The organism is Streptomyces sp. NPDC048331, assembly GCF_043201215.1.
Taxonomy (GTDB): Bacteria; Actinomycetota; Actinomycetes; order Streptomycetales; family Streptomycetaceae; genus Streptomyces.
In genome coordinates this window covers 43,046-86,741 of record NZ_JBICYT010000030.1, presented here as the reverse complement: position 1 = coordinate 86,741, position 43,696 = coordinate 43,046, and the positions used below count along the sequence as shown (strand labels likewise).

The window sequence follows — 43,696 nt, the reverse complement described above, 5'->3', positions numbered from 1 at the left end:
GGTCGACCAGGCCGCGCAGGTGGGCGGCGTAGCCGGGGAGGGAGTCCTGCTCGGTGACGGTGCCGGGGACGGTGCCGGCCGGGATCGCCGGGGCGTCCGTGTCCGACCACTGCTCGACCAGCTCGCGGATCTGCGAGAGGCCGGTGTCCTGGCCCACCGGGGCGGCACCGGCGCGGCACAGCTTGATGCCGTTGTACTTGGCCGGGTTGTGCGAGGCCGTGAACATCGCACCCGGCAGGTCCAGGGAACCGGAGGCGTAGTACAGCTGGTCCGTCGAGCAGAGCCCGATCAGGGTGACGTCCACGCCACGGGCGGCCGCGCCGCGGGCGAAGGCGGCGGACAGGCCCGGGGAGGACGGACGCATGTCGTGGCCGATCACGATCGCCGTGGCGGAGGTGACCTCGACGAACGCGGCACCGAACAGCTCGGCCAGGGACTCGTCCCACTCGTCCGGCACGACACCACGCACGTCGTACGCCTTGACGATGTTCGAAAGATCTGCGGCCACTGCCTGCCCTCCTGAAGGTCCTGTTCGGTTCAGCAAAACCTACCCTGAACCGGGAGAAGCCTTTCAGGCCGTCGAAGCGTCAGGAATCGGGCGATCTCAGGACGCGCAGGTGTCCACGACGGGTCTCGCCGGTGGACGGGCCGCCCTGGCCGGGACCGCCGGCCTCGGCCGTGCGCCCCGGCGGGCGGGCGGCTTCGCGGACGGCGTTGGCGAGGGCTTCGAGGTCGTCGCCGCTGGGGCGGGACGGCCCGGAGGCGTCGGACAGGCGCACGACGTCCCAGCCCCGTGGGGCGGTCAGGCGCTCCGAGTGCTCGGCGCACAGGTCGTAGCAGTGGGGTTCGGCGTAGGTGGCGAGCGGGCCGAGAACTGCGGTCGAATCGGCGTAGACGTACGTCAGTGTCGCGACGGCAGGGCGGCCGCACGCAGTGCGCGAACAGCGACGTACAAGGCTCACGACGTTGGACGGTACCGCACTCTTGACCGGGCCGCGACGACTCCACCGCCGTGCACTCCCCCGTGTCGTGCTCAGGGCTACCCTGCGGGGGTGACGGACACCCCTCTTCCTCCCTGCCCCGCAGAGCCGCCGGCCGGGGCCCCGGCCGACCCCCGCCCGCGTCGGCGGGACCGGCACGGGCGCGGGATGCGCGGTCCGGTGGCCCCTCCTCAGGTACCGCTGTCGGCGAGCCGGTCGGAGCTGTTCGGGGACCTCGTACGGGACTCCGTGGAGCGGCTGGAGCGGCGCTGGCCGCAGCTGTCCGACGTGGAGTTCCTGATCGGTGACGTGCCCGGGCCGCCCGGCGGTCCGGCCGGGGGCTGGAACGACGAGGCGGTGCCGCTGGGCGCCGTGCAGGAGTCCCGCGAAGGCCGGCCGGCCCGGATCGTGGTGTTCCGGCGGCCGGTGGAGATCCGTACCAAGACGCGGGACGAGAAGGCGGTGCTGGTCCACGAGATCGTGGTGGAGCAGGTGGCGGAGCTGCTCGGGCTCTCGCCGGAGACGGTCGACCCCCGGTACGGCGAGAACTGACCCGCGCGTACCGGGGGTGTCCTGTCAGCGGGACAGGACCGAGAGGTCCTGGGCGGCCTTGGGGACCGAGACCGTGGAGTGGTCGTCGGAGAAGGCCTGGACGGTGAACATCGGGATGCCCTCGTGCGGGAGGGACAGGGTGCGGGCCGCGTGGACCGGGCCGCCCGAGAGGGTCTCGACGGTGAGGGCGTAGGAGCCCTTACCGCCCGCGGGGGCCAGGGAGAGCGTCTGGGTGGTGCCCGCCTTGACCGTGACCTCCTGGGAGGCCGGCTCGCCGCCGCCGGTGCCCGGCGAGGCCGTCACCTTGACCTTCGCGTCGGCGCCCGGCGCGGTCAGCGCCAGCAGGGTGGTGTTCTCCTCGGGCCGGTTGTCGGCCACCGTCGCCCGTGCGCCGACCGGCCCGGTGGCGGGGATGAAGCCGATCTCCTGCTTGGCGCCGCTGCCGCGGACCACCCGGAGCGCCGCGACGACCGGGGCGGACTTCTTGGGGTCGGACGGGGTCAGCAGCAGCGAGCCGGGCTCGCCGCGGGTCAGGTCCTTGAGGTCCACGGCCGCCGTCATGCCGGCCTTGACGTGCAGCTGCTCGTTGCCCGCCGGGCTGATCGAGCCGCCCGGTGCGGCCAGGCGCACCTTCAGGTCCGCGTCCTCCGCGCCCGGCACGAAGACGTCCAGCCGTACGGAGGTGGCGTCCGCCGGGATGCCCGGCAGGACGAGCGAGCCCGCCGGGTCGGCGGCGGGCGGCAGCCAGTCGGCGCCCACCCCCTCCTCGCCGACCTGCACCGACGCGCCGACCCGGCCGGCGCGGGTGGTCACGTGGGCGGTGGCGTCCGCGAGCTGGGCGCCCGGGACGAGGGTGGACAGCAGGACGGTCTTGGTGGACTTGGGGTCGACCCGGATGCCGTCGCTGGTGCCGGCGTCGGGCTTGGCCGGACCGTCCGGGCCGAACAGCTTGATGTCGACGATGGCGGCGGCGTCGTCGGGGTTGGTGAGGTGGACGTAGTCCTCGCGCCCCTTGGCCGTGCTGACCGCGGGGAACCAGAAGTCGGTGCCGGGGGCGGTGCAGCCGACGCCGAGCACGCCGCGGCTGCGGCCGACCGAGACCTTGGTGGTCAGCTGTGCGGTCCAGCCGGGCGCCAGGGCCCCGTCGGCGCTGCCGGTGAGGGCGGGTGCGTCGGCGCCACTGGCGGTGGCCCCGAAGGGCTTGCCCGGTTCCTTGGGTTCCAGCACGGGCTTGGCCTCGGCGGTCGCGCCGAGCAGTCGGGCCGATCCCTTGCCACCCCCGGCGGCGCCGCCGGGGGTGAAGGCCGTGTACGTGGTCTCGGCGATGTCCGAGGAGCTGGGCCCCGGGCAGACCAGCAGGGATCGCTCCACCGGCATCCGCGCCGCGGTGGCGGCCTTGGCGTCGGCCGCCTTGCCGTCGGTGGCGGGTGCGGTGAGGGCGGCGACGCCGGTGAGGGCGGCCAGGGCCGCGGTCACCGCCGCCAGCGTCAGGGGTGCGCGCTGCTTCACTGCTGGGGGCTCCCGTCCGGGCGCGGGTCGTGCGGTGCGTGGGGCTGGTGGGGGTCGTACGGCTGGTAGGGCTCGTACGGGTAGCTGTACTGCTGCTGGTCCGTGTCCTGGACCGGCCGGTGCTGCGGCTGCTGCGCGTACGGGTCCTCGTAGGCCTGACCCGCTTGACCCACCTGACCCGCCTGGCCGCCCTGCTGGTCGTACTGCGGGTACGGGTCGTAGGGGACCTGCTGCTGCGGCTCGTACGCGTAGCCGCCCTGGTCGCCGTAGGCCTGGTACGCGTAGCTGTCGTCGCCGTACACGGGCTGCGCCGGGATCTGCGCGTACGGGTCGGCGACCTCGGCGGTCTCCACCGGTGCGGGGGTCGGTTCGGCCTCGGCGCGCAGCCGGCGGGCGCGGCGGCCCTCGCCGGCCTCGCCCGGGCCGGGCCGGGACGGGGCCTCGGCCTCCTCCTCCGGCAGGTCGTCGTCGAGCTCGGCGCGGCGGCCGGGCAGGGCCATGACCAGCAGGACCAGGGCGAGCAGGCCCTGGGTCCAGTACCAGGCGGTCCGCGGCAGGGAGTCCTCGTGGACGAGGTCGAGGCGGCCGCCGTCGGCGGGCAGTTCGAAGCCCTGTGCCCAGCCGTCGACCGTCTTGGCCTTGAGGGGCTTGCCGTCGAGGGCGGCCTGCCAGCCCTCGTCGGCCCGGTCGGCGATGCGGAGGACGCGGCCCGCGTCACCGGCGGGGATCTTGCTGTGGGCCTCGACGGGTCCGGCGGCGACGGGGATCGGGGCCTCGCCCTGCTTGCCGGAGACGATGACGGCGCGCGGCAGCCAGGGTTCGACGCCCCACAGGGCGGTGCCGTCCTGCTGGTGGCGACGGCTGAGGCCCGGGGTGGCGTCGAGGACGCGGCGGATCTCCTCGGGGCCGCCGGGGCGGAACATCACGAAGCGGATGGCGTAGGCGCTGAGCTGGCTGGACTGGTCGGCGCCGGAGCCGGCGACGAGGTTGGAGACGACCTTGTCGAGGCGGGCGTCGCCGCCGGTGCGGGCGGTGACCTCCGCGTCGCCGATGCGGCCTCCGGAGCCGCGGACGAGGCTGTAGGAGACGGTGGCGGGCGGGTCCAGGTCGAGGATCAGGGTGCGGGTCTGGTTGTCGTCGCCGCTCGCGTCCGCGACGAAGGCCGGGACCTGTACGGGGTCGCGGCGCTGCAGCGGACCGTCGGCGCCGGCGACCATCCAGGTGGCGGCGGCGATCAGCGGCCCCACGGCGGCGACCAGGGCGATGAGGGCGGCCAGCGGCTGGCGCCAGCCGAAGCTGCGGGCGGCGACGCGTTCCTTGGCCCCGTCGGCGCCGAGCACGGCGGCCGCGAGCAGGGCGAGCCCGTAGACGAGGGTGGCCGGGCCGGCCCAGGCGGTGCGGTTGAGGACGACGGCGAGGAGCAGTCCGGCCAGGGCGGCGGCCCAGGCGGTGCGGACGGCGAAGGCGCGGTCGGTGCGCAGCAGGGCGGCCATGGCGGCGAGGACGATGCCGACGAGCACCGCTCCGGGGCCGGTGCCGGGGCCGCCGGGGCTGAGGGCGAGCAGGCCGAAGGCGTCGGCGGACCCGGCCCCGTAGGGCAGGCCGGCCTCGTGCAGGAGGCGGCCCGGGTGCGTGAGCAGCCCCAGTGACCAGGGGGCGAGCACGACGAGCGGGACGGTGAGGGTGGCGAGCAGGCGCAGGCCGTACGCCTTCCAGTGCGCCCGGCGCAGGACGAGCGCGCCGATCCCGAGGACGGCGGCCATCGGCCAGACGACGGGGGTGAAGGCGGTGGTGAGGGTGAGCAGCAGGATGTACGTCCACACGGCGCGCCGGCCGCCCCGTCGGTCGGCGGCGTCCGCGCCGTCGGCGAGGTCGAAGGCGGTGACGGCGGCGCGGGCGAGGAGCGGGAGCACGACGGCGAGGACGGCGGTGCCGAGGCGGCCGCCCGCGAGGGCTCCCGTCACGGCCGGGAGGAAGGCGTAGGCGACGGCCGCCCAGGCGCGCAGCAACCGGGATTCGACGAGCGGTCGGGAGGCGAAGTAGGCGGTGAGGCCGGCGAGCGGGACGGATCCGACGAGCAGCAGGGTCAGGGCGGCCTGGGTGGATCCGAACAGCAGGGTGGCGAGGGTGCCGAGGACGGCCAGGTAGGGCGGCGCGGAGGCGGTGGAGCCGGTACCGACGGCGTGCCAGCCGTCGGTGTAGGCGCCCCAGAGGTCGGAGCCGCTGCCGGGGGCGGGCAGCAGGGCGCCGCCCATGAGGGAGCCGCCGCCGATCAGGGCGCGGCAGGCGGCGAGGGAGACGAGGGCCAGGAGGGCGAGGAGGAGGGGCGCGGGGTTGCGGGCGAGCCGCTTGAGGCGGGCGAAGCGCTCGGTCTCGACCAGGTACTCGCCGTCCTCGCGGGGGGCGTCGAGGACGCTGCCTCCGCCGTGCCGGCCCGCGGGGGCGGCCGCGGTGTCGCGGTCGGTGCCGAAGTAGCCGGCGAGCTGTTCCGCGTTGGCCCGCAGGGAGGCTCCCGGCGGGGGGAAGAGCGGGCGCAGTTCGGCGGCGGGGACGGCGGGGCGGCGGCGGGCCTTGCGGGCGGCGAGGAGTCGGCCGGGGCGGAGCAGGGTGGCGAGCAGGCCGGTGAGCTCGTCGACGGCCTGGCCGGGGGCCTTGCCGATGAGGTAGGCGAGGGTGCGGAGCACGGTGCCGAGCAGGACGCGCAGCAGGACGTACGGCAGGGCGCGGCCGGAGCTGTTGGCGAGGATCGTGTAGACGGCGCCGGCTTTGTCGACGCGGTGCGGGCCGGCGGTGGTGCGTCCGGCGCAGTCGACGGTGCGGCGTTCGCGGGCGGCGGCCTCGGCGTGCCGCAGGACGGCGTCGGGGGCGACGAGGACGGTGTGGCCGGCGCTCTGGGCGCGCCAGCACAGGTCGACGTCGTCGCGCATGAGGGGCAGGCGCCGGTCGAAGCCGCCGAGTTCGTCGTAGACGTCGCGGCGGACCAGCATGCCGGCGGTGGAGACGGACAGGACGGGGCGGACCTGGTCGTGCTGGCCCTGGTCCTGTTCGCGGCGGTCGAGGCCGGTCCAGCGGCGGCCGCTGCGGGCGATGGTGACGCCGGCTTCGAGGAGCTGCTTCTTGTCGTACCAGCCGCGGAGCTTGGGGCCGATGATCGCGGCGTCGGGGTTCTCGTCGGCGACGCGGAGCAGTTCGGTGAGGGCGTCCGGTTCGGGGGCGCTGTCGTCGTGCAGGAGCCAGAGCCACTGGACGGGTTCGCCGTGGGGGAGGTCGGGCAGGTCGTACGTGTCGTCGCGCCAGGTGCGGCTCACCGGGTCCCAGCCGCTGGGGCGCTTGAGGTACGGGAGCTCCTCGGGGGTCAGGGTGCCCGCGCTGCGGGCGGCTTCGTCGACCGCGGTGCCGAAGCCGGTGCGGCGGGCGAGGTGCAGGACCCGGTCGTCGCCGAGGGCCTCGGTGAGCAGGCGGGCGGATTCGTCGGCGCTGCCGGTGTCGGCGGCGACGTGGTTCTGCGCGGGGCGTTCCTGGCCGAGGAGGCCGGCGAGTGTCCGGGGCAGCCAGCGGGCGCCGTCATGGGCGACGAGGACCGCGGTGACGACGTGCCGGGGGAACTCGGGTGTGGCTGGGGCCTGGTAGGAGGCCGTCGACTGGCTGTGCAGGGACATCGCGGTACGGGCCCTCCGGCCGGGGGTCCGGGGGTGGTGTGCCCTCGGAGGCTGCTGGACAGCGCCCCACCCTAACGGCTGCCACGACAGCGGTCCGCCTCCTGCGGGGAAGGTGCAGGAGGCGGACCGTGTGCCGTGCTGTGTATCGCGCTCGTCGTCCCGTTCGGCGCACGGTCTGTCATGCGTCGAAGTGCGCTCTGTGGTGCGTTCCGCGGTGCGTTCTGTCGTTCGTTCCGTGGTGCGTTCGCTATGTCGTGCGATGTGCGGTGGGTGCCTGACCTGTGGCGCGTCGGCCGTTTCAGACCGCTGCCTTTTTCAGGCGGCGGCGTTCCCGCTCGGACAGTCCGCCCCAGATGCCGAAGCGCTCGTCGTTGGCGAGGGCGTACTCGAGGCATTCGGAGCGGACTTCGCAGGCGAGGCAGACCTTCTTGGCCTCGCGGGTGGAGCCGCCCTTCTCGGGAAAGAAGGACTCGGGGTCGGTCTGGGCGCACAGAGCGCGCTCCTGCCACCCGAGCTCTTCGTCCGCCTCCTCGACCAGCAGTTCCTGAAACAGCTCGGTCATGTGCGCCCCTCGCTCTGTCTGTGCGTCCCCGTGACGATGTCGTCACTGATTGCTACGTAACGACACGAGTGAAATTACAAGTGCGTGGCTCCGGGGCAGTCAAGCCGAGATCTGCTATTGGGCCCCTTATTCACTCTGCGGAACCAAGCCTATGCAGTAAGTGTTCATATCGCCAAAAATCGTGACACATGCCACCGACATCACGGGATGCCGTCTTTACCCGTATTCCACGTGCCACCTCCGGGCGGGGTTGCGGTCCGGCCGGAGAAGCGGCGCAGATCACATTCAGGTCACGGAAGTCGGGATCTGGTTTGAGCGCCGACACAGCGCCACATCCCCTGTCGCACACTGCACAAACCTTTCTCCGGGCACGGTAACCGGATGAGGTGAAACTTTTACCCCAAACCGGACATTGGGTTGACAGTCCGGCCCCCGAGCCGTTCTCCTTGTTTGCATGTCAGCGCCCGCAGCCACCACCCGGACCCCCGTTCGTGGGTTCCTGTGCGCTGCCCAGGTTCGCTGTTGCTGTTGCAGCTGTTGATGCCCGCGGAGCCTCGGCTCCCCAGAGCTCCGGCCCGTCCCCGCAGCAACCGCCAGCACGACTGACATCCGTCGAGGTATCCCCCACGATGAACAGCACGCACAGCGCCACCCCCACCGCTCCCGCCGCTTCCGTCCCTTCCGACGCACCCGCCACGGTCGAGAGCGACCTCCAGATCGCCGGCGACATCCTCGCCGTCCAGCACCTGCTCCAGCCCGCCCGGGAACACCCGGCCACCGTCTCCGAGTTCGCCGGACTCGCCCGTTCCATCGCCGAGGACCGCGCCTCCTGGGAGCACCTCGTCGAGTACGACGCCACCACCCGCTGGTACCACCGGCTGCGCACCGGCCCCGGCTACGAGGTCTGGCTGCTCAGCTGGGTCCCCGGCCAGGGCAGCGGCCTCCACGACCACGGCGCCTCCTCCGGTGTCATGACCGTCCTGGAGGGCGAGCTCACCGAGCACACCCCCCGCGGCCGCACCACCCACCGCCCCGGCACCCAGCGCGTCCTCGCCCCCGGCCGCGCCCACGAAGTCGTCAACGACGCCCTCGACGGCGCGGTCAGCCTGCACATCTACTTCCCCGGCCTGACCGAGATGCCGATGCACAGCTGCTCCCCGGCCGAATCCGCGTCCGTACCCGCCTGACTTCGCACGGCCGGACCACCACCCCTCCACGACAGCCTTCGGCCGACAGTCCCACCCGTCGCCCGACCACCACCCCTCCACGACAGCCTTCGGCCGACAGTCCCACCCGTCGCCCGACCACCACCCCTCCACGACAGCCTTCGGCTGACAGACTGTTCGCATGCGCATTGTTGTTCTGGCCGGCGGTATAGGCGGCGCCCGGTTCCTGTCCGGACTCAAGTCGGCGGTGCCCGACGCGGACATCACGGTCATCGGCAACACCGGTGACGACATTCACCTCTTCGGACTCAAGGTCTGCCCCGACCTGGACACGGTGATGTACACCCTCGGCGGTGGCATCAACGAGGACCAGGGCTGGGGCCGCAGCGACGAGTCCTTCACCGTCAAGGAGGAACTCGCGGCGTACGGGGTCGGACCCACCTGGTTCGGCCTCGGCGACCGCGACTTCGCCACCCACATCGTGCGTACGCAGATGCTCGGCGCGGGCTACCCGCTGAGCGCCGTCACGGAGGCCCTCTGCGACCGCTGGCAGCCCGGCGTACGGCTGCTGCCCATGTCCGACGACCGGGTCGAGACCCACGTCGCGATCACCGAGGCCGGTACCGGCGAGCGCCGCGTCATCCACTTCCAGGAGTACTGGGTCCGGCTGCGCGCCGCGGTGGACGCGGAGGCCGTCGTCCCCGTGGGGGCCGAGCAGGCCAAGCCCGCCCCGGGCGTGCTGGAGGCCATCGCCGCCGCCGACGTGATCATCTTCCCGCCGTCCAACCCCGTGGTCTCCGTCGGCACGATCCTGGCCGTCCCCGGCATCCGGGACGCCGTGGCCTCCGCCGGGGCGCCCGTCATCGGCCTCTCCCCCATCGTGGGGGGCGCGCCCGTACGCGGGATGGCCGACAAGGTGCTCGCCGCGGTGGGCGTCGAGTCCACCGCCGCCGCGGTCGCCCTGCACTACGGGACCGGGCTGCTGGACGGCTGGCTCGTGGACACCACCGACGCGGACGCCGTCGCGGAGGTCGAGGCCGCCGGGATCACCTGCCGCGCCGTGCCGCTGATGATGACCGACGTGGAGGCCACCGCGGAGATGGCCCGCGCCGCGCTGGAGCTGGCGGAGGCTGCCCGGTGACGGCAGTGCCCTCGTACGAGGTACGGGCGCTCGACGGGATACCGGAGGTCAAACCGGGCGACGACCTGGCGAAGCTGATCACGACGGCCGCGCCCGACCTACGGGACGGGGACGTCCTGCTGGTCACCTCGAAGATCGTCTCCAAGGCCGAGGACCGGATCGTGCACGCGGACTCGCGCGAGGCCGCGATCGACGCCGAGACCGTACGGGTGGTCGCGCGCCGGGGTCCGCTGCGGATCGTCGAGAACCGGCAGGGCCTGGTGATGGCCGCGGCCGGCGTGGACGCCTCCAACACCGCCCCCGGCACGGTGCTGCTGCTGCCCGAGGACCCGGACGCCTCGGCCGCCGCGATCCGCGCGGGCGTACGCGACACCCTGTCCGTGGACGTGGGCGTGGTCGTGACGGACACCTTCGGGCGACCGTGGCGCACCGGGCTCACCGACGTGGCGATCGGCTCGGCCGGGGTGCGGGTCCTGGACGACCTGCGCGGCGGCACGGACGCGCACGGCAACCCGCTGAGCGCGACGGTCGTGGCGACCGCGGACGAGCTGGCCGCCGCCGGTGACCTGGTCAAGGGCAAGGCCGCCGGGCTGCCGGTGGCCGTCGTACGCGGGCTGGCCCACGTACTGGGCGAGGGCTCCTCGGCCCGGGACCTGGTGCGCTCACCGGCCGACGACATGTTCCGGCTGGGGACCTCGGAAGCGGTACGGGAAGCCGTGACGCAGCGCCGCACCGTACGGGCCTTCACGGCCGAGCCGGTGGACCCGGGCGCGGTACGGCGGGCGGTGGCGGCGGCCGTGACGGCCCCGGCCCCGCACCATACGACGCCCTGGCGGTTCGTCCTGCTGGAGTCCGAGGCCTCCCGGGTGCGGCTGCTGGACGCGATGCGGGACGCGTGGATCGCGGACCTGCGGGCGGACGGCAAGTCCGAGGAGTCCGTCGCGAAGCGGGTCCGGCGCGGGGACGTGCTGCGGGCCGCCCCGTACCTGGTGGTGCCGTGCCTGGTGACGGACGGCGCGCACCACTACGGGCACGCCCGGCGGGACACGGCGGAGCGGGAGATGTTCGTGGTCGCGATGGGCGCGGGCGTGCAGAACCTGCTGGTCGCGTTGGCCGGGGAGCGGCTGGGGTCGGCGTGGGTGTCCTCGACGATGTTCTGCCGGGACGTGGTGCGCGAGGTGCTGGAGCTGCCGCGGGACTGGGACCCGATGGGCACGGTGGCAGTGGGTCACCCGGCGGCCGCGCCGGCGGACCGGCCGGGGCGGTCGGCGGCGGACTTCATCGAGGTCCGCTGAGGCCCTCCCGGCCCGGGCCGTACGCCACGGCTCAGAGGCGGCCGATGTCGCCGCGCGGCATCCGGGGCGCGCGGCGGGGCGGGGTGTGGCCCGCGAGGAGGACGAGGCGGGCCGCGCGGTGGCGCTGGCCCGCGTACGGGGCGAGCAGCTCCAGCATGGCGGCGTCGTCGGCGTCGCGGTCGCCCGCGAGGGCGTAGCCGATGATGCCGGGCAGGTGGAGGTCGCCGGTGGTGATCGCGTCGGGGTCACCGTTGCTGCGCTGGAGGGTCTCGGCCGAGGTCCACGGGCCGATGCCGGGGACGGCCTCCAGTCTTCGTACGGCCTCGGGCAGGTCCATCGCGGCCGCCTCCTCCAGGCGGTTCGCCACGCGGGCGGCGCGCACGATGGTGGCGGAGCGCTTGGCGTCGACCCCGGCCTTGTGCCAGTCCCAGGACGGGATCATGGCCCAGGTGCGCGGGGCGGGCATGACGTACAGCGCCGGGCCGGCCGGGCCGGGGGCCGGCTCGCCGTACTGCCGGACCAGGCGCCGCCAGGCACGGTAGGCCTCGTCGGCGGTGACCTTCTGCTCCAGGATCGTGGGGATCAGGGATTCGAGGACCAGGCCGGTACGGGTGAGGCGCAGGCCGGGACGCCGGCGGTGGCTGGCGTGCACGAGGCGGTGGCGGGGCACGAAGGCGGCCGGGTCGTCGCCGGCGCCGAGGAGCGCCGGCAGCTGTTCGAGGAACCAGCCGGCGCCGGGGCCCCAGGCCTCGGCGTGCACCTGCTCGCCCGCGCGGGACACGCGGAGGGTGGCCGGGCCCTGCGGGGTGTGGGCGGTTCGCCAGACCGAGCCGTCGGGGGTGGTGCGGAAGGTGGGGTCGCCGGGGCCGCGGCGGAGCGGGCCGAGGACGAGCCCGAGGTCGACGGGGCCGCCCGGGGTCCAGCGGCGCTCCTCGGCGCCGGAGCCGGCGGTGCTGCCCCGGCCCGAGGGTACGTCGGTGCGGCCGCCGCGGACGGCGGCGCGGGTGAGGGGATCGAAGCGGCCGGCCATGCCCCGAGCGTAGCGCCGTGGCGGGCACCACCCCCGGGGCTGCGACCCGGACCCCGGGGTTCGGACGCCGGCGGGGCCGGATCCCCTACGGCCGGCCCTGGAGCTTGGCCGAGGCCGTGCGGGTCGTGGGGAGCTTGCCGTAGAGCTTCGTGCCGGGGCATTGGGTGGCGAAGCCGTCCCGGTGGCCGGCGATGACGTTCATCGACACGTTCCTGCCCTTGGGGTAGAGGTTCCCCCCGCCCGAGGTCAGGGTGGTCTTCGCGCGCGGGTCCCGGCCGAAGAGGCCGAGCTTCCAGGCCGTGAGCCGGGCGACCGCGTCGACGACCGCCGCCGGCGGGGCTGTGGAGGTGAAGGTGCCCAGTACCGCGACGCCCATGCTGTTGGTGTTGAAGCCCATGGTGTGCGCGCCGAGGACCGCCTTGGCGACCCCGCCGGCGCGACCCTCGTAGACCGTTCCGCACTTGTCGACGGCGAAGTTGTAGCCGAGGTCCCGCCAGCCGTTGCTGACCACGTGGTAGCGGTACAGGCTGCGCAGGACCGCGGGGGCGTCCTTGCAGGCGTAGTTGTTGCCGGAGGCGCTGTGGTGGACGAAGGCCGCCTTGACGGTGCTCGTGTAGACGAAGCCCGACTCGCGCAGGCCCTCGTCCGCGCCCCAGCCCTTGCGGGTGACGATCCGCGGACGCGGGCCGATGTACGGGGCCGCGGCCGCGGTCAGTTCGCCGTCGCTCGCGAAGACGGCGTCGGCGGTGGAGTCGGCCTTGTCGAGCGCGGTGATCTCGTTCGCGCCGAGCGAGGCGTGCGGGACGTTCGCGGCGGAGGACTCCGCCGTCCCCATCGACATGGCGGGCACCACCTCGCCCTTGCCGTCACCGTCCGAGCCGGTGTTCTTGCCGTCGGACCCGGTGGTGGGGGTGTCCGCGCCCGGGTCGACGAGCTCGATCCGCATGCCCGTGGGCAGCCGGGAGGAGGCTCGGGTGGCCGGTGCGCCGGATTCGGCCTGGACCCGGACCTCGACGGCGTCGGACTCGCCCACCCACAGCGGGGCGGTGGCGCCACGGATCTGCCGCGAGCCGCGTTCCGCCGCGTCGGGGTCGGCGGCGTGCTCGCCGTTGTGGGTCTCGACGTCCTGCCAGTCCGACCAGGTGGCGGTCCGGGTGGAGCGGGTCCGCACCTGGACCCGACCGTGCAGTTCGGTGGTCGCGTCGTCCCAGACCACGCCGACCATCGAGAACGTCTTGACCTCGCGTGCGGTGAGGCCCTGCGTCTCGGCGCGACCAGCGGAGGCACTCATTCCGGGGACTCCGGGCGTCCGCGTCGCCGAGGGTCCCAGCGGGACGAGCGGCAGCGATTGGGTGGACCCGGCGGGGGTTACGGGGGCGGTCTCGGCCAGGGCGGGAGTGGGGAGCGCGAGGGGCAGGGCCAGTACGGCGGCCGTCGCGACGCCGATCGAGGAAGCAAGGAATCCACGCATGAAAAGGATGGTGAGCACGCCGACGGCCGCTCGCCATCCGAGAACTGACGCTCCGTCCGACCCGCCGCGCGTACCCCTCCCCCGTACGGAGGAGCCGACCGCCCCCGTACGGGGGACGGGCCCGCGTACGCTGTGCCGGGTGAACGCCACTGACCGCACCCCTGCCGACCTGCTGCGATCCGCGCTCGCCGCCGATCCGGGCCGCCCGCTCGTCACCTTCTACGACGATGCCACCGGCGAGCGCGTCGAATTGTCCGTCGCGACCTTCGCCAATTGGGTGGCCAAGACCGCCAATCTGCTCCAGGGCGACCTGGGGGCCGAGCCCGGGGACCGGCTCGCGCTGATGCTCCCGGCGCACTGGCAGAGCGCGGTGTGGCTGCTCGCCTGCGCGTCCGTCGGGGTCGTCGCCGAGATCGGCGCGGACCCGGCCGGCGCGGATCTCGTCGTGAGCGGGCCGGACACCCTGGAACCGGCCCTGGCGTGCGGCGGTGAGCGGGTGGCGCTCGCGCTGCGGCCGCTGGGTGGACGGTTCCCGCAGCCGCCGGCCGGGTTCGCCGACTACGCGGTGGAGGTGCCGGGGCAGGGCGACCGCTTCGCGCCGTTCGTGCCGGTGGATCCCGAGGGCCCGGCGCTGGTCGTGGGCGGCGCGGAACTCACGCAGGCGGAGCTGGTGGCCCGAGCGCGGGAGGACGCGGCGAAGCTCGACCTCGGTCCGGGGTCGCGCGTGCTGACCGGGCTGGGCTACGACACCTGGGAGGGCCTGTCGGCGGGGCTGTACGCCGCACTGGCCGCAGGTGGGTCCGTGGTGCTGTGCCGGAACCTGGACCGGCTCCCGGCGGACGGGCTGGCCCAGCGCCGCGAGAGCGAGCGCGTCACCCACACCGTCTGATCGCCGTCCCGAAGCCGGTCACCCACACTGGTGAAGTGCGGGTACGGGCGATTTGTCACCCGCATGGCCCTAGACAAGGCCTCGCCCCCGGGCCGCTCCGGCGACCCCGGGGCAGCATCGGCAGTGGCCGTGCTCACCCGTACGGCTGACGGCCCGCAGTCGTAACGGCGAGGGGACGGACGCCAGTGACGGACAGCGCAGGCATACCGGGCGGCGCCCCCGCCGGGGGCGCGGGGCGACCCCCGCCCAGCCGCGGGCGTCGGCGCCGACTGCTGCGCCGGCTCGGCCTCGGGACGGTCTTCGTGGTCCTGGCGGGCACGGCCACCGGCTGGTGGGTCTACAACAAGCTCGACGGGAACATCACCGAGGACACCTCGGCCGCGGCCGAGCTGCGGCGCTACGAGCGCGAGCGCCCGGCACACCTGGCCACCGGGGCCGAGAACATCCTGCTGATCGGCTCGGACTCGCGCTCCGGCAAGGACAACGCCCGCTACGGCCAGGACGGGGGCACCCAGCGCTCGGACACCACGATCCTGCTGCATCTGCCGCAGGACCGCCGGAGCGCGACCGCGGTGTCGATCCCCCGGGACCTGATGACGGACATCCCTTCCTGCCTGCAGCCGGACGGGAGCCGCACCGCCGCGCGGTTCTCGCAGTTCAACTGGGCGTTCCAGTGGGGCGGGGCCGCCTGCACGATCCGTACGGTGGAAAAGCTCACCGGGATCCGTGTCGACCATCACATGGTGATCGACTTCGGCGGGTTCAAGAAGATGGTCGACGCCATCGGCGGGGTGGAGGTCTGCCTCAAGGAGCCGGTGAACGACTCCGAGGCCAAGCTGCGGCTGGCCGCCGGCCGCCAGACCCTCCGGGGCGAGCAGGCGCTGGGCTACGTCCGCGCCCGCCACAGCCTGGGCAACGGCAGCGACACCGAACGGATGGACCGGCAGCAGCAGTTCCTCGGATCGCTCGTCAAGAAGGTGCAGAGCAACGGGGTGCTGCTCAATCCGACCCGGCTGTACCCGCTGCTGGACGCGGCGACCTCCTCGGTGACCACGGATCCGGGACTGGCCTCGCTGCGCGGGCTGTACGAACTCGTGCGGGGCATGCGGGACATCCCGACCCATCAGGTCAAGTTCCTGACGGTGCCCCGCAAGCCGTACGCACCCGACCCGAACCGGGACGAGCTGGTCGAGCCCGCCGCGGAGCGGCTGTTCCGCCGGCTACGGATGGACGAGCCGGTCACGGTCGCCCCGCCGAAGCCCACCCCGACCGCGCGTCCGACCGAGGCCGCGGAGGTGGACACGGAGGCCGATCCGGACACGGACTCCACGGACGAGGGAACCATCACACCTCAGGTACCCGTCCCTACTTTTACGGGAACCACTGCGGGCAACGCCGACTGCCGGTAAAGCAATCCCAAAAGGCGGTGACCGAACCGAGCGGGATGGGCGGTTCGCCCCGTTATAAGGGGAGTGGAATTTGTCACCAGCATGGTTTGCCGCCGAACAGGGCGGATAGGGTGAGCGATCCGGTGCCCGGCCGGACCAGAGGCGGGCACCAGCAGCCGGATCGTTGACCGTGCGCCTGGGGGAGGCGCGTCGCGAGGCACCGACGGAGGATTCGAGCAACCGTGGATGCGCAAAGCCGTGGGCGGGCGGACGAAATCGACCCCGCAGACCAGTGGGTACTCAATCCCCGCACCGGCAACTACGAACTGCGACTGGCCGACTCCGCCGCGCAAGCGCGGCCCAAGGTCACCGCACCCCGCAGATCGCCGTCTGCTCCCTCGACGCCCACCACGCCCGCGCCCGGTGTACCGCGGCCGCGGCGTGGCGACCCGCCCCCGGGCGGCCGGCGCGGCGGGCGCTCCCGCAAGCTCGGCGGTGGCGGCCGTAAGAAGGCGCTCACCATCACCGGCGGCGTGCTGGCGTTCCTGCTGGTCGGCGGCGCCGTGGCGGGGTACCTCTACTACGACCACCTGAACGGCAACCTCAGCGTCACCGACGTGGCGGGAGCGGGCACCGGCGGCTTCAAGAAGGACCAGGCCATCAACATCCTGGTCATCGGGACCGACAAGCGCACCGGCGCCGGTAACGAGGCCTACGGGGACAAGGACAGCGTCGGCCACGCCGACACCACGATCCTGTTCCACGTCTCGAAGGACCGGACGAACGCGACCGCGCTGTCCATCCCCCGCGACCTGATCGCCAACATCCCGGCCTGCCCGACCAAGCAGCCGGACGGATCGACGAAGACGATCGCGCCCACCAAGAACACCCGCTTCAACACCAGCCTGGGCCAGGAGGGTCGTGACGCGGGCTGCACGATGCGTACGGTCAAGGAACTCACCGGCATCGAGGTCGACCACTTCATGATGGCCGACTTCAACGCCGTCAAGACGCTGAGCACGGCGGTCGGCGGCGTGCCGGTGTGTCTGGCCAAGCCCGTCAACGACGAGGAGGGTTCCCACCTCAAGTTGGACGCCGGCGAACACCGGTTGCAGGGCGAGGAGGCCCTCGCCTTCGTCCGGACCCGGCACGGCTTCGGCAACAACAGCGACCTCGACCGGATCAGGATCCAGCAGCAGTTCCTGGGTTCGATGATGCGCGAGATGAAGTCGAAGGAGACACTGACCAGCCCCAAGAAGTTCCTCTCCCTCGCGGAGGCCGCGACCAAGTCGCTGGGCGTGGACTCGGGGATCGGGTCCATCGGCAAACTCACCGATCTGGCGGGTGAGTTGAAGGGCATCGACACCAAGAACATCACCTTCACCACCCTGCCGGTGCTCGACAACCCGGCCGAACCGGAAGGCAAGAAGGCGACCGTCGTCGTCGATCACGCCTTGGCCGATCCGTTGCTGCAGATGATCCGGGGGGACGTCTCGCTCACGGAGGTCGAGAAGAAGGAAGCGGCCGCCAAGGAGGCGGCCGACGCGGACACGAAGGCCAAGCAGGACGCCCTGCTCCAGGGCAACCGCGCGGCCGCGACGGACGTACGGGTGAGCGTCTACAACGGCGGCGGTCCCAAGGGCGCGGCCTCCACCACGGTGAACTGGCTGCAGAACAGCAAGGGCGTGTCCAAGTCCGGCAACGAGGGCAACGCGCCGGCGAAGGTCGGCGCCACGCAGCTGGAGTACGCCCCCAACCAGGCCGACCAGGCCCGGGCGCTGGCGGACATGATGGGCCTGCCCGCGACCGCGCTGAAGGTGGGGACGGCGGACGCCTCGGCGAAGACCCCGATGAAGCTGACGCTGGGTCCGGACTTCCAGCAACCGGGCACCCCGCTGGCACCTGCGGCGCCCCAGCAGCTGCCCGAGGACGTGCAGCAGGCGCAGGCCGACAAGGCCGTCTGCGCCAAGTAACAGGCTCGGCCGGTGACACCGGCACTCAGTCGACCATGAAGGATCTCGAGGGGGACGTGTGAGGCACAGCAGCGTGCGAGGGGAGGGGGCGACCGCCCAGGCCGCCGAGGAGATATCCGACGGCGGGGCGGACGCGTCCGGCACGGTGCCCCCACAGCGGGGCGGCTCCAGAGCGGTTCGCCGGGCTGCCGGCGACCGTCCCCGCAGACAGGGCCGGCGGCGCGTGCTGCGCTGGACGGCCTCGGTGCTGTCCCTGCTGATACTCGGCACGGCGGCCGCCGGATACCTGTACTACCAGCACCTGAACGGCAGCATCCACACGGACGCGCTGAACCTCGGTGAGACCAAACTGGGCGGTTCCAAGCCCAACGCCTTCGGGCAGACCCCGCTGAACATCCTGCTGATCGGCTCCGACGCGCGCGACGACGCGGCGAACCAGGCCCTCGGCGGGGCCACGGACACCTTCGACGGGCCGCCGCTGGCGGACGTGCAGATGCTGCTGCACCTGTCGGCCGACCGCAGCAACATGTCGGTGGTCTCCATGCCGCGCGACACGATGCTGATGATGCCCAAGTGCACCGAACCGGGCGGCAAGGTGCACCCCGCCAGCAAGGGCCTCGTCCAGACCAACGAGTCCCTGCAGCGCGGCGGTCCGGGCTGCACGGTCGCCGCCTGGCAGGAACTGACGAAGATCCCCATCGATCACTTCATGATGATCGACTTCAAGGGCGTGGTCTCGATGGCGGACGCCATCGGCGGCGTCCCGGTCTGCGTCGAGGAGAACGTCGAGTCCCGCACCCGTGACGGCAAGGGCTCCGGCCTGAAGCTGCCGAAGGGCACGAGCGTGATCCAGGGCGAGCAGGCCCTGCAGTGGCTGCGCACCCGCTACGGCTTCGAGGACGGCACCGACATCGGCCGCACCCACGCGCAGCACCAGTACATGACCTCGATGGCCCGCGAGTTCCGCAAGAACGCCAAGCTCACCAACCCGGTGAAGCTCAACAGCCTGGCGCAGGCGGCCATCGACGCCATGGTCGTGGACACCGGTCTGAACAAGATCGACAAGCTCTACGACCTGAGCATGGAGCTCAAGAAGGTGCCCCCGGGCCGGATCACCATGACCACCATGCCCTGGGTCTACAGCACCAGGCCGGGCCTGGACGGCCGGGTCGAGCCCATGGCGAACGAGGCCGAGGCCGTCTTCCGGATGGTCCGCGAGGACATCGCGCTCGACGGCAAGGGCAACGGGACCCCGGAGGGCGGCGCGTCCCCGTCACCGGGCCCCTCCGCGGCCCCGGGCACCCCGAGCACGGCTCCCGGTACCCCGAGCACCGCCGCGACCACGGCGCCGGCCGCGGCTCCCGCGAAGGTCGTGGTCTCCGTCCGCAACGCCACGAGCGGCAAGGACGGCGCCGAGACCCGGGTCAAGAACCGGGCGAACGACGTGGCCGCGCTGCTGACCGGCAAGGGCTTCACCAAGGCCGCCGCCGACACCCGGACCGGCGCCGAGGACACCACCGTGGTCCGCTACGCCACGAACGCCCAGGCGGCCGACGCGGGCGCCGTGGCCACCGCCCTGGGCCTGCCCGCCACCGCGGTGCAGAAGTCCGAGGAGGTCTCCGGGGTCACCCTGTACGTCGGCAAGGACTGGCGGACCGGCAACGCGCCGACCCCGCCGCCGCCCGCCCCGACCGTGGCCCCGACCTCGGCCCACGCCCTCAACGGCGACAACGAGGGCGCCTGTATGGCGATCCAGCCGGGCTTCACCTGGTAGTACGCACGCGAAAGGGGCCCGGCCCGGCGACTGCGGATCTTCGCAGCCTCCGGTCCGGGCCCCTTGCGTACGTCTCAGACCTGCGAGGAGTCCCGCCGCACGGCCGGACGGCGACTCGCGATGACCTTGTTCGCCAACGCCCGCGGGCTGGTCAGGAAGCCGAAGCCCCAGCTCAGGTGCATGGTCGCCAGGGCGACGGGGATCTGCGCCCGGGCCTTGATCCCGAGCCCCTTGCCCGCCGGGACGGAGCCCGCGGTGATCGCCGCGAGATAGCCGGCCGGGAGCACGAAGCCGAGGGGGGTGACGGTCACGCCCACGACCACGCTCGCGGCCAGCGCGCAGACGAGGGTCGGCGGGGCCAGGTAGCGCAGGTTGATGGAGCCCGAGTGGTAGCGGGCCACCACGTGCCGCCAGCGACCGTAGTCCTTGTACTGCTTGGCCAGGGCCCGTACGGAGCGCCGCGGACGGTACTGGACCATCAGCTCCGGCGAGAACCAGATCAGACCGCCGGCTTCGCGGATGCGGAAGTTCAGCTCCCAGTCCTGGGCGCGGATGAACTCCTCGTTGTAGCCGCCCTGCTGTTCCAGCGCCTCGCGGCGGAAGACTCCGAGGTAGACCGTCTCGGCCGGGCCCGCCGCGCCGCCGGTGTGGAACGGCGCGTTGCCGACACCGATCTTCGAGGTCATCGCGGCGGCGACGGCCTCCTCCCAGGCGTTCTGGCCCTCGGCGTGCATGATGCCGCCGACGTTCTGGGCGCCCGTCTCCTCCAGGAGGCGGACGGCGGTGGCGATGTAGTTCGGCGAAAGCATGCCGTGGCCGTCGACGCGCACCACGATCGGGTGACGGGAGGCCTTGATGGCGGCGTTGAGCGCCGCCGGGGTCCGGCCGGTGGGATTCGGGACGGTGTGGACTCGGGGATCCTCGGCGACGAGTTCGGCGGCGATCTCGTCGGTGCGGTCCGTGGACGGCCCGAGTGCGATCACCACCTCCATCTCGCCCGCGTACTCCTGTTCCAGGATGTGGCGGACGGAATCGCGGAGGTAGTGCTCCTCGTCGAGCACCGGCATGATCACCGAGACTGCGGGCTGCTGGGTGGGCATGTGGTCCTTCAAGGTCGGGTATCGGTGTCACGTTACCGCGTACGGGGGAACCGGGTGCGCGCCGAGCGATCGGTAAGGACAGCTGCTGATCGTATGGGCCTACTGTTCTGCCGAATCAGCTGATCCGGCCAGTGCCCCGGCCGGTCTCCCCGCTGCCCCCCGCGGAGGTGTCCCCCGTGCCCCAGCCGCACCGTCCCGCCCGTCCTGACGGGCCGCCCCGACCGCAGCGCGCCCGACGCGGCGGAGGCGGTCGCGCCCGGCACCGGGACGGACGGCCCCGGTGGGGGGTCCGGCTCGCGGCCGGCCTGTCGGTGGCGGTGCTCGGCTCCGGCGCCATCGGGCACGCCGTGATGACCGGCCTGGACACCGGGATCGAGCGGGTGGACCCGTTCAAGGACATGAAGAACCGCCCGCAGGCCGGACACGGCCTCAACTTCCTGCTGGTGGGCACCGACGGCCGGGAGAAGATCTCCCCGGAGGAGAAGCGCGAGTACCGACTGGGCGGCGCGCCCTGCCACTGCACGGACACGATCATGCTCGTGCACCTGTCGGCGGACAAGGAGCGGGCCAGTGTGATCAGCCTGCCCCGGGACAGCTACGCCGAGGTGCCCGCCCACCAGGACCTCGTGACGCGCAAGGCGCACAAGGCGCACCCCGTGCGGTTGAACGCGGCGTACGCGGAGGGCGGGCCCAATCTGACCGTGCGGACCGTGGAGAACATGACCCGGGTGAAGATCGACCACTACCTGGAGGTCGACTTCACCAGCTTCATGAAGACGGTCGACGCCATGGGCGGCGTGGAGATCTGCACGGCCAAGACCATGCGCGACCGCAACACCGGCCTCGACCTGCTGCCCGGCAGCCACCGCCTCAGCGGTGGACAGGCCCTGCAGTACGTGCGCTCGCGCCATGTCGACGGGGCCTCCGACCTCGGCCGGATGCAGCGTCAGCAGCGCTTCGTCGCCGCCCTGATCAAACAGGCGATCGGAGGCGGGGTGCTGCTGAATCCGGTGAAGTTCAAGGAGGTCAGCTCCACCCTCCTCGGCTCCGTCCGGGCCGACAAGGACTTCGGCTCGGAGCAGATGCTGGCCCTCGGGCAGGCGATGCGGGACTTCACGCCGTCCTCCTCCGAGTTCGCCTCGGTGCCCATCGGCAGCCCTTCCTTCCCCGTGAAGGGCATCGGGTCGACCGTGAAGTGGGACGAGCCGAAGGCGGCCAAGCTGTTCGATGCACTGCGCCAGGACCGGCCGCTGGCCCCGGCCCGGCCCGGGAAGACCGGCGGCGGCCCGCCGGCGGCGGTCCCCGTGGACGTGCCCCCGCCCCAGGTCCGGGTCCAGGTGGAGAACGGCACCCGGATCGACGGGCTGGGCGGCCGGGTCGACGCCGCGCTGCGGGCCACCGGCTTCGACACCACCCGGGCCCCGGGCAACGGCGCCGGCCGCGAGGTCAAGCGCACGGTGATCACGTACGACCCGCGCTGGGACCGCTCCGCCCGGTCGGTGGCGACCGCGCTGCCGGGCAGCGAGCTGCGGGCGGTGGCGGGCCAGGGCCGGACGGTGGTGGTGGTCGCGGGGGCGGACTACCGCAAGGTGGTGCCGGTGCGCGCCGAGGACCCGTACCAGGGCACCTTCGGGGTGGTCACCGGTGACCAGGTGGTGTGCGGGGACTGAGGGCCCCGAGGCGGTCCGGGGCGGCCGTCAGTCGTCGAAGCCCTGGGCCGCCCGCTCCTCGCGCAGCGCCATGATCGCCTGCCGGCGGGCGAGCCGGTGGGTGCGACGGATCTGGGCCTCCTGGTAGCGCCGCTCGTCCTGCTCCGTCTCGGGGAGGACGGGCGGGACCTCGCGGGGCTTGCCCTCGGCGTCGACCGCGGCGAAGACGAGGTAGGCGGTGCCGACCTGGGTGGCGGGGGTGGACTCGTTCCAGCGCTCCGCGAGGACGCGTACGCCGATCTCCATGGAGGAGCGGCCGGTCCAGTTGCACTGGGCCTTCACGTGGACGAGGTCGCCGACGCGCACGGGCGCGAGGAAGGCCATCTCGTCCATGGAGGCGGTGACCGCCGGACCGCCGGAGTGGCGGCCGGCCACGGCACCCGCCGCGTCGTCCACCAGCTTCATGATCACGCCGCCGTGCACCGTCCCGAGGAGGTTGGTGTCGTTGGCGGTCATGATGTGGCTGAGGGTCGTCCGGGAGGCTGCGGTCGGCTTCCCGGGCAGCTCGCCCGGTATCTGTGTCATACGGACACCTTAGGGGGTGTCCTTCCGGTCGGGCCGGATCAGGGAGCAGCGCCCGGTGCGTGCGATCGCAAGGCCGAGCAGGGAGTCCACGCGGAGCGTCGGCGACCGACGAGAACCCGGCGAGCGTGCGTGCCGGGAGCCGCGAGCCCGGCCGGACCGGAAGGACACCCCCCGAGATGGGATGGCTCGGCATCAGCTTCGCAACAGCCGCGGTACGGAATGTGGACCGGGCTGTCGGAGCACGCGTTCGGGCAGGCATTCTTGGGCGCATGAATGACTGGCCAGAAGGTCGTGACGACGCGTACGGGCGCGGCAGCGCGCAGCCGCAGCCCGAGGGTGTGCAGCGGATGCGGCACATCCAGCGGCAGCCGCAGCCGCAGCAGCCGCCTCGGCCCCCGCAGCCGCAGCGCCCGGCGGGACCGCCGCCCGCGTACGGCGTACCCCCGCAGCAGGCGGGCGGGCACGACACGTACGGCGGTTACGACAGCGGCTACAACACCGGCCAGGTCTACGGGTCGCCGCAGGGCGGCGGCCCCGGCGGGCCGGGAGGCCCCGGTGGGCCGTCCGGACCCGGCCGCCCCGCGCGGGCGCCCGGTCCCGCTCCGGACTGGCGCAAGCGGATCAAGGTCGGCTCGATCGTGGTGCTCTCCGTGCTGGTGGTGACGTCCGTCTCCACCTACTTCTGGGCCGACTCCAAGGTGCGCCGCGAGGTGGACCTCTCCAAGGTCATCGAGCGGCCGAAGGAGGGCGACTGCACGACGTACCTCATCGTGGGCTCCGACAGCCGCGAGGGGATGTCCGCCGAGGAGAAGAAGAAGCTGCACACCGGCTCGGCCGAGGGCAAGCGGACCGACTCGATGATGATCCTGGCGAAGTGCTCCAGCGGGAACACCATGATCTCGCTGCCCCGTGACTCGGACGTGGAGATCCCGTCCTTCGTGGGCTCGCAGTCCGGCAAGACGTTCCCGGCGCAGGGGCGCCGGGTCAAGCTCAACGCCGCGTACGCGGAGGACGGCCCCGAGCTGCTGGTGCGGACGGTGGAGCACAACACGGGCCTGCGCATCGACCACTACGCGGAGATCGGCTTCGCCGGCTTCGCGAACATCGTGGACGCGCTGGGCGGTGTGGAGCTGAACATCGAGGAGGGCTTCAAGGACGAGAAGTCGGGCGCCGACTTCAAGGCCGGCAAGCAGACCCTCAACGGCGAGCAGTCGCTGGCCTTCGTCCGGACCCGGTACGCCTTCGCCGAGTCGGACCTGCAACGCACGAAGAACCAGCAGAAGTTCCTGTCGGCGCTGGCGAGCCAGGCAGCGACGCCGTCGACGATCCTCAATCCGTTCGCGCTCTACCCGATGCTGGGCGCGGGCCTGGACACCCTCATCGTGGACAAGGACATGGGCCTGTACGACATGGGCCAGATGTTCTTCGCGATGAAGGGTGTCAACGGTGGTGACGGCGTGTCGATGAACATGCCGATCTCCGGCCAGCGCGGCGGCAACCTCGTCTGGGACAAGGCGAAGGTGCAGCAGCTCGTGAAGCAGATCCAGAACGACGAGAAGGTCACCGTCCGCGGTAACTGACGGCCGGGAGGGAGCGCGGCCGGGCGGCCGTGCTCCCCGCCCGGACCGGGACCGGGACCGCGGGTCAGGCGTCCGGGGAGAACCGGATCGCGGCGGCGGGCAGCTGGGCCTCGCACCACACGCGGGCTCCGTCGCGCAGTTCGTTGTCGGCTCCGACGGCCGCGCCGTCGCCGACGACCGTGCCGTCGAGGACGGTCCGCGCGCCGACCGAGGCGCGGGCACCGATCAGGCTGGCGTTCACCTGGGCGTCCGGGCCGATGACGGCGTCGTCGAGGACGATGGAGCCCTGGACCACCGCTCCGGCCTCGATCCGGGCGCCCGCTCCGACGACGGTGCCCCCGGACAGCTTGGCTCCGGCCGCCACGTGGGCGCCCGGCAGGACCAGGGATTCGCCGCGGCGTCCGGGGACGGCCGGGGACGGGACCACGCCGCGGACGAGGTCGGCGGAGGCCTGGATGATCGACTCGGGCTTGCCGAGGTCCATCCAGTAGGTGTTCTCGGTGACGCCGTGCAGCTTGGCCCCGGCGGCGAGCAGGCCGGGGAAGGTCTCACGCTCGACGGAGACGGGCCGGCCGGCCGGGATGGAGTCGATCACGCTGCGGCGGAAGACGTAGCAGCCGGCGTTGATCTGGTCGGTGATGATCTCCTCGGGGGTCTGCGGCTTCTCGGTGAAGGCCAGCACCCGCCCCTCGGAGTCGGTCGGGACCAGGCCGAAGGCGCGCGGGTCGTCGACCCGGACCAGGTGCAGGGAGACGTCCGCGTCGGCCGCCTCGTGGGACCGGACCAGCCCGGCGATGTCCAGGCCGGTGAGGATGTCCCCGTTGAAGACGAGGACGGAGGAGTCCGGGCCGCCGGTCAGGCGTGCTCCGGCGTTGCGGATGGCGCCGCCGGTGCCCAGCGGCTCGTCCTCGACCACGTATTCCAGGCTGAGGCCGAAGTCGGATCCGTCGCCGAAGTAGGGCTCGAAGACCTCGGCGAGGTAGCAGGTGGCCATCACGATGTGCGTGACACCGGCGGCGGCGGCCCTGGCTATCTGGTGGGCGAGGAACGGGACGCCGGCCGTGGGGACCATCGGCTTGGGCGTGTTCACCGTCACGGGGCGCAGGCGCGTCCCTTGTCCGCCGACCAGCAGGATCGCTTCCGTCATTGCGTTCTCCCCAACCGATTCCGGCGTACGAAGGTCCAAATTTAGCCCATCCGGGGGGCGTCCCGAGGCCGGTGCCGGATGGGGGGTGACCAGGTGCGTTCCCCTGAGGGCGGCGCACTCGGCGTGTCATGAAATGACCGGTGTCGACCGGTTCGTTCGACCGTCAGGCGGTGAACGGGTTGGTGTGGCCCGGCAGTTGTTGTCCGGGGCGCAGGAAGCGCTGCCTGCCGGTCTCGTCCCGGATCGGGACGAACCCGGCGTCGGTCAGCCGTCGGGCGATCCGCTGCCGGCGGACCGTACCCAGCGTGAAGGCGCCCCACAGGAGGGCCGCGAGCGCCCCGCCGCCGACCAGCGCGCCGATCGGCATCCCGGCGAGGAGCAGGACGAGCGCCAGGACCGCGCAGGATCCGTAGGCGAAGGCCTGCTGCCGCCCGTCCGCGGCCTGGGCCAGGACGTCGAGCATGATCCGGTCCTTCAGCCGGGCCACGGCCTCCTCGGCCTCGGGGGTCGGCCTGACCGTCCCCGGCCGCATGCCCGGCACCGTCCCGCCACTACCGGCCCGCGGGTGGGCGGCGATGGTCGCCGCTTCGCGGGCGCGTGCCTCGGGGTGCGGGTCCCGGTACATCCGCACCAGGATCTGCAGGTCGTTGTGCCCCGTCCGGTGGGCCCGGTCGTACGCGTAGCCGTACTGCTCCGCCACGTGGGCCAGGGCGGCCACCCGGCCGGCGGCCTGCTCCGGACCGATCTCGACCACGTCCTGGCGGGCGATCTGCCCGAGCATCGCCGCTGTCCGGCGTTCCGTGAACATGCTCTTCCGCCCCACCTGCGCGCCTACGGCTGACAGCGGCACAGCCTAGCCCGCCGCCTGACGCGCGAACGTCCCCCGGCGGGCCACCGGGAGGCGTTCGCGTCGACGCAGGTCGGACCGGGGGTTACGGCAGGTTGCGGGCCATGACGATCCGCTGGACCTGGTTGGTGCCCTCGTAGATCTGGGTGATCTTGGCGTCGCGCATCATGCGCTCGACCGGGTAGTCACGGGTGTAGCCGTAACCGCCGAGGAGCTGGACGGCGTCCGTGGTGACCTCCATGGCGATGTCGGAGGCGAAGCACTTGGCCGCGGCGCCGAGGTACGTCAGGTCGGCGTCGCCGCGCTCGGAGGCGGCGGCGGCCTGGTAGGTCAGGGCGCGGGCGGCCGAGACCTTCATGGCCATGTCCGCGAGCATGAACTGCACGCCCTGGAAGTCGCCGATCGGCTTGCCGAACTGCTTGCGCTCCTGGACGTAGCCCTTGGCGTAGTCCAGGGCGCCCTGGGCGATGCCGAGCGCCTGGGCCGCGATGGTGATGCGGGTGTGGTCCAGGGTCTTCATCGCGGTGGCGAAGCCGGTGCCCTCGGCGCCGATCATGCGGTCGGCGGGGATCCGGACGTTGTCGAGGTAGACCTCGCGCGTCGGGGAGCCCTTGATGCCGAGCTTCTTCTCCGGGGCGCCGAAGGACACGCCCTCGTCGCCCTTCTCCACGACGAAGGCACTGATGCCCTTGGAGCGCTTCTCGGGGTCGGTGACGGCCATCACCGTGTAGTACTCGGAGACGCCCGCGTTGGTGATCCAACGCTTGACGCCGTTGAGCACCCAGAAGTCCCCGTCGCGCACGGCGCGGGTCTTCATGCCGGCGGCGTCGGAGCCCGCGTCCGGCTCGGAGAGCGCGTACGAGAACATCGCGTCGCCCTTGGCGAGCGGGCCCAGGTACTTGGCCTTGAGCTCCTCGGAACCGGAGAGGATCACCGGGAGCGAGCCGAGCTTGTTCACGGCCGGGATGAGGGAGGAGGAGGCGCAGACACGGGCCACCTCCTCGATCACGATCACGGTGGCGAGGGCGTCGGCGCCCGCGCCGCCGTAGGTCTCGGGCACGTGGACGGCGTGCAGATCGCTGGAGACCAGGGCGTCCAGGGCCTCCTGCGGGAAGCGGGACTCCTCGTCGACCGCGGCCGCGAACGGCAGGATCTTCGCCTCGGCGAGCGAGCGGACCGACTCGCGGAGCATGTCGTGCTCCTCGGCCGGGCGGTACAGGTCGAAGTCGGCAGAACCCGCCAAGATCTCTCACTCCCCAGTGATGACACGCGATACGTGATGCTAACTACCGTTAAGTAACCCAAGCTTAGTGGCCCGGTCACGGATGGCGATATGGACGGCCCACGTGAGATGGGTGACAGCGGCGGTCTCCTGGGGAACGTCCCCGCCGGTGGGCCCGACTATGCTCAGTGGCCGCAAACGGCCCCGCACCTCTGGAGCACCCATGGCCCCCCTCAGGATCACTGTGATCGGCACCGGCTACCTCGGCGCCACCCACGCCGCCGCCATGGCGGAGCTGGGCTTCGAGGTGCTGGGGCTGGACGTGGTGCCCGAGAAGATCGAGATGCTGGCCTCGGGCCGGGTCCCGATGTACGAGCCCGGGCTGGAGGAGCTGCTGGCCAAGCACGTGGTCGGACTGCCGGGCTCGACCGGCCGGCTGCGCTTCACCACCTCCTACGAAGAGGTCGGCGCCTTCGGTGACGTCCACTTCGTCTGCGTGAACACCCCGCAGAAGCACGGCGAGTACGCCTGCGACATGTCCTACGTCGACTCCGCGATGACCTCGCTGGCCCCGCACCTGACGCGGCCGGTCCTGGTCGTCGGCAAGTCCACGGTGCCGGTGGGCTCGGCGGAGCGGCTCGCGGTGAAGCTCGCGGAGCTGGCCCCCGCGGGCGCGGACGTGGAGCTGGCCTGGAACCCGGAGTTCCTGCGGGAGGGCTTCGCGGTGGACGACACCCTGCACCCCGACCGGATCGTGATCGGCGTCCAGGGCGAGCGCGCCGAGAAGCTGCTGCGGGAGGTGTACGAGACCCCGATGTCGGAGGGGACCCCGCTGGTGGTCACCGACTTCCCGACCGCGGAGCTGGTGAAGACCGCCGCGAACTCCTTCCTCGCGACCAAGATCTCCTTCATCAACGCGATGGCGGAGGTGTGCGAGGCCGCCGGCGGGGACGTGGTCAAGCTGGCCGAGGCCATCGGCTACGACGAGCGGATCGGCGCGAAGTTCCTGCGCGCGGGGATCGGCTTCGGCGGCGGCTGCCTGCCCAAGGACATCCGGGCGTTCATGGCGCGCGCCGGCGAGCTGGGCGCCGACCAGGCGCTGACCTTCCTGCGCGAGGTCGACTCCATCAACATGCGGCGCCGAGGGCACATGGTCGAGCTCGCCCGCGAGGCCGTGGGCGGGTCCTTCCTCGGCAAGCGGGTCGCCGTGCTCGGAGCCACCTTCAAGCCGGACTCCGACGACGTACGCGACTCGCCCGCGCTGAACGTGGCCGGGCAGATCCACCTGCAGGGCGGACAGGTCACCGTCTACGACCCCAAGGGCATGGACAACGCCCGCCGCGTCTTCCCGACGCTGGGCTACGCGGAGTCCGCTGCGGCGGCGGCCCGCGGCGCGGAGGTCGTCCTGCACCTGACCGAGTGGCGCGAGTTCCGCGACCTCGACCCGGCGGAGCTGGCGGGCGTGGTCACCGACCGGCTGATCCTGGACGGCCGCAACGCGCTGGACCCGGTGCGGTGGCGGGCGGCGGGCTGGACGTACCGGGCGATGGGTCGCCCCCGCGCGTAGCCCTCGGGCCGGGCGGGGGGTGCGGATCCGGGGCCGTGCGGCGCCGGGTGCGGGTGCCGTGCGGCGCCGGGTGCGGGTGCCGTGCGGCGCCGGGTGCGGGTGCCGTGCGGCGCCGTTGCCGGGGGCTCCGCCCCCGGACCCCCGCGCCTCGAACGCCGGCGAGGCTGGGATTGCGCGGCCTCGGACGCCGGCGGGGCTCGTTCAGCGGCGGTGTTGGGCGGCGCGGGAGGTGAATTCCGCGTCGCGGAGGACACGTTGGGCGTTGCCCCAGGTCAGTAGAGCCACCTCGGACTCCGGCCAGCCGCGCTCCAGCAGTTCCGCGATCAGCCGCGGATAGCCCGAGGGGTCGGTCAGGCCCGTCGGGCGGGGGTGGCCCGGTCCGGTGCCGAAGCTGGCGCCGAGGCCGACGCCGTGCGGGCCCGCGATCGCCCGTACGTGGTCCAGGTGGTCCGCCACCGCGTGCAGGGAGTCCCCGGTGCGCGCGGTGTCGAAGGTGACCATCGCCAGGCCGTTCGCCTCCCGTAGGACCGCCAGCACCTCGTCGGTCACGTTCCCCGGATGCGGGTTCAGCGAGGCGGCCGCCGTGTTCGAGATGATCACCGGGGCCTTGGAGGCCCCCGCGAGCCGGCAGGCGACCGTCGGTGGGCAGTCCGTCAGGTCCAGCAGGATCGCGAGCCGGTTCGCCTCGCGGACCACCTCGTGGCCGAAGGCCGTCAGCTCCTCCTGCGCCCAGGGCGCTCCCGCGGGCGCGAGGATCCGTACGCCCAGCGCGTGGAAGGCGCGCAGCGCGCCCAGGGAGTCGGTGAGGGTGCGGCCGGGCACCGGGCCGAGGAACGAGGCGATGCGGCCGCGGTTGCGGGCGTCCGCCAGGTCGTCGGCGCCGAGGGCCAGGCACAGGCTGTCGGGATAGCGGCGCATCAGGGTCAGCGCCGTGTCGATCTCGTCCAGCGTGTCGGAGAGCACCTGATCACCGGAGGCGTCCTCGCAGGCCCGCGCCGACGGCACGAGCAGGGACCAGAACTGGGCTCCCACTCCCCCGGCGCGCAGCCGCGGGATGTCGGTGTCCACGCCCGTGTCCGAGGTTTCGATGTCGTGGTACGGGCGCTGGTGCAGGGTCCGGACCAGCGTGTTGCACCCGTCGGCCACGGGATGGACGGCCAGCAGCGCGGCGGCCCGGTCGAGGGCGCCCGCCGCGCCCGCTACCGCGGGTGCGGGGAGGTCTTCGGCTCCGATGCCCACGGAGTGGGGTTCATCCTGCAGGTCGGCCATGGCGTTCGCTCCGGTCTCGGCGGCAGCAGGGAGAGATTGGTGCCACCGTGACATGGGGGACGGCAGGGCCGCCCGGCGGACGCAGCGTTCGAGTGAACCCGCAGGTCACACCCTGTCACCGCGCCCGCCGGGCACCGAGTCCGCTAGCGGATCACCGCGTTCGACGGGCCCCGGGAGGCCGACAGGTCGCGGGCGACCGCCTCCGCGTCGCGCAGCACCCGTACCGCGTTGGACCAGGTGAGCTTCGCCAGGTCGGCCTGGGACCAGCCGCGCGTGAGCAGCTCGGCCACCAGGTTGGGGTAGCCCGCCACGTCGTCCAGGCCGGACGGGGTGAAGGCCGTGCCGTCGTAGTCCCCGCCGATGCCGATGTGGTCGATGCCGGCCACCTCGCGCATGTGGTCGAGGTGGTCGGCCACCGTCGCGGCCGTGGCCACCGGGCGCGGGCGCGCCACCTCGAAGGCCCGGTGCAGGGCCATCGCCTCGGGGGTGGTGTCGAGGTGGTGGAAACCGTGCGCCCGAAGGTTCTCGTCCGCGGCCAGGGTCCACTCGACGGCCGCCGGGAGGATGAACTTCGGTACGAAGGTGGCCATCGCCACGCCGCCGTTGCCCGGCAGCAGCGCCAGCACGTCGTCGGGGATGTTGCGCGGGTGGTCGCAGACCGCCCGCGCCGAGGAGTGCGAGAAGACCACCGGCGCGGCCGAGACCGCGATGGCGTCGCGCATCGTCGTCGCGGCGACGTGCGAGAGGTCCACCAGCATGCCGACCCGGTTCATCTCGCGGACGACCTCGCGGCCGAAGTCGGTCAGACCGCCGTGCCGGGGTTCGTCGGTCGCCGAGTCCGCCCAGTCGATCGTGTCGTTGTGCGTGAGCGTCATGTACCGCACGCCCAGCTGGTGCAGGGCGCGCAGGGTGGCGAGCGAGTTGTTGATGGAGTGGCCGCCCTCGGCGCCCATCAGGGAGGCGATCCGGCCGTCGGCGCGGGCCGCCTCCATGTCGTCCGCCGTCAGCGCCCGCACGAGGTCGCCGGGGTAACGGTCGATCAGCTGGGCGACGACGTCGATCTGCTCCAGGGTGGCGCTGACCGCCTCGTCCCCGGCGTAGTCGGAGCGGACGTAGACGGACCAGAACTGCGCGCCGACCCCGCCGGCGCGCAGCCGCGGGATGTCGGTGTGCAGGTGGGCGGACTGGTCGCCCGCGATGTCCCGGCGCGCCAGGTCGTAGCGCACCTGCTCGCGCAGCGCCCAGGGCAGGTCGTTGTGGCCGTCCACGACGGGGTGGGCGGCCAGCAGCTCGCGCGCCTCGTCCAGGCGCTGCGCGGCGCTCACTTGCCGAACCCGAAGGACTCCGCGCTCGCGACCTTCGTACGCAGCCGCTTGCCCTTCTCCGTGGCCTGGTCGTTGAGCTCCTGCTGGAAGTCACGCATCCGGGCCAGCAGCTCGGTGTCGTGGGCGGCCAGCATCCGTACGGCCAGCAGGCCCGCGTTGCGCGCGCCGGCGACCGAGACGGTGGCGACGGGAACCCCGGCCGGCATCTGGACGATCGACATCAGCGAGTCCATGCCGTCGAGGTACTTCAGCGGCACCGGCACGCCGATGACCGGCAGCGGGGTGACCGAGGCGAGCATGCCGGGCAGGTGGGCGGCTCCGCCCGCGCCCGCGATGATCGCCTTCAGCCCGCGGTCGGCGGCCCGCTCCCCGTACTCGATCATCTCGCGCGGCATCCGGTGGGCGGACACGACGTCGACCTCGTAGGGGATCTCGAACTCGTCCAGGGCCTGGGCGGCCGCCTCCATGACGGGCCAGTCCGAGTCGGAGCCCATGACGATGCCGATGACAGGGGCTGCGGAGGTGGTGCTCATGCGGTGACCGTTCCTCTGAGGTAGTCGGCAGCGTGGCGTGCGCGCTCCAGCACATCGTCCAGATCGTCGCCGTAGGTGTTGACGTGGCCGACCTTGCGACCGTGTTTCACGTCCTTGCCGTACATGTGGATCTTCAGCTGGGGGTCGTGGGCCATGCAGTGCAGGTACGCCGCGTACATGTCGGGGAAGTCCCCGCCCAGCACGTTCGCCATGACCGTCCACCGGGCGCGGGGGCGCGGGTCGCCGAGCGGGAGGTCCAGGACCGCCCGTACGTGGTTGGCGAACTGGGAGGTCACGGCCCCGTCCTGGGTCCAGTGCCCGCTGTTGTGCGGGCGCATCGCCAGCTCGTTGACCAGGATGCGGCCGTCGGTGGTCTCGAACAGCTCCACGGCCAGGTGGCCGGTCACGTCGAGTTCCTTGGCGATGCGCAGGGCGAGGGCCTGGGCCTCGCCCGCGAGGGCCTCCGAGAGGTTCGGGGCCGGGGCGATCACCGTGTCGCAGACCCCGTCCACCTGGCGGGACTCGACGACGGGGTAGGCCACCGCCTGGCCGTGCGGGGAGCGGACGATGTTCGCCGCGAGCTCGCGGACGAAATCGACCTTCTCCTCCGCGAGGACCGGGACACCCGCCTTGAAGGGGGCCGCCGCGTCCTCGGGGGTGCGGACGAACCACACGCCCTTGCCGTCGTACCCGCCGCGCACGGTCTTGAGGATGACGGGGAACCCGCCCACCTCGTCCGCGAAGGCGGTCACGTCGTCCGGATCGCTCACGATCCGGTGGCGGGGGCTGGGCGCGCCGATCTCGTCGAGCTTGGCGCGCATCACCCCCTTGTCCTGGGCATGCACCAAAGCGTCGGGCCCCGGGCGGACGGGGATGCCGTCCGCTTCCAGGGCCCGTAGGTGCTCCATGGGTACATGCTCGTGGTCGAAGGTGATCACGTCACAACCGCGCGCGAAGGCACGCAACGTCTCCAGGTCGCGATAGTCGCCGATGACGACATCGCTCACGACCTGGGCCGCCGAGTCCTGCGGGGTGTCACTGAGGAGCTTGAATCTGATGCCGAGGGGGATACCCGCCTCGTGGGTCATGCGGGCGAGCTGTCCGCCGCCGACCATGCCGACTACCGGGAACGTCACCTCTCCAGGGTATCCGCCGGTATTCCGCCATCCGGACGGACCCCTGGCCCGATCTGTCCGTGTGCCGTGCGTCGCAGGGTGCCGGAAGGCACAGACGCGGCGCCGGGGGGACACTTAGCATGGATGGGTTGACGGAGAACACCGGACGCCCCGTAAGCGGGCGGTGACCGACAGGACTGACCTACTGATGAGCACGCCTGGCGGATCTGTCGTCGAACGCGTACGCGGCCTCGTACGGGAGGTCGCCAAGTTCGGGGCGGTCGGCGGTCTGGGTGTCCTGGTCAACCTGGGTGTCTTCAACCTGATCCGCAACACCACCGATCTGCAGGTGGTGCGCGCGAGCGTGATAGCCACCGTCGTGGCCATCGCCACGAACTACATCGGCTTCCGCTACTTCACCTACCGGGACCGCGCCAAGAGCGGCCGGACCCGCGAGCTGATCCTGTTCGCCGCGTTCAGCGGCGTCGGCCTGGTCATCGAGAGCGGTGTGCTCTACACCGCCACGTACGGGTTCGGCTGGGACGGCCCGGTCGCCAGCAACGTGTTCAAGTTCATCGGCATCGGGACCGCCACCGTGTTCCGCTTCTGGTCGTACCGGACCTGGGTCTTCAAGGCCCTGCCCGCTCCGGCGGAGCCGACCGAGCCGATGCCGGACCCGGCGCCCGTGCCGAAGCCGGACCGCAGGCCGGAGCCGATGCCGGAGCCGGCGCCCGCGAACAACTAGTACGTCCCTATCGGACCGTGGTCTGCGGTTCGGTCGGTTCCGGCGCCGTGCGGCTGAGGAACAGCGCGAACACCGGGGGCTGGGTCTGGAGCAGCTCCAGGCGACCGCCGTCCGCCTCCGCCAGGTCCCGGGCCACCGCGAGGCCGATGCCGGTGGAGTTGCGGCCGCTGATGGCCCGCTCGAAGATCCGGTTGCCGAGGTCCGGCGGGACGCCGGGTCCCTCGTCCGTGACCTCCAGCACCGCCTGGTTGCCGATCACCCGGGTGCGCAGCGCGACCGTGCCCCCGCCGTGCATCAGGGCGTTCTCCACCAGGGTGGCGAGTACCTGCGAGACGGCGCCCGGGGTGCCGACGGCCCGTACGCCCGTCCGGCCGGAGCGCACGATGGCCCGGCCCGCGCTGCGGTAGGCCGGCCGCCACTCCTCGACCTGCTGCTTGACGACCTCGTCCAGGTCGAAGGGGACCGCCGAGCCCGTCCGCGGGTCCCGGGAGTTCGTGAGCAGCCGCTGCACCACGTCCGTGAGCCGCTCCACCTGGGTCAGGGCGATCGTCGCCTCCTCCCGGACGGTCGCCAGGTCGTCGGTGACCGTGATCTCCTCCAGCCGCATGGAGAGCGCGGTGAGGGGGGTGCGTAGCTGGTGGGAGGCGTCCGCGGCCAGGCGCCGCTCGGCCGTCAGCATCCGGCCGATCCGCTCGGCGCTGGAGTCCAGTACGTCCGCGACCCGGTCCAGCTCGGGGACCCCGTACCGCTTGTGCCGGGGCCGCGGGTCGCCCGATCCGAGCCGCTCGGCCGTCTCGGCCAGGTCGGTGAGCGGGGAGGCCAGCCGGTTGGCCTGGCGTACGGCGAGCAGCACGGCCGCCACGACGGCCAGCAGGGCCACCGCGCCGACCACGGCCAGGGTCCGCCCGACCTCGCGGGTCACGGTGGCGCGGGACTCCTCGACGACGACGACCTCGCCCTGCTCCCCGCGGGCGGTGCCGCGGATCACACTGTCGGGGATCGGGGCTCCCACCTCCACGGCCGGCCGGCCGGGGACGCTGATCCGCGCGTGGTGGCCGGCGTCCAGCTGCTCGCCGAGGGTCACGGGGTCGATCGGCTTCTGCTCCAGGACGTTCGCCTCGACGGTGCCCACGAGTCGCAGCGCCTCGGACTCGATGCGGTCCTGGGCGCTGCTGGTGATGGTGCGGGTCTCGACGATGACGAGGGAGACCCCGAAGACGGCGATCACGACGAGCACCACGGCGAGCGTGGAGTTGATGAGGCGGCGGCGCATGCCCTAGAGCATGCCCCAGGTGGAGCCGGAGGAGGCGGTCAGCTCTTCTCGAAGCGGAAGCCGACGCCTCGTACGGTGGCGATGTAGCGGGGGTTGGCGGCGTCGTCGCCCAGCTTCTTGCGCAGCCAGGAGATGTGCATGTCGAGGGTCTTGGTGGAGGACCACCAGGTGGTGTCCCAGACCTCGCGCATGAGCTGGTCGCGGGTGACGACCCGGCCCGCGTCCCGGACCAGGACCCGCAGCAGGTCGAACTCCTTGGCCGTGAGCTGGAGCTCTTCCTCCCCCATCCAGGCCCGGTGCGACTCGACGTCGATCCGCACGCCGTGGGTGGCGGGGGGCTGGAGGGCCTCGGTGGCGCCGCGCCGGAGCAGGGCCCGGACCCGGGCGAGCAGTTCGGCCAGGCGGAAGGGCTTGGTCACGTAGTCGTCGGCGCCGGCGTCCAGGCCGACGACGGTGTCGACCTCGTCGGCCCGTGCGGTGAGGACCAGGATCGGGAAGCCGTGGCCCTCGGCGCGCAGGCGGCGGGCGACCTCCAGGCCGTCCATGCCCGGCAGTCCCAGGTCGAGGACGACGAGGTCGACGCCGCCCTGCAGTCCCGCGTCCAGGGCGGTGGGGCCGTCCTCCCGGACCTCGACCTCGTACCCCTCCCGGCGCAGGGCGCGGGCCAGGGGTTCCGAGATGGATGCGTCGTCCTCGGCGAGCAGTACACGCGTCATGTGGGTGATGGTAGTGCGCGGCGGCTGAAACCAGGGGCCCCCGGGGAGACCCCTCTCTATCTGCGCTTATGAACCGCTGGGCGCCTTCGAATATGGTCGAACGGTTCCCGGCGCGCCTTGTGATCCATCTCTCAAGTCCTTTCATATGCCGCAGTGTCGTGTCGTATGGTGGCGAGACGCCTGATGCAATACCTCAGGGACCTTTGTGCCGAAAAGCAGCGCAAAGGTCTCTATTTCTGTCCTGAACCGGACGGACGGTCCGATCGAGGACCGGTCCGGCCGGCCTTGACGACAGTGAATGACCTGTTGGCCGGGCCCCTCGCGTGATGACTGCGCGGGAGGGCGTGGATCCCGGTGACGGATGTCCTGCCGCCCCCCATTCCCGTGGGGCGGGCCCCGAGGCGTGGGGTGGGAGATCCGTCCGCCGGTGCCGGCCACCCCCCACCGGGCGCGGATGAGCTCACGAAGCCGAAGCGTCCCGAGCAAGCAAGGATCGACCATGGCTTCCAGCCTGACGACGGCCTCACCGAGCCCCGCTCACGAGAAGACCGTCCTCGGCCACCCGATCGGCCTGGCCACGCTGTTCATGACCGAGATGTGGGAGCGCTTCTCCTACTACGGCATGCGTGCGCTTCTCGTTCTGTACCTGGTCTCCGGCGGTGTCGACGCCGCGACCGACAGCCAGGGTGGTGGCCTCGGCTTCACCGCCGCGACGGCCACGGCGGTCTACTCCGTCTACGTGGCCATGGTCTACCTCATGGCCATGCCCGGCGGTTGGTTCGGTGACCGCGTCTGGGGTGCCCGCAAGACGGTCACCATCGCCGGTGTCGTGATCATGGCCGGCCACGTGGCGCTCGCGCTGCCCGGCCAGCTGTCGTTCTTCGTCGGTCTGCTGCTGGTCGCGGTCGGCTCCGGTCTGCTGAAGGCCAACATCTCCACGATGGTCGGCCACCTGTACCGCGGTGTGGACGACCCGCGCCGTGACAGCGGCTTCACGATCTTCTACATCGGCATCAACGTGGGTGCCCTGCTCGCGCCGATCGGCATCGGCATGGTCGGCGAGCTCGTGAACTGGCACCTCGGCTTCGCCCTCGCCGCCGTCGGCATGGGCATCGGCCTCGTGGTCTACCTGCTCGCCGGCCGCACCCTGAGCCCGCAGAGCAGCGTCGTCCCGAACCCGCTGAGCGTCGCCGAGCGCAAGGCCGTGATCGTCAAGGCCCTCGCCGTCCTGGCCGCCGTCGCCGTGTTCTACGGTGCCGTGGTCGCCGCGGACATGTTCACCATCAAGTGGGCGCTGTACCCGATCACCATCGCCGGTCTGCTCATCCCGGTCGCCGTCCTCGTCCGCATCAAGCGGGACCGGGACCTGTCCACCGTCGAGCAGACCCGGATGAGCGCCTACATCTGGTTCTTCGTGGCCGCCGCCGTCTTCTGGATGATCTACGACCAGGGCGGTTCGACGCTCTCGCTCTTCGGTGACAAGAACTCCGAGCGCAGCCTGTTCGGCTGGGAAGTCCCGACCACCATCTTCCAGTCGCTGAACCCGCTCTTCGTGGTGGCCCTGGCCCCGGTCTTCGCCGCCGCCTGGGTGGCGCTGGCCCGCCGCAACCGCGAGCCCAGCACCATCGTGAAGTTCTCGGTGGCCCTGATCATCGTCGGTGCCTCGTTCTTCGTCTTCGCCATCCCGCTGAGCCAGACCTCCGGGAACGACACCAAGGTCACCATGTGGTGGCTGGTGCTCATCTTCCTGATGCACACGCTCGCCGAGCTGTGCCTCTCCCCGGTCGGCCTGTCGGTCACCACGAAGATGGCGCCGCAGAAGTACGGCTCCCAGATGATGGGTGTCTGGTTCCTGGCCGTCACCGCCGGTGACTGCATCACCGGTCTGATGGGTCTGGCCGACGTGCAGCTCAACGGCGTCGGGGTGATCCTCTTCCAGGCGGTCGCCGCCGTGGCCGCCGGCCTCGCGATCTTCATGTACCGCAAGAAGGTCAACCAGCTGATGGACGGCATGGGCTGACGCGTCCGCCCCACGTCCCACGGAACGGCCCGGCACACCGCACGGTGTGCCGGGCCGTTCGTGTGTCAGCGGGTGCCGCGCAGGCGCCGCCACGGGGTGAAGGTGAACACCGCCCCGCCGAGCAGGATCACCGTGCCGGCGACCAGGGCCAGGGCCTGGATGCCGCCCTCGTCCTCCGCGCCGGTCTCGGCGAGGCCGCCCGAGGTGCCGCTGCTGCCGCCGGACGCCGTGGCGGAACCGGAGCCGCCCGGCTGGGCGGCGGTGTCCAGTTCCAGCGAGACCCCGCTGCTCGCCGCCTTGCAGGGGACGTTGATCGGGGTGGCCCCGGGAGCCATCGTGACGTCGATCGTCAGCTGGTCCGGGCTCAGCGTCACCTTGCCGCTCTTGCCGGGCTTGTAGGTACCGGTCATGTCGCTGAGGCTGACCGGGGCCTTGTCGGGGATCGGCTCCGCGTTGGCCGGTCCGGAGACCTTGACCGTGCCGCTGTCCGCCCCGCCGAGCTTCACGTCCATGGAGGGCTTGAGCGCTCCCGCGGGCAGGGCCATGGGCGCGGCCATCGCGCCCTTGGCGGTCTTGACCGTCAGGTCGTAGCTGCCGCCGTTCTTCTTCGCGTTGATCGTGACCGGGGTCTTGATGCCCCCCGGGACGACCGGCCCGCAGTCGAAGGCCACCTCGACCGCCTTGCCCGGGAAGTCGGTCTGGCCGCCTCCACCGCCGGTGGAGCCGCCGGTGGAGCCGCCGGTGGTCGTGGATCCCCCGGTCGTCGTGGAACCGCCGGTGGTGGAGCCGCCCGTGGTGGTGCCCCCGGTCGTCGTACCACCGGTGGTCGTACCACCGGTGGTCGTGCCGCCGGTGGAGCCGGCCGCCACGTCGATGGTGGCCCCGACCCCCACGGCGCCGGTCGGCGCGCACTTGGTGACGAACGTGCCGAAGGAGAAGGTGACGGCCACGTCGTACTTGCCGGGGGTCAGGGTGATCTTCCCGGCCTTGGTGAGCTTCAGCTTGCCCTTCATCACGGACATCTGCATGGGCGCCTTCTTCGGGATCGGCGGATTCTTCTTCTCCCCGACGACCTTCAGCTCACCGCCGCCCCCGCCCACGGTGATCCAGCCGGTGGGCTGGACCGCGTCCTGCGGGATGTCCATCAGGTCCGTGTTGTTCGAGGCCGGCTTCACCGTCTCCCAGGACACGTCGACCTCGTCGCCGACCTTCGCCGAGGCGGGGGCGGTCACCTTGGCGGTGGTCTCCCCCTCCACCGGAGCGCCGCCCCCGGCCGGGGGAACGCACTTGACGTTGAACTTGGTCTCCGCGGCCTGGGCGGGAGTGGCTCCGATGGCGATACCGGCGCCGCCGAGCAGCAGCGCGAGCACGGCCGCGCTCACCCTCCGTTGGGTATTCACGAATGTCCCTTCGTCGTCGAACGGTTCTCAGACGGTGCGGACGCCTGTGGTGCTGTGCCCGGCGCGCTGTCCGGGGTGAACCACGGCAGGACCGCCGTGGTGGTCTGGGGGGACGGCTCCGGGTGGTCGGAGCCCGCGGCCGGCTCGGGCGGCCGCGGGGCCCCGATCCTCGGCAGCCGGGCCGTGATCGCGGAGGCCGCGTCGGGGAGCCGTACGCCCCGGTGGCGGCCCGCGGCGGACGCGGCGCGCGGCCGGACCCGGTCGACGATCGCCATGCCGATGCGGAACACCGCGGCCGGGATCACCAGCAGGAGCAGGCCCCAGAACAGCAGCACCCCGTACGGGCGGTCCACGCCCCAGGGCTGCGTGGCCACCACGGTCTCGCCGTACTTGAGGGAGATCGTGTAGTCCCCGTGGGCGCCGGCGGCCAGGCTCACGTCGAGCGCGATCTCCGCCTTGCCGCCGGGCGGGATGGTGCCCTTCCAGCGGGCCTCCTCCCACAGCGGGGCGAACACCCCGTGCGCGGTGCCGAGCTGGAAGACGGGGTCCTTGACGGGGACCGGGCCGAGATTGCCGACGGTGACCTTGAACTTCCGGGTGGGCGGGGCGCCGAACCAGGTCAGCACCCCGTCCTCGCCCTCGAGCCGGACCCCGGTGAGCATCGCGAGGCGGGCCGTACCGGACTCGGCGGGCAGCTCGGCGACCGGGTGGTCGGTGATCTTCAAGGGGGTCGCGACGGTGGACCGGTCGCCGTTGACGGAGGTGACGTTCACGACGCAGGGGCACGGCTTGGGCGGTGCCACCACGGGCAGCTGCGCGGTGAAGCGGCCGTCGGCGCCGACCGAGACGGCGGCTCCGTCGGCGTTGGCGCAGCTGTTGGTGCCGCCGATCATGTTCTGGCCGCAGACCAGCAGCATCACCAGTGTCTTCGCCGGCCAGCCGGTGCCGGTGACGGTGATCCCGGTGCCCTTGGCGGCCTCCTGGAGCGAGAGCGCCACGGCCGGCTCGCCCTCGGCGGCGGCGGCCGGGCCTGCGGGGAACAGGGCCAGGGCGCACACCGCCAGCCCCGCGGCCAGCAGGGCTCCGACTCTTCTCACCTGGCGGCTCCCGTCAGTTCGTGGTGCGGTGCAGGGGTCGTCGATCCGGCCGCGGGCGGCCCGTCCGGCGCCGCGGCCGGGCCCGGTTCGGGTCGCCGGCCGCGTACGAGGTACAGCGCGACCGCGGTCGTCGCGCCGAGGCCGAGCAGGCCGCCCCCGGCCCACCCGACCGGGCCCCAGGGGACGAGCCAGTGCGCTCCGGTGGCCGTCGCGCGGGCGCCGCCGGGGGCGGTCACGGTCAGGGTGACGCGGACCCGGTCGAGGTCCGGAGCGCCGGGCCAGGGTTCGGTGAGCTCCACCCGCCGGCCGGGGAGCAGTTCGATCGGCGGCGTGCGGCCGGGGGGCGGGTCGGACACCTCGCCGATGAGGGCCTCGGCGTGGATCCGCGGTTCGGGGGTGAGGGCCACGTTGCCGCGGTTGACGAGGGTGTAGGCGATGACGGCGGCCGCGCCCCGGCCCCGTACGGCGACGTCCTCGACCGTGAGGGCGGCCAGGGTGGGGCCGCCGACCCGCAGGTGCACCCGTACGCCGACCTCATGGCCGCCCTCGGTGGCGATCACGGCGGCCGGGTGGTCGCCGGGCGGGGACGACGGTGGCACGGTGAGGGTGAAGGGGACCACGGCGCGGGTGCGGGGCGGGACCTTCACCGTGGTCGCGGCTCCGAAGCTGATCCAGGACCCGGCCCCGGCGGCTCCGGTGCCCGGCGTCGCCGGGCTGACCGCGAGGGCGCCGTCGGCCGTGTTGTAGGCGTCGGCCCCCCGCAGGGTGATGGTGCGCTCCTGGCCGGTGGTGTTGACCAGGGCCAGGCGGTCCTCCAGCACGGTGCCGGGGTCGCCGGCGAGGTAGAAGTACGGGCGGACGGTGGTCTGCGCCGCGCCGGTGGCGGGCTCGGCGGTCCAGCCCGGCTCGTCGGCGGCCGCCGGGCGCGCGGGAGCCGCGTGGAGCGTGGCGGCGGCGAGCAGGAGGACGACGGCGGCGCGCCTGAGGGTGTGGAGCACGGGCATGACCGGGGTGCTCCGTTCAGGACCGGGCCCGCTGCCCGCGCCGGGTCAGCCAGAGCACGCCGGCCGCGCCGGCGAGCAGCACCGTGCCGCCGAGGGTGCCGAGGGCCAGGGCGGAGTCGGTGGGCCCGGTCTGCGGGAGGGTGTCGCCGGTGGTGTCGGGGGCGTCGGCGCCGGGCTGCGTGGTGCCGCCGCCGGGCGCCGTGACGTCCAGTTCGAGCGAGGGTCCCGGGCTGTTGCCGGGGGTGCAGGTGGTCGTGGTGCCCATCGCCTTGATGGTGAGCACGCCGGCGGTGAAGGTCACCTTGCCGCTCTTCTTGGGCGTGTAGGTGCCCGAGAGGTCGGTGATCTTGATGGGGGTGTCCGGGGGCACGGCTTCGGGGTTGGAGGGTCCCGAGACCGGTACGGACACCTTCTCGGCGCCGCCGACGAGGATGACGGCGCTGGGGCTCATGGCACCCTTGCCGAGCTCGATCGGGCTGGACGAGACGCCCTTCTGGAAGGACATCGTCAGCTTGTACCCGTCCCCCTCCTTGACGGACTTGATGTCGATGGGCGACACCGCCGACTTGTCCCCGATCGGGGTCTTGCAGTCGTAGGCGACGTCGACGACGGCGGCATGGGCCGCGGGGGCGGTGAACAGCACCGCCGATCCGGCCAGCGCGGAGGCCAGCGCGAGCGCGGTGGAGCGTTTGCGGTCGGACACCTTCGTCTTCCCCTCGGGCCACAAAAAACTGACGACACATCAGATCGGTGGCTCAAGGTACGCCCGGGCCCTTACGGAGGGAAGACAAAGGACAACCCGGGATCGACAGTTCGTCAGTAGGCGCGGCGGCCCCGCTGCCAGACGCCGGAGACGAGCGGTACGCCCGGCCGGTAGGCGAGGTGGACGTGGCTCGGCGCGTCCAGCAGGGCCAGGTCGGCGCGGGCCCCCGGAGCCAGCAGGCCGATGTCGTCGCGGCGCAGGGCGCGGGCACCGCCGGCCGTGGCCGACCACAGGGCTTCGTCGGGGGTCATCCGCATGTCGCGGACGGCGAGTGCGACGCAGAAGGGCATGGAACTCGTGTAGGAGGAGCCGGGGTTGCAGTCGGTGGACAGGGCGACGGTGGCACCCGCGTCGATCAGGCGCCGGGCGTCGGGCCACTGGGCGCGCGTGGAGAACTCGGCGCCGGGCAGCAACGTGGCGACGGTGGTCCCGGCGGCCTGCGCGAGGGCGTCGACGTCGGCGTCGGTGAGGTGGGTGCAGTGGTCGGCGGAGGCCGCTTCGAGCTCGACGGCGAGCTGGACGCCGGGCCCGTAGGAGAGCTGGTTGGCGTGGACGCGCGGGATCAGCCCGGCGGCGGCGCCGGCGGTGAGGATCGCGCGGGCCTGGTCGCCGTCGAAGGCGCCCTTCTCGCAGAAGACGTCCACCCAGCGGGCGTACGGGGCGCAGGCCTCCAGCATCTCGCCGGTGACGAGGTCGACGTAGCCGGCCGGGTCCTCGGCGAAGTCCGGGGAGACGATGTGCGCGCCGAGATAGGTGACCTCTTCCGTGTGCGCGGCGGCGATGCGCAGGGCGCGGGCCTCGTCGGCGACGGTGAGGCCGTAGCCGGACTTGGTCTCGAAGGTGGTGGTGCCCTGGCGGCGGGCCTCGTCGAGGTGCCGGACGAGGTTGGCTTCGAGCTCGGCGTCGGTGGCGGCGCGGGTGGCGGCGACGGTGGTGCGGATGCCGCCGGCGGAGTAGGCGCGGCCCGACATCCGGGCGTTGAACTCCTGGGTGCGGTCGCCGGCGAAGACGAGGTGCGAGTGGGAGTCGACGAAGCCGGGGATGACGGCTCGACCCTGCGCGTCGAAGACCTCGTCCACGGCGGGGGCCTTGGCGGCGGGGCCGACCCAGGCGACCTTGTCGCCGTCGATGACGACGGCGGCGTTCTCGATCAGGCCCAGGGGTGAACCGTCGCCGACGGACGGGTCGTTGGTGACGAGGCTGCCGATGTTGGTGATGGCGGTGGTGGTCATGGGTTCCTCTCGGTTTCCTGAGGCTCCGCCCCAGACCCCGCGCCTCAATCGCCGGCGAGGCTGAATCTTTCAGCCTCGCCGGCGTTTTTGGGGCGGGGGCGGTGGGCCGTATCCCTCA

At 72.5% G+C, this 43,696-nt stretch carries 35 protein-coding genes and 1 pseudogene; 13 read left to right on the top strand and 23 right to left on the bottom strand.

Features of this window, described 5'->3' with window-relative positions; all coding sequences use genetic code 11:
* Both manB and ACGFYY_RS32115 read right to left on the bottom strand, forming a co-directional pair.
* Window positions 1-508, bottom strand: a pseudogene (gene manB / locus ACGFYY_RS32120) (phosphomannomutase/phosphoglucomutase); the annotation flags it as partial.
* 79 nt (window positions 509-587) lie between these two features.
* A complete protein-coding gene (locus ACGFYY_RS32115) occupies window positions 588-1,037 on the bottom strand; it encodes a DUF3499 domain-containing protein (protein ID WP_365270748.1) in 450 nt (149 codons plus the stop codon).
* A gap of 15 nt (window positions 1,038-1,052) precedes the next feature.
* Between ACGFYY_RS32115 and ACGFYY_RS32110 the strand changes: the two genes are divergently transcribed.
* Complete coding sequence (locus tag ACGFYY_RS32110) at window positions 1,053-1,532, top strand: metallopeptidase family protein (protein ID WP_393714786.1); 480 nt, start codon at window positions 1,053-1,055, stop codon at window positions 1,530-1,532.
* Between the two features lie 24 nt (window positions 1,533-1,556).
* Here ACGFYY_RS32110 and ACGFYY_RS32105 read toward each other — a convergent pair whose 3' ends face one another.
* From ACGFYY_RS32105 to ACGFYY_RS32095, 3 genes are all read right to left on the bottom strand, one after another.
* The gene (locus ACGFYY_RS32105; RefSeq protein WP_393714784.1) at window positions 1,557-3,041 is read right to left on the bottom strand and encodes a DUF5719 family protein; all 1,485 of its coding nucleotides are present in this window, start codon (window positions 3,039-3,041) and stop codon (window positions 1,557-1,559) included.
* Window positions 3,038-6,700, bottom strand: a complete 3,663-nt coding sequence (locus ACGFYY_RS32100) for a glycosyltransferase (protein WP_393714782.1) — start codon at window positions 6,698-6,700, stop codon at window positions 3,038-3,040. The genes ACGFYY_RS32105 and ACGFYY_RS32100 overlap by 4 nt, the downstream gene beginning before the upstream one ends.
* Before the next feature lie 298 nt (window positions 6,701-6,998).
* The gene (locus ACGFYY_RS32095) at window positions 6,999-7,262 is read right to left on the bottom strand and encodes a WhiB family transcriptional regulator (RefSeq protein WP_003983763.1); all 264 of its coding nucleotides are present in this window, start codon (window positions 7,260-7,262) and stop codon (window positions 6,999-7,001) included.
* A gap of 629 nt (window positions 7,263-7,891) precedes the next feature.
* On the opposite strand from ACGFYY_RS32095, the gene ACGFYY_RS32090 reads away from it, so the two are divergent.
* From ACGFYY_RS32090 to ACGFYY_RS32080, 3 genes are all read left to right on the top strand, one after another.
* A complete protein-coding gene (locus ACGFYY_RS32090) occupies window positions 7,892-8,449 on the top strand; it encodes a cysteine dioxygenase family protein (RefSeq protein WP_365270718.1) in 558 nt (185 codons plus the stop codon).
* A 160-nt stretch (window positions 8,450-8,609) separates the two neighbouring features.
* Window positions 8,610-9,569 (top strand): 2-phospho-L-lactate transferase, encoded by a 960-nt coding sequence (gene cofD / locus ACGFYY_RS32085; protein ID WP_393714779.1) that lies wholly within the window; start codon window positions 8,610-8,612, stop codon window positions 9,567-9,569.
* Window positions 9,566-10,864 (top strand): coenzyme F420-0:L-glutamate ligase, encoded by a 1,299-nt coding sequence (locus ACGFYY_RS32080; RefSeq protein WP_393714777.1) that lies wholly within the window; start codon window positions 9,566-9,568, stop codon window positions 10,862-10,864. The genes cofD and ACGFYY_RS32080 overlap by 4 nt, the downstream gene beginning before the upstream one ends.
* A gap of 31 nt (window positions 10,865-10,895) precedes the next feature.
* Here ACGFYY_RS32080 and ACGFYY_RS32075 read toward each other — a convergent pair whose 3' ends face one another.
* Window positions 10,896-11,894: a DNA-3-methyladenine glycosylase 2 family protein gene (locus tag ACGFYY_RS32075; RefSeq protein ID WP_365270709.1), complete on the bottom strand. Its 999-nt coding sequence runs from the start codon at window positions 11,892-11,894 to the stop codon at window positions 10,896-10,898.
* An 85-nt stretch (window positions 11,895-11,979) separates the two neighbouring features.
* Window positions 11,980-13,365 carry a peptidoglycan recognition protein gene (locus ACGFYY_RS32070; RefSeq protein ID WP_393714775.1) on the bottom strand — a complete coding sequence of 462 codons (1,386 nt, stop codon included), beginning with the start codon at window positions 13,363-13,365 and terminating at the stop codon, window positions 11,980-11,982.
* 139 nt (window positions 13,366-13,504) lie between these two features.
* On the opposite strand from ACGFYY_RS32070, the gene ACGFYY_RS32065 reads away from it, so the two are divergent.
* The 4 genes from ACGFYY_RS32065 (at window position 13,505) to ACGFYY_RS32050 (ending at window position 19,389) form a co-directional block, all read left to right on the top strand.
* Complete coding sequence (locus ACGFYY_RS32065) at window positions 13,505-14,254, top strand: TIGR03089 family protein (protein WP_393714773.1); 750 nt, start codon at window positions 13,505-13,507, stop codon at window positions 14,252-14,254.
* Between the two features lie 185 nt (window positions 14,255-14,439).
* Window positions 14,440-15,663, top strand: coding sequence for an LCP family protein (locus tag ACGFYY_RS32060; RefSeq protein WP_365270701.1), 1,224 nt, complete (start codon window positions 14,440-14,442; stop codon window positions 15,661-15,663).
* Window positions 15,664-15,884: 221 nt separating this feature from the next.
* Entirely contained in the window at window positions 15,885-17,615 is a 1,731-nt protein-coding gene (locus ACGFYY_RS32055; RefSeq protein ID WP_393714770.1) for an LCP family protein, read from the top strand.
* Between the two features lie 58 nt (window positions 17,616-17,673).
* Window positions 17,674-19,389: an LCP family protein gene (locus ACGFYY_RS32050; protein WP_393714768.1), complete on the top strand. Its 1,716-nt coding sequence runs from the start codon at window positions 17,674-17,676 to the stop codon at window positions 19,387-19,389.
* A gap of 74 nt (window positions 19,390-19,463) precedes the next feature.
* Here ACGFYY_RS32050 and ACGFYY_RS32045 read toward each other — a convergent pair whose 3' ends face one another.
* The gene (locus ACGFYY_RS32045; protein WP_365270690.1) at window positions 19,464-20,489 is read right to left on the bottom strand and encodes a glycosyltransferase family 2 protein; all 1,026 of its coding nucleotides are present in this window, start codon (window positions 20,487-20,489) and stop codon (window positions 19,464-19,466) included.
* 176 nt (window positions 20,490-20,665) lie between these two features.
* On the opposite strand from ACGFYY_RS32045, the gene ACGFYY_RS32040 reads away from it, so the two are divergent.
* Window positions 20,666-22,159, top strand: coding sequence for an LCP family protein (locus tag ACGFYY_RS32040; RefSeq protein ID WP_365270687.1), 1,494 nt, complete (start codon window positions 20,666-20,668; stop codon window positions 22,157-22,159).
* A gap of 27 nt (window positions 22,160-22,186) precedes the next feature.
* On the opposite strand, the gene ACGFYY_RS32035 is transcribed toward ACGFYY_RS32040, so the two are convergent.
* Complete coding sequence (locus tag ACGFYY_RS32035) at window positions 22,187-22,723, bottom strand: acyl-CoA thioesterase (RefSeq protein ID WP_365270684.1); 537 nt, start codon at window positions 22,721-22,723, stop codon at window positions 22,187-22,189.
* A gap of 269 nt (window positions 22,724-22,992) precedes the next feature.
* Here ACGFYY_RS32035 and ACGFYY_RS32030 point away from each other — a divergent pair, with 269 nt between their 5' ends.
* Window positions 22,993-24,303, top strand: coding sequence for an LCP family protein (locus tag ACGFYY_RS32030; RefSeq protein ID WP_365270681.1), 1,311 nt, complete (start codon window positions 22,993-22,995; stop codon window positions 24,301-24,303).
* Window positions 24,304-24,367: 64 nt separating this feature from the next.
* On the opposite strand, the gene ACGFYY_RS32025 is transcribed toward ACGFYY_RS32030, so the two are convergent.
* From ACGFYY_RS32025 to ACGFYY_RS32015, 3 genes are all read right to left on the bottom strand, one after another.
* Window positions 24,368-25,450, bottom strand: coding sequence for an NDP-sugar synthase (locus ACGFYY_RS32025; protein ID WP_365270679.1), 1,083 nt, complete (start codon window positions 25,448-25,450; stop codon window positions 24,368-24,370).
* Window positions 25,451-25,613: 163 nt separating this feature from the next.
* On the bottom strand, window positions 25,614-26,258 hold the full coding sequence (locus ACGFYY_RS32020) for a hypothetical protein (RefSeq protein WP_393714765.1): 645 nt from the start codon (window positions 26,256-26,258) through the stop codon (window positions 25,614-25,616).
* Between the two features lie 124 nt (window positions 26,259-26,382).
* Window positions 26,383-27,540 (bottom strand): acyl-CoA dehydrogenase family protein, encoded by a 1,158-nt coding sequence (locus tag ACGFYY_RS32015; protein ID WP_365270673.1) that lies wholly within the window; start codon window positions 27,538-27,540, stop codon window positions 26,383-26,385.
* Window positions 27,541-27,742: 202 nt separating this feature from the next.
* On the opposite strand from ACGFYY_RS32015, the gene ACGFYY_RS32010 reads away from it, so the two are divergent.
* Window positions 27,743-29,086, top strand: coding sequence for a UDP-glucose/GDP-mannose dehydrogenase family protein (locus ACGFYY_RS32010; RefSeq protein ID WP_365270670.1), 1,344 nt, complete (start codon window positions 27,743-27,745; stop codon window positions 29,084-29,086).
* A 201-nt stretch (window positions 29,087-29,287) separates the two neighbouring features.
* Here the strand turns inward: ACGFYY_RS32010 and ACGFYY_RS32005 are convergent, their stop codons facing one another.
* From ACGFYY_RS32005 to ACGFYY_RS31990, 4 genes are all read right to left on the bottom strand, one after another.
* Entirely contained in the window at window positions 29,288-30,355 is a 1,068-nt protein-coding gene (locus ACGFYY_RS32005; protein WP_393714762.1) for a membrane dipeptidase, read from the bottom strand.
* 143 nt (window positions 30,356-30,498) lie between these two features.
* Window positions 30,499-31,680, bottom strand: coding sequence for a dipeptidase (locus ACGFYY_RS32000; RefSeq protein ID WP_365270664.1), 1,182 nt, complete (start codon window positions 31,678-31,680; stop codon window positions 30,499-30,501).
* Window positions 31,677-32,213, bottom strand: a complete 537-nt coding sequence (gene purE / locus ACGFYY_RS31995) for a 5-(carboxyamino)imidazole ribonucleotide mutase (protein WP_365270661.1) — start codon at window positions 32,211-32,213, stop codon at window positions 31,677-31,679. Before purE ends, ACGFYY_RS32000 begins: the two co-directional genes overlap by 4 nt.
* Window positions 32,210-33,349, bottom strand: coding sequence for a 5-(carboxyamino)imidazole ribonucleotide synthase (locus ACGFYY_RS31990; RefSeq protein WP_365270659.1), 1,140 nt, complete (start codon window positions 33,347-33,349; stop codon window positions 32,210-32,212). The genes purE and ACGFYY_RS31990 overlap by 4 nt, the downstream gene beginning before the upstream one ends.
* A 187-nt stretch (window positions 33,350-33,536) precedes the next feature.
* Between ACGFYY_RS31990 and ACGFYY_RS31985 the strand changes: the two genes are divergently transcribed.
* Window positions 33,537-34,073 carry a GtrA family protein gene (locus ACGFYY_RS31985; RefSeq protein WP_365270656.1) on the top strand — a complete coding sequence of 179 codons (537 nt, stop codon included), beginning with the start codon at window positions 33,537-33,539 and terminating at the stop codon, window positions 34,071-34,073.
* 7 nt (window positions 34,074-34,080) lie between these two features.
* Here the strand turns inward: ACGFYY_RS31985 and ACGFYY_RS31980 are convergent, their stop codons facing one another.
* Window positions 34,081-35,346, bottom strand: a complete 1,266-nt coding sequence (locus ACGFYY_RS31980; RefSeq protein ID WP_365270653.1) for an ATP-binding protein — start codon at window positions 35,344-35,346, stop codon at window positions 34,081-34,083.
* Between the two features lie 38 nt (window positions 35,347-35,384).
* Entirely contained in the window at window positions 35,385-36,062 is a 678-nt protein-coding gene (locus tag ACGFYY_RS31975; protein WP_030724697.1) for a response regulator transcription factor, read from the bottom strand.
* Window positions 36,063-36,561: 499 nt separating this feature from the next.
* On the opposite strand from ACGFYY_RS31975, the gene ACGFYY_RS31970 reads away from it, so the two are divergent.
* Window positions 36,562-38,082 (top strand): peptide MFS transporter, encoded by a 1,521-nt coding sequence (locus tag ACGFYY_RS31970; protein WP_393714758.1) that lies wholly within the window; start codon window positions 36,562-36,564, stop codon window positions 38,080-38,082.
* Between the two features lie 65 nt (window positions 38,083-38,147).
* On the opposite strand, the gene ACGFYY_RS31965 is transcribed toward ACGFYY_RS31970, so the two are convergent.
* The 5 genes from ACGFYY_RS31965 to hutI all read right to left on the bottom strand — a co-directional run bounded on the left by ACGFYY_RS31965 (window position 38,148) and on the right by hutI (window position 43,578).
* Entirely contained in the window at window positions 38,148-39,464 is a 1,317-nt protein-coding gene (locus ACGFYY_RS31965) for a hypothetical protein (protein ID WP_393714756.1), read from the bottom strand.
* Window positions 39,465-39,478: 14 nt separating this feature from the next.
* The gene (locus ACGFYY_RS31960; protein ID WP_393714754.1) at window positions 39,479-40,579 is read right to left on the bottom strand and encodes a neocarzinostatin apoprotein domain-containing protein; all 1,101 of its coding nucleotides are present in this window, start codon (window positions 40,577-40,579) and stop codon (window positions 39,479-39,481) included.
* The gene (locus tag ACGFYY_RS31955; protein WP_393714752.1) at window positions 40,576-41,583 is read right to left on the bottom strand and encodes a hypothetical protein; all 1,008 of its coding nucleotides are present in this window, start codon (window positions 41,581-41,583) and stop codon (window positions 40,576-40,578) included. The genes ACGFYY_RS31960 and ACGFYY_RS31955 overlap by 4 nt, the downstream gene beginning before the upstream one ends.
* 16 nt (window positions 41,584-41,599) lie before the next feature.
* Window positions 41,600-42,286, bottom strand: coding sequence for an LPXTG cell wall anchor domain-containing protein (locus ACGFYY_RS31950; protein ID WP_365264586.1), 687 nt, complete (start codon window positions 42,284-42,286; stop codon window positions 41,600-41,602).
* 113 nt (window positions 42,287-42,399) lie between these two features.
* Window positions 42,400-43,578 carry an imidazolonepropionase gene (gene hutI, locus ACGFYY_RS31945; protein ID WP_393714750.1) on the bottom strand — a complete coding sequence of 393 codons (1,179 nt, stop codon included), beginning with the start codon at window positions 43,576-43,578 and terminating at the stop codon, window positions 42,400-42,402.
* Between the last annotated feature and the right edge of the window lie 118 nt (window positions 43,579-43,696).

Excerpts from the sequence above, each read along its gene's own strand:
- ACGFYY_RS32100 (WP_393714782.1), bottom strand. The coding sequence starts at position 6,700 with ATGTCCCTGCACAGCCAGTCGACGGCCTCCTACCAGGCCCCAGCCACA.
- ACGFYY_RS32095 (WP_003983763.1), bottom strand. The coding sequence starts at position 7,262 with ATGACCGAGCTGTTTCAGGAACTGCTGGTCGAGGAGGCGGACGAAGAG.
- ACGFYY_RS32090 (WP_365270718.1), top strand. The coding sequence starts at position 7,892 with ATGAACAGCACGCACAGCGCCACCCCCACCGCTCCCGCCGCTTCCGTC.
- cofD (WP_393714779.1), top strand. The coding sequence starts at position 8,610 with ATGCGCATTGTTGTTCTGGCCGGCGGTATAGGCGGCGCCCGGTTCCTG.
- ACGFYY_RS32075 (WP_365270709.1), bottom strand. The coding sequence starts at position 11,894 with ATGGCCGGCCGCTTCGATCCCCTCACCCGCGCCGCCGTCCGCGGCGGC.
- ACGFYY_RS32070 (WP_393714775.1), bottom strand. The coding sequence starts at position 13,365 with ATGCGTGGATTCCTTGCTTCCTCGATCGGCGTCGCGACGGCCGCCGTA.
- ACGFYY_RS32045 (WP_365270690.1), bottom strand. The coding sequence starts at position 20,489 with ATGCCCACCCAGCAGCCCGCAGTCTCGGTGATCATGCCGGTGCTCGAC.
- ACGFYY_RS32035 (WP_365270684.1), bottom strand. The coding sequence starts at position 22,723 with ATGACACAGATACCGGGCGAGCTGCCCGGGAAGCCGACCGCAGCCTCC.
- ACGFYY_RS32030 (WP_365270681.1), top strand. The coding sequence starts at position 22,993 with ATGAATGACTGGCCAGAAGGTCGTGACGACGCGTACGGGCGCGGCAGC.
- ACGFYY_RS32025 (WP_365270679.1), bottom strand. The coding sequence starts at position 25,450 with ATGACGGAAGCGATCCTGCTGGTCGGCGGACAAGGGACGCGCCTGCGC.
- ACGFYY_RS32020 (WP_393714765.1), bottom strand. The coding sequence starts at position 26,258 with ATGTTCACGGAACGCCGGACAGCGGCGATGCTCGGGCAGATCGCCCGC.
- ACGFYY_RS32010 (WP_365270670.1), top strand. The coding sequence starts at position 27,743 with ATGGCCCCCCTCAGGATCACTGTGATCGGCACCGGCTACCTCGGCGCC.
- ACGFYY_RS32005 (WP_393714762.1), bottom strand. The coding sequence starts at position 30,355 with ATGGCCGACCTGCAGGATGAACCCCACTCCGTGGGCATCGGAGCCGAA.
- purE (WP_365270661.1), bottom strand. The coding sequence starts at position 32,213 with ATGAGCACCACCTCCGCAGCCCCTGTCATCGGCATCGTCATGGGCTCC.
- ACGFYY_RS31985 (WP_365270656.1), top strand. The coding sequence starts at position 33,537 with ATGAGCACGCCTGGCGGATCTGTCGTCGAACGCGTACGCGGCCTCGTA.
- ACGFYY_RS31980 (WP_365270653.1), bottom strand. The coding sequence starts at position 35,346 with ATGCGCCGCCGCCTCATCAACTCCACGCTCGCCGTGGTGCTCGTCGTG.
- ACGFYY_RS31975 (WP_030724697.1), bottom strand. The coding sequence starts at position 36,062 with ATGACGCGTGTACTGCTCGCCGAGGACGACGCATCCATCTCGGAACCC.
- ACGFYY_RS31970 (WP_393714758.1), top strand. The coding sequence starts at position 36,562 with ATGGCTTCCAGCCTGACGACGGCCTCACCGAGCCCCGCTCACGAGAAG.
- ACGFYY_RS31955 (WP_393714752.1), bottom strand. The coding sequence starts at position 41,583 with ATGCCCGTGCTCCACACCCTCAGGCGCGCCGCCGTCGTCCTCCTGCTC.
- hutI (WP_393714750.1), bottom strand. The coding sequence starts at position 43,578 with ATGACCACCACCGCCATCACCAACATCGGCAGCCTCGTCACCAACGAC.